We start from the raw sequence: 55084 nt of genomic DNA, 5'->3' as shown, positions 1-55084 counted from the left end.
GGGGCAGCGGCCGCCGCGCCGCCGACCTCCCCGTTCGTAGACTCGAAGCATGACGGTGCGTGCGGAGGAGACCGTGCTGCCGCCGAGCCTGGTGGATTTGGCGGTGCGGCATGTGCGGTCGGAGGTACTGAGCGGGGCGTACGCGCCGGGCGATCGGATCGGCGAGGAGGCGCTGTGCGCCCGGCTGGGCACCAGCCGGGCGCCGGTGCGGGAGGCGCTGCGACTGCTGGTGCAGGAGGGGCTCATCGAGCATCTGCCGCGCCGCGGCTTCCGGGTGGTGGTGTGGTCGGCCACGGACGTGCGGCAACTGTTCGAGCTGCGGCGGGTCCTGGAGCGGCACGCGGTGGAGAGCGCGTTTCCGCTGCCAGCCAAGGGAGATCCGCTGCGCGCGGTGCGCGCCGCGCTGGCCGACATGCGGGCGGCCGACGGCTGCGGCGACGACTTCGAGCGGGACAACGCGCACCGCCGCTTCCACGCCGCGATCGTCGCGCTGGCCGGCCATCGGCAGCTGGATCTGGCCTATGCGCCGATCCTGCTGAAGCTGCAGCTGCCGATGGCCCGCAACCTGCGGGAGGAGGCGCGGGCCACGCACCGCCGCGACGGGGTGCGCCGGCACGCCGCGCTGCTGGCCGCCCTGGAGACCAACGACCGGGACATCGTGCTGGAGGAGATGCGCAGGCACGGCGAGCTGGCCTACCTCGATCTCGAATTCCGCTGACCGGCAACACAGCCGAAACACACGAACACACCGGGCTTCACGCATTCTGTCGACAATCGACAAATGCGCAGCACGGGACCCAGCATCGCCGAGATCCTGCATTCACACGAAAGCGGTAGCGGCTCACCGACGAACACCGCGGCGCGGGTCGCCGACGCGATCGCCGCCAACGGCGACGACGGCACCTGGATCACGCCGGTGCCCCGCGCGCAACTGCTGGCCGCGGCGGCCGAGATCGAGCGGCGGCCTGGCGCGCGCACGCTGCCGCTGTACGGCGTGCCGTTCGGGGTGAAGGACAGCATCGATGTCGCGGGCTGGCCCACCACCCTGGCCTGCCCCGACTTCGCCTATACGGCAACCGGAACCGCCCCGGCGGTGCAGCGCCTGCTGGACGCGGGCGCGCTGTTCGTCGGTAAGACCAACCTGGATCAGTTCGCCACCGGGCTGAACGGCACCCGCACCCCATACACCATCCCGCGCAGCGTCTTCGGCGGCGACCTCGTCTGCGGCGGGTCCAGCTCCGGCTCCGCGCGGGCGGTGGCCCTGGGCGAGGTGCCGTTCTGCGTGGCCACCGATACCGCCGGGTCCGGCCGGGTCCCGGCCGCGCTCAACGGCATCGTCGGCTGGAAGCCGTCGCGCGGGTTGATCAGCGCGGTCGGGCTGGTCCCGGCGTGCAAGTCGCTGGACTGCGTCACCCTCACCGCGACCTCGATCGAGGACCTCGACCGGGTCTTCGACGTGATCGCGGCGGTGGACCCGGACGATCCCTGGAGCCGCCCCCGCGGGCCGCGCCACCGCGGCGGGCGGCTGCGCGCCGGGCTGCCCGCCGCGGCGGAGCTGGAGTTCTTCGGCGACACGGTGTTCCGTGATGCGCACCTGGCGCTGCGGGAGCGCCTGTCCGGGCTCGGATTCGACTGCGTGGCGACCACTCTGGAGCCGTTCCTGGCGGCGGGCGAGCTGCTCTATCAGGGCCCGTGGGTGGCCGAGCGGCTGGTGGAGTTCGGCGACTTCCTGGCCGATCATCCGGACTCGATACTGCCGACAGTGCGCGAAATCCTCACCGGTGGCTACCGGTTCGACGCGGTGGACGTGTTCCGGGCGCAGCAGCGGCTACAACGGCTGCGCGCGCGGGTGGCCCGGATGTGGGCCGACTTCGACGTGCTGGTGCTGCCCGCCATCGGCACCACCTTCACCGTGGCGCAGGTGCTGGCCGATCCTGTCGCCACCAACACCGTGCTCGGGCACTACACCCATTTCGGGAATCTGCTCGACCTCACCGCCGTGGCGGTGCCGGTGGGCGTGACCGGCGACGGGCGGCCGCTGTCGGTCATGGTGGCCGGTCCCGCGCTCGCTGACGACACCGTGCTGGCGGCCGCGGCGCGCATCCTCGACGAACCCCGCACGGTGGTGACCGCCGCGGCCGCCGCCCGAGCAGCGAAGGAGCGACAATGACCGCCACACAGTCCATTCCGGCGCGGCCGGGACCCTTCCGATTCGAGCCGGGCACCCTGGCCCTGCTGATCATCGATATGCAGCGCGACTTCCTGCTACCCGGCGGCTTCGGCGAGAGCCTCGGCAACGACGTCGGCCTGCTGCGCACGGTGATCGAGCCGCTGCGCGCGCTGCTGGCCGCCGCCCGCGAGGCGGGGGTGCCGGTGCTGCACACCCGGGAGGGTCACCGGCCCGACCTGTCCGATTGCCCCCCGTCGAAGCTGTTGCGCGGCAACCCCTCCCAGCGCATCGGCGACCCGGGGCGGTTCGGCCGCATCCTGATCCGCGGCGAGTACGGCCACGACATCGTCGACGAGCTGGCACCGCTGCCGGACGAGGTCGTGATCGACAAGCCGGGCAAGGGCGCCTTCTACGCCACCGGCCTCGCCGACGAATTGCAGCGCGGGGGCATCCGCTCCCTGCTGGTCACCGGGGTCACCACCGAGGTGTGCGTGCACACCACCGTGCGCGAAGCCAACGACCGGGGCTACGAGTGCCTGGTCGTTTCCGACTGCGTCGGTTCCTATTTCCCCGAATTCCAGCGAGTGGGGCTGGAGATGATCGCGGCACAGGGCGGCATTTTCGGCTGGGTCGCCGATTCGGCCGCGGTCGTCGCCGCGCTGACCACCCCCGCCCAGCTCGACCCTTCGCCGATACGCCCGGTCTAGTGAACAGGAAAGCCGATGTCCCTCGAAACGCAACCCAGTGACACTGCACCCGCCGAGGAACCCGCCGCCCTCCGCTTGCCCTGGTGGACGCGCGGCGACACCAACGCCTACTTCGGGCTCTGCTTCAACATCCTGGTCAACGTGCTCACCCTCACCACGCTGTCCATCACGGTGGTGAACATCTCCAGCAGGGACGTGCTGGGCAGCGTGCTGCCCGCGCTGGGCGTGGCCCTGGTGCTCGGCAACCTCTACTACGTGCTGCTGGCCCGCCGCCTCGCTCGCCGCGAGCAGCGGGCGACGGTGACGGCGCTGCCGTACGGACCCAGCGTGCCGCACATGTTCATCGTGGTGTTCGTGGTCATGCTGCCGATCTATCTGGGCAGCCACGATCCGCTGAAGGCGTGGTCGGCGGGCCTGGCCTGGGCGTTCCTGATCGGCGTGATCGTCATGATCGGCGGCTTCGTGGGCCCCTACATCCGCCGCATCACCCCGCGCGCGGCAATGCTCGGCACGCTGGCGGGCATCTCGATCACGTTCATCTCCATGCGCCCGGCCGCGCAGATGTGGGAGGCCGCGTGGATCGCGCTGCCCGTGCTTGCGATCATCCTGATCGGCTTCTTCACCGACGTGCGGCTGCCCGGCAACGTCCCGGTCGGCCTGGTGGCGCTGCTGATCGGCACGGCGATCGGCTGGATCGGCGGGTTCATGTCGGTGCCGGACGTCAGCAAGGCCGCGCACGACATCGCGATCGGGCTGCCGACCCTGCACCTGCACTTGCTGTTCACCGGCCTCGGCAATCTCAGCCCGCTGCTGGCCACGGCGATTCCGCTGGGCGTCTACAACTTCACCGAGGCGATGAGCAACGTGGAGAGCGCCGCGGCGGCAGGCGACAACTACAACCTGCGCAGCGTGCTGCTCGCCGACGGGCTCGGCGCCGTCGTCGGCTCAGGCTTCGGCTCGCCGTTCCCGCCCGCGGTCTACATCGGCCATCCGGGCTGGAAGGACGCCGGCGGGCGCACCGGATACTCGCTGGCCAGCGGCGTCACCATCGGCGTGATGTGCCTGCTCGGGCTGTTCGGGGTGCTCGCCACCCTGCTGCCGATCCCGGCGATCGTGCCGATTCTGCTGTACATCGGCCTGCTGATCGGCGCACAGGCGTTCCAGGCGGTGCCCAAGTTGCACGCCGTGGCGGTGGTCGCGGCGCTGATCCCGAACCTCGCCGAGTGGGCGGTCGGCCAGATCGACAACGCGCTGACGGCGGCCGGTACCACCGCCGACAACGTCGGCGACGCCGCGCTCGGCCAAGCGGGCGTGGTGTACGACGGGCTGAAGACGCTGGGCTCGGGCGGTGTGCTGGCCGGTCTGGTGCTCGGCGCGGTCGTGACCTTCATCCTGGACAAGCGCTTCGTCGCCGCGGCCACCGCGTGCGCCGCCGCTGCGGCACTGAGCTGGATCGGCCTGATCCACGCCGCCCAGATCGCCTGGGCTGCGGCACCGAAGGTGGCGCTGGGCTATCTGTTATGCGGGCTGGTCTGCCTCGCCTACTCGCGGCTGGCCGGGGCTCGGAAGCCGCTCGCGGCGGTCCCGGCAGCGCCCGAACGGCCGACGCGACCGGCAGAGGCCACACCGGCGCAGCCCGAGCCGGTGGCCGTGGAGCCCGCCGCGACGCCGCTCGACTGAGCTAACCCGTTCTGTGCGCCACGGGATTGTCAGACGGGTCTTGCAGCGGGCGGCCCGCGTTGTTGATCAACATATCGAGATTCGCCGATCGGCAGTGGTCTACGACGGTGCGAGCTAGCTCAGCTGCCGACGAGCGGTCGGCTCGGAGCAACACCGACGGTTGCGGTGCTATCCGGCGAACTCGTCGGCGAGGGTGTTCCAGAACATGAGTTCGTAGTTCTGGAAGAGTCTGGCGTACAGGTGGGCGTCGTTCGGATTCAGTCGGTCGGTGTCGATTCCGGCCTGGATTGCGGCGAGGGCCCGCTGTTCATATTCGGGGCTACCGGCCGCGAAGAAGTCGAAGAATGCGCAGGCCGGGTCGTCGAACTTGTAGTTGGTGCGCATGCTGTCGGCGACCACACGGCAGTAGCGGCCGAATGCGGCGACATTCGCGTAGATACCGGCAGTCGCTGCGGAGGGTTCGGCGTTGAGCGCCAGCCACGCGACATAAGCGGGATAGGCCTGACAACCCGCCCTGGGCGGCTCCATGCCCTGATCTGGTCCGGCCGCCGCCACGAGTGCGTCCAACAGAGCCAGTGCCTGCTGCTCGCCGGGCGGGAGGGCGTCGAGGAACGCTCTGACGTGCGGGTCGTCCGCTCGCGCCGCCATGGCGTGGAAGCTGCGCCAGTCGCTGCTTATGATGCGCTGTTCCTCGGCGGCGATCGCCGCGAATACCGCGCGTGGCGCCTTGCCCACCGAGATCAGCGGAACCATGCGATTGTCGTCGTCGTGCGGGGCCAGCTCGGCCTGGATCCCGTAGAGCAGGTCACGAGCGGTAAGGGTCATCGGGAACCTCCCTGTGGGAATGCTTCCATTCAAGCGCTGTTCGCCCGCCCGCGACAGGTGTTCAGTCGCCGTGCTCGGCATCCCAGTGTCGGCGCGCGTCGGCGATGCGGTCCTTGTGCTCGCGCGACCAATCGGCGAGTGCGCTGATGGCCGCGGCCAGGCTCTGGCCGGTCTCGGTGAGCCGGTATTCGACCTGCGGTGGGATCGTCGGGTACGCGATCCGCTCCACCATGCCGTCGCGGCACAGGCGCTTGGTGGTCAGTGTCAGCATCCGCTGTGAGATGCCCGGAATCGCTCGCTCCAACTCACGGAAACGCCGCACTCCTGTACTCAGTTCGACGATCACCAGTACCGTCCACCGATCCCCCAACCGGTCGAGCACATCGCGGATGCCGCAGTCGTCATCGCCACAGGGCCCGTCGGGAATAGTGCCCGCGACCTGCGCGGTGACCGCAGTGTTCGTGACCGACATGAAAGTGCCTCCTTATGCCGCGCGCCGCGGCCGCCGATGCTGGGTCGAATCCAGCAACTACAACAATCGGGAGTGTTGCGATGATCCTGGTAACCGGCATCTCCGGAGCCCTCGTCCACCGCGGCCTGTCCACCCTCGACGACCTGACCGTAGCGGCGGGCAGCCGCTCCGGTGACGACATCACTACGCGCCGTATCGATTTCGACGACCCGGCGACGCTGTTCGCGGGACTGCGGGATGTCGATGTCCTGGTCCTGATTTCGGCCGGATACGCCGAAGACGATGTGGTGTTGGCCCGCCACGGTGCGGTGATCGACGCCGCCGGCGCGGCCGGTGTCCGGCACGTGATCTACACCGGTCTCGCGGGATCCGGCGATCTGATGACCATCGCCCTGCCGCACCGCTGGACCGAAAAACGTCTCGCCGCAGCACCTTTTGACGCGACCGTCCTGCGCAATGGCCTCTACGCGGAGGTGCCGGTCGGCCTCGCCGTCGCCGGTACCGCCTCTACGGCCGAATCGGGTGTATTCGCGGCGGCATTCGGCACCGGCCGGATCTCGGTGGTGGCGCGCGAGGACCTGGCCGAGGTAGCCGTTCGGGTAGCCGCGGAATCCGAGCGTGATCTGGCCGCGGGGCGGCCCAGCAGACATGCGGGCAAGGTATACGAGCTCGAGGGTGTGACCGCGATCGGCGGCCCAGATATCGCCGAGATCCTGAGCGAATCCCTCCGTCGCCCAGTGCGATACGTGCCGATTTCGCTCAGCGAAATGCGGGATATGTTGCAGGGCAGTGGATTGGAGCCGTACCAGATCACACATACCCTCTCGTTGTTCGCGAATCTCGGTGCCGGACTACTCGAGGCATCGAGCACCGACCTCCTCGAGCTGCTGCCGGGCGCACCGCGCGACGTTCGGACACTCATCACCGACGCGGTGCGCGCGGGCGGGTTTCAGTCGGCATCGGTGAACGCGTCGCGCTGAAAGCAGGCCGGGCGAGGTCAAGAATGTCCAGCTCCCGTGCGATGTCGCTGTAGCGCAGACGCACGTTGCCACGACGTGCCAACAACTCCTGCCGCCGCTCGAGACAGCCCCACCCGGCACCGCACGCCCGGTTCGTGCTCGCATTCGTCCAGCAAGGCCGCAGAGTCGAATATCAGGCACCGGATGCCGAACTGGCGTCGCACCGGCCCGCACGGATCGCGTAGCAGCTCTGTCGACGCCCCCGCGAACTCCTCGGCGCTCGCCTCAGCAGCCGAAAACCTTGCTGGACAGACGGTCATGTTGAACTGGTGGCGGGGTCCTCTACCGATGCCGCCACCAGTTCCGCGTGATCGGCCGACCAATTCAGTCGCCACCACGCCACCGCGTCGGTTGACGCCGCGATCCGATGGCGCTCTGGAAGCCGAGCAGGACGGGGCACCGTCGAGCTGGACGCTGGATTCGCTGACCGCGGCCCTGCGCGCCGAAGGCACTGTCGTGGGTCGTAGCCAGGTGCGCAGAATACTTGCGGCAGAGGGGATTCGGTGGCGTCGGCCGCGGTCGTGGACGACGAGCAAGGACCCGTATTTCGTCGCGAAAGAACCCACATCGTCGGTCTCTACACGCAGCGTTAGCAGGAATTGGTTAGAGGCGGAACCCGTCTGCGTCGATCGGCAGTGGAATCGTCGGCATCGAGTCCTCCCCATGCGCAACGGCGAGCAGGGCGGGGAACGAGGCAAGTTTGCGCCTCGGCCGTCCCTGAACCGCGCCGAGGTCGCGCTCGGTCCGATCGATCGCCCTCCACTCGTGCACACCGACGGCGGTGGGCCGGCGCTGCCGGACCAGTGCGTCGAGTTCCTGCGGGGTGGTTGCCGGGGCGGGAAGCAATCCTGCGGAATGGTCGGCGAGGAGTGCGGCGACAGTGTCCAGTGCGCATTTCTTGTTGGCGCCGATGCCTCCGGACGGGCCCCGCTTGATCCATCCCGCCGTGTAAACGCCGGGGATGGGTTCGCCGGTCCCGGCGAGGACTCGGCCGAAGTCGTTGGGCAGCACACCGCGGTCATGGTCGAAGGGCAGGCCGGACAGCGCAGCGCCGCGGTAACCCACCGCCCGGAGTACCAAGCCCGCCTCGATGGTCTCTTCGATTCCGGTCGGGACAGCGCGGACGTCGCCGCCGGGGCCGTGTTCGAGCCGATTGCGAGCCACACGCACTCCGGTGACCCGTTGATCGCCCAAGATCTCCAGCGGAGAACACAAGTAGCGCAGGACAATACGGCGCGACGCACCGCGGCGGCGTGTGGTGAGTTCCGCGGCAGCCTGCGCTTTGGCCAGCCCGATCGGGTCCGATCGAAGTGCGGCGAGCTGGTCGGGATCCAATTTGGCCTCGTCGGACAAGGCGAGGACATCGGCGCCGTCGAGATCGGTCAGGGCGAGCAGCTCGGGAGTGGTGTACGCGGCCTGCGCGGGGCCGCGCCGGCCGAGCACCACGACTTCCTCGATCGTGCCTGCGGCCAGGGCGGCCAGCGCGTGGTCGGCCATATCGGTGGCGGCGAGCTCCGCGGGATCGGCGACCAGGAGGCGGGCGATGTCGAGGGCGACGTTGCCGTTGCCCACGACGACCGCACGGCGACAGGAGAGATCGAACGTGCGGTCGATGAAGTCCGGGTGGCCGTTGTACCAGTTCACGAACTCGGTTGCCGACGCGCTTCCCGGCAGGTCCTCGCCGGGAATCCCCAGGCGGCGGTCACCGGAGGCCCCATAGGCGTAGACGACGGCGTGGTGCGCTGCGGCCAGCTCGTCGTGGGTGATGTGGGTACCGACCTCGACGTTGAGGTGGAAGCGGAAGCGGCCATTGGCGGCGGCGCGCTCGAATACCTCGGTGACGGATTTGGTGGACGGGTGGTCGGGGGCCACGCCGCCTCGCACCAGACCCCACGGTGTGGGCAGCCGGTCGAACATCGTGACTGTCGCGCCCGGATGCTCGAGCAGCTCTAGTGCGGCATACGCGCCTGCGGGCCCGGAGCCCACCACCGCGACTCGAAGCTCCTCGATCTCGGCCCGCGCAGCGAGCGGCGAGGCGTCGGGGATGCCGGGCGGCAGCGGGTTTCGCTGGTAATAAGCCTCCGCCAGGTCCAAGAACCGGCCTGCGGCGGGCGCGGTGTCGCGGGTGATCGCCCCGACCGGGCACTCGGCGACGCAGGCGCCGCAGTCGATGCAGCTGGCGGGGTCGATGTAGAGGGCTTCGGCGGAGGCGAAGCCCGGTTCGTCGGGGGTGGGATGGATGCAGCCGACCGGGCACACCGGCACACAGGAGGCGTCGTTGCAGCACGGCTGGGTGATGACGTGGGGCATGGCGTTCCTTGCTAGCGGGAGTGGGGGAGCGGTTCCACGGTGACCGGGATTCCGTTGAGGGCGGCGTTTCCGCTGACGGTGTCCAGGAACAGCGGGTCGGTGACATCGTTGGCGCTCGCGCCCGCGACGCGGGAGGCCACGGACAGCCGACTTTCCGCCGCCGCGTGCCCGTACCCGTGCGGCAGGCTGACCGTGCCCGCCATGATGTCGGTGGTCTGCCTGACGTCCACCCGCACGGCGCCGGTGCGTGAGCGCAGCACGGCGGGCCCGTCGGCCAGTCCGAGGCGGGCCGCGTCGTCAGGATGCATGAGCAGATGGTGTCGCTGCGGACCGGCGACGAGGCGGGCGTAGTTGTGCATCCAGGAATTGTTGGAGCGCAGGTGCCGTCGGCCGATCAACAGCAGCGACCCTGGATCCGCCGGAGCCGTACACAGGTCGGAGCGCAGGGTGTCGAGGGCCTCCGCGATCTCCGGTGGCACGAGGTGTAGTCGGCGGTCAGGAGTGCGCAGGCGATGCTCGACGCCCGGCCGCAGCGGGCCCAGGTCCAGCCCGGCCGGGTGAGCGAGCAGTCGCCGCACGCTCAGTTTGTAGCGACCTGTGCGCAGGAGCAGGTCCACCAGCAGGCGCGGCGGTGTCCGCAGCCGAATCTCGGTGGCCAGGGCGGGCCTACTGAGGCGACGGCGCAATACCTGCATCCGGCCGCCTCCGAGGTGGCGTTGGTAGGCCGAGCCGAGGTCGCGGAAGATCTCCCAGTCGTGCCGCGCGCCGCGCGGCTTGGGCAGCACCGCGGGCGAGTATTTCGCGGTATTGCGGACGGCGAAGGACCGGAAAACCAAGTCGTAGTGGTCTCGTTCCAGCGCGCTGGTCGGCGGCAGGATGACGTCGGCGTGGCGAGTGGTCTCGTTGAGGTAGAAGTCCACGGCCACCATGAAGTCGAGGCCGCCGAGCGCGGTGCCGAGTGCGGCTCCGGCAGGAGTGGACAGCACCGGGTTTCCCGCGATCGTCAACAGCGCCCGGACCTGCCCCTGGCCCGGCGTCGTGATCTCCTCGGCAAGGGCGGCGACCGGAAACTCCCCGGCGAAGGAAGGAAGCCCGCGCACACGGCTGCGGCGTCGGCCGAAATGGCCCGGGCTCAGCAGCCGTGTCATGTCGATGGCCGGGTCGGTGAACAGCGTCCCGCCCTCGCGGCCCAGGTTGCCGGTGATGATGTTGAGCACCTGGATGGCCCACTGGCACACAGTGCCGTGACGCTGGGTCGACACGCCGAACCTGCCGTAGCAGGCGGCGGGACCCGCGTCGGCGAAGGAGTGGGCGAGGCGGGTGATCGTGGCGGCGGGCACGCCGCTGAAACGGCCAGCGGCTTCCGGCGTGAACTCGGCGACCGCGTCTCGGAGCGCGTCCGCACCCGTGATGTATTCGGGCAGGCGCGGTGCCCGGTCTCGCAAGACGACGTGCACCATGGCCAACAGCACCGCGGCGTCCGTGCCGGGCCGGATGAATACGTGCTCATCGGCGTCCGCGGCCGTCTCTGTGCGGCGCGGGTCGATGACGGTGACCCGCCCGCCGCGCTCGCGGATCTCCCGCAGCCGCCGCGCCATATCCGGCGCGGTCATCAGGCTTCCGTTCGATGCACGCGGGTTGGCACCGAACATGAGCAGGTGCTGTGTCCGGTCCAGATCCGGCTCCGGCAGCAGGAACTGGTGCCCGTACAGCAGTGCCGAAACGACCTGGTGCGGCAACTGGTCGACCGAGGATGCCGAGAAGTGGTTGTGGGTTCGCAGCAATGAGGCGAACGCGGACCCGTGGGTCATCGCGCCGAGGCTGTGGACCGAGGGGTTGCCCAGGTAGACCGCCACCGCATTCGCGCCGTGCCGCCGACGGGCCTGAGCGAGTCCGCGGGCCGCCGCGTTGATCGCCTCGGACCAGTCCACCTCCACCCATTCTCCGTCGATCTTGCGCAGCGGCCGCCGTAGCCGGTCCGGGTCGCTGTGCACGTCGGTCATCGCTACGGACTTGGGGCACACGTGGCCGCGGGATAGAGGGTCGTCGCGGTCGCCGCGCACACCGACGGCTCTCCCGCTCTCGATGGTGATCTCGATCCCGCAAATCGCCTCGCACAAGTTGCAAGCGGCCTTCGCGGTGCCGCCGCCCCCGGAGCCGCGTATCGCCCGCCCCGCCTTGGTCAACGCATCGACGGCTGCCCCGGTCGCGCTCATGGTGTAGTCGCCTCCGCAAGAGATCCGCAAGAACATGAACATGACGTCATGTTATTTTTTTCGTGTCTACCATGGATGCCGTGCCCGACGCCAGCCCCCTCCGCCGCGAACCGGTCCAGCAGCGCAGCCGCGAGCGCGTCCAGCGGATCTTGGACGCCGCCGTGGAGATCATCACGGCCGAGGGAACCGACGCGGCGACGGTCCGTTCCGTGGCGGAACGTGCTGGTGTCCCGTCCGCGACGGTGTACCAGTTCTTCACCAATCGCGACGCGATCTTCGAGCAGCTGCTCGCCCGCGAACTCACGCGCCTCGATAGCGAACTGGAGGAGTCCCTCGCCACCGCCCGGCCACACCCGGACATCGCGGCCGCCGTCGAGGCGTTCATCGCCTTTCACGGCCGCCACTACATGTCCCACCCGGACTTCGTCGCGCTCTACTACGCCTCCCGGCACAACGAGGCTCTCCGAGACGACATCAGAGAACACCTCGGCAGGCTCACCGACCTGCTCCACCGCCACCTGCTTGCCACCGGCCTGCTCGCGCCCGGCACCAGCCGACGCGTCGTCGAAGTGGCCGTGGAGCTGGGTGACCACGTCTTCGAGCTGGCCCACCAGCGCGGCGACGAGAGTGACGCGCTGACCGACGAGGGTCGGATCGCCATCACTCGCTACTTGCAGGTCTATGCGGCCGCCCGCCGACACGACGAGCCGACCGGGCTCCGTGAGCAGATGGTCCGTGCCGAGCCGATGGCTTCGGCTGTTTCACCGAGCGCGCAGGCGTCGCCGTAGCGGCGCGCATGTACCGTATGCGCGCCAGCACTATTCCCCCTGCCCAGCGGCTGGAGTCGCACGGCGCGTGGTCCACCGACCGGCGTTCGGTGGTGTGCCGGATGAAGGGGAATTGGGGCTGAGCGGCGAGGTTCAGCCGATCGACGCCCTGAAGTCGGCGCCCTGCTGGAATGCCTGCGCGACCTCGGCGGCCTCGACGACAGGGTAGATCTCGCACTCCGCGCAGAAGCCGAATTCGGTCGGACCGTCGGCCAGATCCATCGGATTGTCGGTCTCGACTACCGCGAACCCGCCTGTGCCGTCGAGCCGGCCCCGGTAGAGCATGCGGTGCTCCGGCCGCGATGGCCCAGCTAGCGTTGCCCCCTCGAGATGGTTGCCGCAGGCTCCCGCCGTTGACGACCGCTGACTCTATGGAGTCGAGCCGACGCGCGGCAGGTCCAATGGCGGTAGCGGGCGTCGGCAGATCTCGTGGGCTTCCTCGGAGGAGAGCCCGAACATGCGCAGCAGGTCCTCGGCCACCTGGTCGGCGGCCTCGGCGTCGTCGCGTTCGGGATGGTCGTGCAGCAGGCGTCCGAGGCCCATGGCCGCGGCGGCGACGATGGTCATCGACAGTTCCGAGTCGCGGATGTCGAAGCGCCCGGCTTCGGCCGCGGCCTCGATGTCGCGGCGTGCGCGGGGCGCGAGCCCGCGGTCCGAGTTCGTCAGGCTGAGGCCGTCATTGAGCAAGACCTTGCTGAGGGTGGGATGCAGGCGGTGCAGGCGGCCGGTGAGGCGGAAGCTCTGCGCGAAGACCTGAGCCGGATCCTCGACGTCTTCGCACAGCAGATCGAGCAGTGCGCCGTGCCGGTCTAGTGCCTCCTCGACGGCAGCATGGAACAGCTCCTCGCGACTCTGGAAATGGTTGTAGAACGATCCCATGCCGACGTCGGCGGCCTGGGTGATCTCGAGGATCGGCACGTTGATCTTGCCCTCGGCCAGCAGTGATTGCGCCGCGCCGACCAGCGCGGCGCGCGTGCGGGCCTTGCGGCGTTCCAGGCGATTGGGTGCCGACCCATTGTGCGTGGTCATCGATGCATCTCTCCTACTGGACAGGCTCACCATCATAGCCGATCGATTCAATTTTGACGGAATCGTCAGAGGGTATTGACTGACGCCGCTCTCGTGAGTGACGATATCGTCAGTTCTTGGAAGGGAGTGATCGATGAGCGGCCATCACGATGTACACAGCGGTCTGCACAGCGAGCAGGGGGCGCACGCGGGTGAGCATCCGGGCCGGGCGCGCAATCCCGTGATCAAGGTGCTGGACTTGGCGTGGCTGGAGTTCGAGAAGCCCGACCTGGACGGGGCGGAGGCTTTCGCCCACGCCTTCGGGTTCGCGACCGCCATGCGGACGGCCGACGAGTTGCAGCTGCGCGGGACCGATCCGGGCGCGCCCTGCGTGCTCATCCGGCGTGGCGTCCGCTCGCGCTTCGTCGGTCCGGCCTTTCGTGCCGCCGATTCCGCCGATCTGCTGCGACTGGCCGCCGCGACCGGTGCGCGAGCCATGTCATTGCCGGAGTCACTGGGCGGACTGACCGTCGACCTGGCCGATCCGAGCCGCCTGCGGGTGCGAGTGGTCGCCGAGACGCACGAACTCGAGGCTTTGCCGACTCAGCAGCCCCACATTTTCAACTTCGGGCACGAGGTGGCGCGGGTGAATGCCACGCAGCGACCGCTGCGGGCACCGGCACGCGTGCGTCGGCTCGGACACGTGGTGATTCAGTCGACGAGATACCGCGAGACTCTCGACTGGTATCTGCGGAATCTGGGCCTGATCGTCAGCGACTTCCACTTTTACCCGGGCCAGCGGGAGCGTGGTCCGGTCATGAGTTTCATTCGCTGCGACCAGGGTTCGGTGCCGACCGACCATCACACGCTCGCGTTGACGCTCGGGCCGTCGAACCGCTATGTGCACTCCGCGTATCAGGTCGCCGACCTGGACGCGCTCGCGGCGGGTGGAGAGTACCTGCGCGAACAGGGTTATCGCCGATCGTGGGGTATCGGCCGCCATATCCAGGGCAGCCAGATCTTCGACTACTGGCGCGATCCCGACGGGTTCCTGGTGGAGCACTTCTGTGACGGGGACATGTTCGATTGCACCCTCGAGCCGGGCTGGGCGCCGATGAGCGCTTCCGGTCTGGCGCAGTGGGGCCCGCCCATCACCAAGGACTTCCTCGACATCAAGCCCGGAGTCGGATCGCTGCGCGAACTGCGCTCGATCGTCGACGCGCTGCGTGAGGACAACGAATTCGATATCCGCCGCCTGCGCGGCCTGTTGAAAGTGGCCAACTCATGAGCACATCCATCCTCCGCACCGCCGACGCCTGGTGGGTGCAGACCCCCGCCGGTGCCGCCCGTATCGATACCACCGCGACGACCACGCGGGAACTGCTCGCCGACCGTGAGGCGATCGCCGCGGCTGCATCCGGCGCGGAAACCGTGGCAGTGCAGAGCCTTTCGTTGATCTCCCCGGTGACCGCGCCGTGTCGGGTGGTTGCGCAGATGACGAACTTCGCCTCGCACGTGAAGGACTCGGGAATGGACCCCGAGACGGTGCCGCTCACGTTCTTCCGCAAGGCGTCCGGATCGATCAGTGGACCCCACGACGACGTCATCCGGCCCGCGCATGTGCAGCTGCTCGACTACGAGGTGGAGATCGGCCTCGTGTTCGGTCGCGAGATGCCGGTCGGCGCTGATGTCTCGGCGGAGAACCTCGCGGATTACGTCGCGGGCCTGGTGGTTACCAACGACATCTCGGCGCGCGACGTGCAGCTGCCGAAAACGCAGTTCTACGAAGCGAAGTCGTATCCGACCTTCACCCCGGTCGGCCCGGCGCTGGTGCTGCTCGACGCCGATGAGCTGAAGCGGTTCGGAGATCTGCGGCTGCGGCTGTGGGTCAATGGCCAGCTGCGGCAGGACATGACGGTCGCGGACATGATCTACCGGCCGGTCGAGACGCTGCGCGCGCTGACCCGATTCCAGCGCATGGACGCCGGGGATCTGCTACTCACCGGAACCCCGATCGGCACCGCGCTCAGTGCCCCGCCCAAGCCGGTGGAGATCATCGGCTCGCTGCTGCCGCCGAAGGTCAAGTGGAAGATGTTCTTCCGAGGCCAGGCCAAGAACCCGAAGTACCTGAAGGACGGGGACGTGGTCGAGGCCGCGATCGGCACCGACGACGGCGCCCTCGACCTGGGCCGCCAGCGCACGGTCGTGAGGTACGCCCGATGACCGACAACACGACCCTCGAGACCTCGACCGAGGACTTGCTCTGGCCCCGGTACACCGGCCCGGAGGACCTGGCCGCCATCGAAGCGATACCGCTCGAGGCGCGCGGCCTGCCCGAATCGACCTACGCCCTGCTCGTCCGCGCGGCGACGCGATGGCCGGAGCGCACCGCGATCACCGTGCTGCCGGATGCGGCGCGATGGCGAGAGCCGTTGCAGCGCAACTACTCCGAGCTGCTCGCCGACGTGCACAAGTACGCGAACCTGCTGCACGAGCTGGGTGTGCGCCGCGCCGATGCTGTCGCGCTGATCGCACCCAACTGCGCGGAGCTGATCCCGGCCACCCTCGCCGCACAGCTGGCGGGCATCGCCGCACCGATCAATGGCGGCCTGTCGCACGAGCACGTCGCGGAGCTGCTGCGCCGCTCGGGCGCTCGGGTCTTGATCGCCGCCGGTCCGGAACTCGAGCCTGACACCTGGACCACAGCACGCGAACTCGCGGCGCGCGGTCTGTTGGCTGCCCTGCTGGTGTTGCGTCCCACGGCAGCTCCGGAGCCGCCGCCGACCCTGCCCGGCATCGGCGGCATCCGGATCGGCTATCTCGATAACCTTGCCGCCGAGGAGGATTCGAGCCGCTTTCACGGAGAGGCACCGGCGGCATCGGATCTGGCGGCGCTGTTCCACACCGGCGGCACGACGGGTGTGCCGAAACTGGCGGCGCACCGACATTCCGGTGAGGTCTCCAATGCGTGGATGATCGCCGCCAACTCGCTGCTCGATGAGGAATCGGTGGTCTTCGCCGCGCTGCCGCTGTTCCACGTCAACGCGCTGGTCGTCACCCTGCTCGCGCCGCTGTTCCGCGGTCAGCCGGTGGTATGGGCCGGTCCGCTGGGATACCGGGACTTCACGCTCTACGCGGAGTTCTGGAATATCGTGGCGCACTACCGGATTGCCGCGATGAGCGCCGTGCCGACGGTGTACGCGGTACTGGCCCAATGCCCGATCGATACCGACATCACCAGCTTGCGCTACGCGATGGTCGGCGCGTCCCCGCTGCCGCTCGCGGTACGCGAGAACTTCCAGTTGCACACGGGGGTCACGCTGGTGGAGGGATACGGCCTCACCGAGGCGACGTGCGCTACCGCACGCAGCTTCCCGGAGGTTCCCCGGCCCGGCGCGGTCGGGCAGCGCATGCCCTATCAGCAGGTCGCGGTCGTCCGCACGGCTGAAGACGGGGTGTGGGAGACACTCCCCGACGGGGAGACCGGTGTCCTGGTGATCAGCGGCCCCACGGTCTTCGCCGGATACGTGACCGGCCGCGACGAACACGGTCACCGCCTCGATGAACTGGGCACCGTGGTCGACGGCTGGCTGAGCACCGGTGACCTGGCCCATATCGACGCGGAGGGATTCATCCATCTGCACGGTCGCGCGAAGGATCTCATCATTCGCGGCGGCCACAACATCGATCCCGCGAGCATTGAGGACGCCCTGCTGAGCCACCCGCAGGTGAGCGCGGCCGGAGCGGTGGGCCGCCCGGACGTACACGCCGGCGAGGTCCCGGTCGCCTACGTCGCGCTCACCGCGGGCGCCGAGGTCACCGAGGACGAACTGGTGGCGTGGGCGGCCGAGCGGGTGCACGAGCGCGCCGCCGCCCCCAAGACGGTCACCATCCTCGACGCGCTGCCCGTCACCGATGTCGGAAAGCCCTACAAGCTGGGCCTGCGCGCCGATGCCACGCGGCGCGAACTGCTCGACGCGCTCGCCGAGACCACTGGTGTGGCGGGTATCTCCGCCGCGGTCGAGGACGGCGCGATCGTCGCCACCGTCGTCCTGGACCCCGATGCCGATCCAGCCGCGGCCGAGGCGATCCTGGGCCGCTATGCGATCCACACGAGAATCGCGGTGCGGCGATGAAAACGGTGGCGAAGGTGCTCGGGGGCGTGCTGGCAGCCGAATTCCTATACCTCGGGACGGCCAAGGTCGCCGCCGTCGCGTCGATGCGCGAGCGTGCGGCGCATCTCGGGTACTCCACCACCGCTTATCGCGGCATCGGCGCGGTCGAACTCCTCGCGGCCGGTGGGGTGCTGCTGGGGCCGGTCCGCCCTGCGATCGGCCGGGCTGCCGTGGCCGGGCTGGTGCTGTTGATGACCGGTGCGGTCGCCAGCCATCTCCGAAACGGCGACGGCACAACCGAAATCGCGCCCGCGGCCGGTACGGCTCTGGTCGCCGCGGCCTATGTGGCCACGTTGACCGGTGGATCCCGATGACTTCGCCGACAGTTCCGGTGGTGATCGTCGGAGCGGGCCCGTCCGGGCTCACCGCGGCCACGCTGCTCGCCCAATACGGCATCGAATCGCTGGTCCTCGAGCGGTGGGAGGGCGTCTACCCGCAGCCGCGCGCGGTCCATCTCGACGGTGAGATCCGGCGGATCGTGGAACGTCTCGGCATCGGGCCGGGGTTCGACGCGATCACCCGGCCCGCCCCGGGGTTGCGCCTGGTGGATCCGCGGCATCGGGTGCTGGCGCAATTCGACCGCGATCCGGCCGGGGGCCGCAACGGATTCCCCGAAGCCAACCTGTTCGACCAGCCGGAGCTGGAGGCGCTGTTGCGGGCCAATCTGGCGCGGCATCCGGCCGTCTCGCTGCGCGGCGGTGTGGAAGTCACCGGGCTGACGGTCGAGAAGGACTGTATGCGGGTTGATTTCGAAGACCGCGCGACCGGCGCGTCCGAGTCGGTGCGCGCCCGCTACGCGCTGGGTTGCGACGGCGCGAACAGCCTGGTGCGCACCGCGATCGGCGCGCGCATGCGGGACTTGCGATTCGAGCAGCGCTGGCTGGTCGTCGACCTCGCGACCACGGTCGATCCTGGGCACTGGGGAGGCGTGCATCAGGTATGCGACCCGCGTCGAGCCGCGACATACATGCGCATCGGCACGACCCGCCACCGGTGGGAATTCCGTTTGCGGCCCGGCGAATCCGTCGACGACTACCGTGATCTGGCTCGACTGTGGCCCCTGCTGGCCCCATGGCTGGCCGACGCCGACCGCGAGGGCTTGGAGCTGGTCCGGGTGGCGGAGTACACCTTCCGCGCGCAACTGGCCGACCGATGGCGTGCCGGACGCGTATTCCTGCTCGGCGATGCCGCCCACCTCACCCCGCCGTTCATCGGGCAGGGCATGGGCGCGGGCGTGCGCGACGCCGCCAACCTCAGCTGGAAGCTGGCCGGGGTGCTGCGCGGCGAGCTTCCGGAGTCGATGCTCGGCACCTACGAAATCGAGCGGAAACCGCACGCGCACATGATGATTCGGCTGGCCAAGCTCATTGGCCTGACCATGACCGAGGGCGGCGAGCTGGGCAATCGACTGCGCGGCCTGCTCGCTCCGCGACTGCACCGGCTGCCCGGGCTGACCCGGACGATCATCAGCGGAGAGTCACCGCCGCTGCACCGCTCCGCGCTGGTGACCGCACCGCCGCTGCGTCGAGGTCTGGCCGGACGGCTGGTTCCGAACGAACGGATGGCCGACGGGCGCCGGGTCGACGACCTCATCGCTGGGCGCTACGCCATCATCACGACATCGGCCCCATCACCGGTGCAGGCGTCGACCGTCGAACAGCGCGGCGGTGTGGTGTTGCGGGCCGTGCCGGGCACCGCGCTGCACCGCTGGCTGCGCGGCGGGCGCGCCGACGCCGTGCTCGTCCGCCCCGACGGCACCGTGCAGACCTGCGGGAGAACGCTGTCGGATCTGTACTCGTCACTGCCGAGGTTCGCGCCGAGTGCCCGTCCGGCGCAGACCGGCTCGCCAACCCCGAAAGCGGCTGAACGCGTCAAACCCATCAGTCGCCCGCCCAGGTCCGGCGGCATTGTGCAGGCAGACGCGCGCTGACAGTGAGCGACTCCTAGCTAGGTGAGGGTCCAGCCGAACGGGTCATCCCGACTGGTCGACCTCGACCGCCGAACTCGCCTGCCGGCGAGGACGTCGGCGATCTCGCCTGCGCCGGCAGATCGGCTGGGTCGGCGAGGAGTTATGAACATCACGCACTTCGGGCACGCCTGACCGCGGCACCGTCGCCGAGTGTCCTCGGCGATTCATTCCAGCTGCTCAGGCGTGCGCGCATCCGCCGGTAGGGCGACCAGGCCGTCGGAGATCTGCCCGAACCCGAGGCGTTTGAGTTTGCGCCACAACGCGATCCGCGGCGTGGACGGCTCACGAGGCATGCGATACGACAGCATCACCCATTGCCCAGGCGTCGCCGCTGGCGAGTCGGGCACGAAATCCTCCGATCCGGTGGCGGCATTTCACCGCACCTGCCCCCAGCGTAGTTTCGAAACCACGGTTACATCGAGTGGGAGGTGGGTGATGCCCCCGACGCGCACCCTCGCGGCGTTCCTGGGCGCCGCAGCCGTTGCCGTCAGCGGATGCTCGACCTCCCCGCCGGCGGGGCCCCCGCATCCTGGTGAGCTGCCGCTGCGGCAAGTCGCGCAGGTGGCGCTGACCGGCGGGCCGGTGCGCTTCGACTACACCAGCCTCGACGCCGGGCGCGGGCGGCTGTTCCTCGCCCATATGGGTGCCGGTGAGGTCATCGAGGTCGATGTGCGCGCCCACCAAGTGGTGCGCACCCTGCCCGATGTGCCGAACGTGCACGGGGTGATCGTGGTCCCCGACACCCACCGGCTGTATGCCACCGCGACCGGCCGCAACCAGCTGGTCGCCTTTCACGCCGACACCGGCGCGGTGGTGTTCACCGCCCCGACCGGTGACTACCCCGACGGACTCGCTTATGACCCGGTCCGTCATGCGGTGTGGACGACCGACGAGCACGCCGGCACCGAGACCGTCGTCGACGCGGACACCGGGGCGGTGCGCGCCACCGTCGGGTTGGGTGGTGAGGTCGGCAACGTCGTCTACGACCCGGTCACCGACCGCATGGTCGTGGCGGTCCAGGGGCGCGACGATTTGGCGGTGATCGATCCCGCGACTTTCGTGGTGACCGACCGGATCCCGACGCCGGGCTGCGACCATCCGCACGGCCAAGCCCTCGACGCCGCCGATCGAGTGATGTTCGTCGGCTGCGAGGCCAACTCCAGCATGGTCACCGTGGACCTGGCCGCCCGCACCGTCACCGGACAAGACCGTGTCGGTGAGACTCCCGACGTGCTGGTCTACGACCCGGGCGCGCACCGGGTCTACCTCGCGGCCGAAAGCGGCTGGGTCAGCGTGTTCGACCGCCGCGACGGCCGCACCCTCGCCGTCGGCTCCGCGCATCTGGCTGATGGGGCGCACTCGCTGGCGCTGGACCCCGCCACCCACCACACCTACTTCCCGATCCCCCGGGGCGCCGACGGTGCGCCGATGCTGTGGGAGTTCGAACCCACCCACTGAACCGTCGGGCACAACATCTTTCGACGACAAGGACATGCCATGGCAGTTTCGACACGTCGACCCCCATTACACGCGGCCACAATGGCCGCGTTGCTGGCGCTCACCGCGGCGGCAGGATGCTCGAGCGCCGACACCTCGCCCACACCCGCGACCACTTCCGCCGCGTCCGGGCGCCAACCGGTGGCGACTACCGACGCGGACTGGAAACCGGTCACCGACACTTTCGGGCGCACCGGCAAGTTCGGTGACAACAACACCGCCTACCGCATCCCGCTGGTGCGCACCGATCTGCAGGTCACCACCGCGGGCGTGTTGTCGTTTTCAGCGTCCCGCACGGGTGCGACCTCCACATCCCTGGGGAGAGCTGGTGGGCGGCGGCACAATACGTCGCGTGAACGCAACGCACCCTGGTCCTCAGCAGAGCCGATCACCCGCCCAGTCGGCCGAACCTCGGGGGGTCGGTGTCCCGGAGCAGGCGGGAGAGAACCGCTTGGCCCTGGCTGCGGTGACCGACGCCTTCGTCGCGCTGGTCGTGGGTTTCGCGTTGTCGCAACGTGCCTTTCATGCTTTCAACGGTGTCGCGGAGTTCCTGGGCGCGTTCATTCCGTGTGTGCTCGCGTTGTCATTCGCCAACCACGTCCTCGGCACACTGCTGCTGCGGGGGAGTGTCGCGAAGCTGCTGTTCGGAATGCGGGTCCTCCGATGGAAGGACGGCCGACGCCCCCGGTTGTGGCAGACGGTCGCACGATGGCTGTTCGGATTCGTGGTGATAGGACTGCAATACCTGCTCGAAGGCGCGAGCGTAGGCCAAGCCTTCGGATTGCGCACAGTGCGTCGACGCGACCAGCGCCACCCGGTCGGCCAGTCGGCGGCGAATCGTTGACCGCATGCACCACGGCAGTCTCGGTGACCGCAGCTCGCATGATGAGTTCGGCCGTACGCCGGATATTCCGGCGGCATCAGGCGGCTCATGCTGTCGACCCGACAATTGGTACCGCTGTGCCCGCTGCACTGTGGCTGCGATGTGAAGTGTGCACACCTGTCGTGTCCAGCCTGATCGGCGAAGGCCATGGCATGGCGAAGTCGGCTCGGACCGAATCGGTCAGGCGTGTGGTGGTTCGCCGGTGACGATGTGGTCGGCGAGGTTGAGTCCTTCGCGGACCAGTCGGGTGAGGTGGCCGTCGCGGACGCGGTAGATGATGCGGCGGCCTTCTCTTCGGGTGTCGACCAGGCCGGTGAAGCGGAGTTTGGCGAGGTGTTGGCTGACCGCGGTGCGGGAGGCGCCGACTGCTTCGGTGAGGGCGGTGACGTCGGCTTCGCCGTCGGCGAGGATCCACAGGATGTGCAGCCGGGTGGGGTCGGACAGCATGCGGAAGGCGCCGGACCGCGACACCCCGCACGCCCCCACCCTTTGTTTGTGCGTCCGGAAGTGGGTCTTCGGGGCTTTGGCGGCGTGCGCTGCCGGTCCATCCGGTGATGCGTTCCCAGGCGCGCTGCGTCACCGTAGTCACGTTGCCGGATTCAGTGTGTTATTAAGCCAGCTATGAACTCGGTGGCAGTGGCAGAGCCAGGTCGGCTGCGTCGCTCGGAGCTGCACTGTGGGATTCATTCCCACAATCGGGTGCACGGCAGTAGCGGCAGCAAGTCGTTGACCAGTCGTCGATTGTGACGCTGAGTTTCGAGTCGGGGTAGCTGGCCGCGAGTGCGTCTGCGATATCTTGCGCTTGTTCGGCGGGTGCGCGGTAGTGCAAGTCGAGGCTGCCGGTTTCGATGTGGATGTGCCGGTATTCCCGGGTCTGATCCATGCGTCGACTCACCGGGGTTTGGTGGTTGAGGCGATGACCCGGCCGGCTTCGATGAGAGTTCGAAGCGCCGCGTCCTTTCTGGGGCAGTGCTTGGCCCGGCAGGCCCGGTGGTTCTGCATGACCTGGTGTGCTTGGTACACGGTGAAGGGAACTACGGGCGCCTGGTGCGCCTGATCCTGGCACATGGCGATCAGCTGGTACATGGCGAGGGTGTGCATGCCGGTGCTCCGTTCGGGTCGCAATGAGAAGATGCACCCGGCACCGAGGGCTTTCGCCACCGGTGCACCCCTGTGGTGGACCGGTGCGCCTTCGCGAGCGGAGGGCGTCACCTGGGTACCGGGTGCAAGGCAACAGTCGCGGGTCCGGTGCTGCGGAGGTATTTCGATTCCTTCTGAGCCGATATGCGTTCGGCGTATGCCCGATCACCAACCGCCGCAATAGGCTTCGGTTTCTTTCACCGACTATGTCGATGAACTACCAGGTCAACCGATGGTTTGACGGAAAGGGGCATACCGTAATGAGCGTGACGGCAGATTCCGGTCACATTGCCAGGATGGAGCGGCACAAGGTCACCGGCGATGTTCATCTGTTGCTTCGCCGCGCCGATGAGGTGTTGTTCGGTCGACGCGAGAACACGGGATTCGAGGACGGGGCGTGGCATCTCCCGTCCGGGCATCTCGAGGCCGGGGAGTCGGTGGTCGAGGCGGTGGTGCGCGAAGCCGCGGAGGAGATCGGCGTACGAATCGAGCTTGCCGATGTGCAGTTCAGTCACGTCATGCACAACTCGTCCTCGGGCGGGCGTATGGCTTTCTTCTTCACCGTGCGCTCGTGGCGGGGAGAGCCGATGAACCTGGAGCCGGACAAGTGCAGTGGACTCGACTGGTTCGCTATGGATGCGCTTCCGGACCGCATGATCAGCTACTGCCGGACCGCGATCCAGCACATTGCCAAGCAGGATCCATTCTCGACCTTCGGCTGGTAGGGGCGAGCGTGCCGACGCAGTGGCTGTCGGCAACGCTCCGCTCAGTTGTTTGCCCCATCAGCTGCGAATGTGACCCGGATGAGCGGCCACTGCCCTTCGGACTCCAGCAGACGACCGTGGAAGTGTCGCGGTCGGTCAAACAGCCGAGGCGCGGGATAGGGCGCAGCGCGGTCGCTTGCGCCGGCAGGTGAGGTGTCGTGGTGTGCACGACACCTCACAGCCGATTCTGACCAATGTTGGTCAGGGGTGTCTGGTCTCCCGCTGTCAGAACAGTTGCCAGCAGTTCAACTGTCCGATCAGTTCCTGGAGCCGCTGGGCACTCATTCGTTTCCGCTGGGCTTCCTCAGCGGTTTCACGGTTCGCGCCGGTTTGCCACCATGTGTGGCTGGTGTTGCGGTCCATGACGAGGAAGCGGTCTTTGACGGCGGGGCCGCGGATGACGAGTGAGACGGTGTACGGTTCGGCGACTACGGCGTGGACCATGCTGTGGTGGAGGGCGTAGCTCGTGCCGACGGGTTCTTCGCGCGCGTGCAGGACGGGCAATGTGTTGGGGTTGATGTGTTCGTCGAGTTCGGCGTTGCCGAACAGGTAGTGGCGGTAGTGGCCGCGCAGGATACGGCTGGCGTAGGACCAGCGGTGGTTGTGGGGGCGGTCGAAATAACCGGGCAGAAAGACATGCAGCCGGACACGGACCCGGATTCGCGATCGTCGAAGAGCACGATTTTGTCGAGAATGTCGTAGTGTTCGCACAAGGCCATCAGCTCTGTCCGGTTAGGTAGGTCGGTGAGCCGATGCCGGATGGCCACCGGGTCGGTAGCGAGGGTGTCGAGTGCTGCGCGGCAGGTTTGTTCGACTTCGTCGATGTCTTCCCAGTCGATCTCACGCAGCTGGCCGACCGCGTGGTCCAGCGCGTCGGTGGGTCTACGCATGACTATTCCTCCGGTTTGGCGCTGGATTTCCACAGTCGGCACACGGGCACGATGTCGTCGTAGGCGGTGCAGGAGGCTTGGCCCATAACGAGTTCTTCGGCGGGGCAGCCGCCGAGGCAGGCGGTGGCTTTGCATCCGCCGCAAGAGCTTTCGGCCAGAGCACTTGTGAACAGGTCGAATTCGTTGACGCCGTGGTTGAGTTGCACTTGGCCATCGACCATTTGGGCGAAGTGCAGGTCGGTGTCGAACAGGTAGGAGCAGATGTAGCAGCGGCCGTCGGGAAAGATTGAGATGCGGTCGAGCGTGCGGCCGATGCAGCCTTGGTAACCCTCTGCGGCGTAGCGATCCATTTGGTCACGGCGGGCGTAGGTCGGCTGATACCAGACACGTGTCTTGAACTGGGTGGCGATGTCGGTGAGGCGGTCGCAGAAACCCATCCATTCCGGCGGGGTCATGGCCATGTCAGGGTTACCGTGGCCGGTGCCGATGGTCGAGAAGACGTGGAATTTGACCAGGCTGACACCAAGGAAGTCGGCAATGTCCAGCAGCTGCAGCACGTCGGGTTCGTTGGCTTTGTTGACAGTGCAGATGATGCGGGTGTCGAAGCCGCGCTCGACCAGCTCGGCGGTTGTCGTCAGGGCGGCAGCGAAGGTCCCTTCGCCGCGGATGGCGTCATGGGAGGCGGCAGTGCCGCCGTCGAGGCTGACTTGGATGTAGGCGAAGTCGTCGGGCTGCAGTTGCCGGAAGCGGCGCAGGGCGGGTTTCTGGGCGTTGGTGGTGGTGATGACGTGCTCGTACCCCAGTTTCTTACTGAGCCGGATGACGTCGCAGTAGTGCGGGTGCAGGGTGGGTTCGCCGCCGAGTATGGTCAGTTTGCTGCCGCCGAGGCGCCGCCAGGTGGTGAGGGTGTCGACGATCTTTGATGGCGGCATCTTCAATGCTCGCTCCAGTCTTTCGCCCATGTAGCAGTGCTCGCAGCGCAGTTGGCACGCTTCGGTGATGTAGAGGTAGACGTTGCGGAACCGGCCATAGTTCACACGGTCGATGCGGTCGGGTTCGGGCACACCTGCGTTGCGAGGCATGCGGCCGTGGCCGTAACCGTCACCGCTTGCGCGTGGGGTGGGGTTGGGCAGATCAACAGTGGTCATCGCACAGGACTCCGGGAAATGAATAGCGGCGCAAGCAGGTCGGCTGCGCCGTTGATGGTGTGGGTGGTGTCGAGTTGGGTGAGTGGGATGTCGGCGCTGCGGAATGCGGCACGGATCCCAGCGGCGGTTTGGTGATAGCGCTGCGTCCTGGCGCGCAACAACCGCGGTGAATCCCCACGACGCGGATGCAACAGTCCGCCACAACGAGCACACGTCCACGGGTCATCCACGGCGGCGATCGCCGGCAGGCGGGGATCGTTGATCGGATCGCGTTCGCAGTGATGGCACACCTTCCGGTTGCGGGCACGTTGAGTCAGCGTCTTGAGATCTGTCACCACCTCGATGGCCTCGATACGACACGGTGTCAACGCCCACACCGTCGCCAAGAGCTGATCGACCTGCGCGGCCGAACCGGGGAAGTTGTCCAACAACACCGTGTGGACGCCCGGGTCCTTGTCGATGGTGTCGAGATACGCCCGCAGCGCCGCTGCCACGGCGCGTTCATCGATCCAGCCGAGACGATCCGGACGCGCAGCGGTCGCTTCCAGCACCTCCAGGGAGACGTGCTCCCGCAACCGGAACACCTGACGCCCAGGTGCTGATCCCAGGCGCAGCGTGAGGGTTGTCTTGCCCGCGGCCGGCGGGCCGAAAATGGGAACGACTAGGGACAATGCCACGGCTTACCCCTTTCCTTTAGCGGCGTTTCGTGACCGAATCAGCGTCGGATCAGCACGGGAAAACGACCACGACTAACAGGTATGCGGGGTATGCATCGGACGTATAGTCGAAGCTGTCGAGTGGTTGGTAGGTTCACGCGATCAAGCAAGGCGACAACCCCAAAGTCGAACCTCGGGAGCGGCCCCTCATGAGTCGGGTACCAGTGGGACGGCGCTACTGCGCCCGATGCGGAACCAGACTCAATGGTTACAACACTGATTCCCTCTGCGGTCCCTGTGAGGTCACTACGCGTAGCGCGCGTCTCGAGCCACCCGGTGTGCCCACCACGTTCTGGCAGACCGACCAGATACGCGATGCCCTCGCCACCTGGCATATGGGTCGCGTCATCTACGCGTATCGAACGCATCCCTTCCACGGTCGGCAGCTGCCCCAAGAGCAGGTAGCGAGCTGGCTCGGCCTCACTCAGGCGCAGCTGAGCCGGATCGAAAAAGGTCCGGCGCCTGAACAGCTATCGAAGTTGACCCGCTGGGCGCAGACGTTGAAAATCCCGGCCGAACTGCTGTGGTTTCGTCTGCCGGACGGCGATGCGATGTCTGTGGAGGCAACCGACGGTGCCCGTCAGAGCGCGATTGCGTTGGCGCGTTGGTTGACGTCGAACGGCACTGGTTCGCTGCCAGTAGGCCTTGCCGGGGATTTGCAGCGAGTCGGTGAGGCGCTGGAGGACGCTCGTCGCTATTTCGACGGGTCAGTCGTGGACTTCTTCCGCATGCAACTGACCCGATGCAAGACCGATGACGGATCGCTTGGACCGGCGGATGCATTGCCGCTGACCCTTTCCGTTCTCGAGGTGATCCGACGGCACTGCCGGGAGGTACGCCCGGACGTTCAGCGTGAACTGCTAACCGTCGGTGCGGACGCGGCGGAATTCGCAGGCTGGTTGTACCGGGATCTACACGATCCGGTAGCAGCTACCGTGCTGTACGACCGTGCGATGGAATGGGCCCAAGCGTCGGGCAACCTGCCCATGCAGGGCTACGTCCTGTTGAAAAAGTCCCAGATGGCATACGACAGCCGCGATACCGGCACGCTGTTGACCCTGGCGCAAGCCGCCAAAGACGGGCCATGGCAGTTGCCCGCACGCGTGAAGGCTGAAGTCGTGCAACAGGAAGCGTTGGGCCTCGCTATGGTCGGCGAACCCTCCGTGTGGTCGCTGAAACGCTCGATGAAGCGCAGCACCTCTTGGGCAGTGCACGAAATATCGCTGATGAGCGTTTGAACAGCTATTTCAACGAGGCCACCTTGTTGGTTCGCTCGGCGTGCTGCTATACAGAGGCGGGCAAGCCGTCGATAGCCACACAACTGTTCAGCAAGGGGTTGGCCGGTGACGTGTTGTCACATAGGGACGCAGGATTGTTCGGAGCCAGGCAGGCGAAAGCCTTCGCGTTGAGCGGAGAACCGGACGAAGCCGCCCGGGTCGCTGTCGAATCAGTGGTCATCGCCCGCGAAACCCGCTCGGAGCGGACAATGAACGTCATCGTCGATGTCGTTCGTGCCCTCGCCCCTTGGAACCACCGACCACAGGTGCGTCAACTGCGCGACGCGCTACTGTCGTGAGACGACTCCAGTGGTCAGCCACTCGGCAACGAGGCTGATCACCTCGGCCTGATACTTCTGGCTCCTGGGATTCAGGTACTGGGGGTCGTCGTGCACCGCAAAGCCGTGTTGAGATCCCTCGATCTCGACCAACTCAACAGGTGCCGTGAACTCGGCTACAGCCGCACGAGATCCCTCGATCGGAACCAAGGTGTCCGCGTTGCCGTGCACGACCAGCGTCGGCATCTTGATCTCATCCAGAACCTCGTTCGGTTTCAGCCAAAACACTTCATTCAGCAGCGGTCGGCCGTGCTTCAGCGTAGGAGTGAACTGGACGGCGCCAGTGTCGTTCAGTTCCCTGGCCTTCTGGTCATTGATGACGTCGCTGTTCCAATAATCGCGACTGTCGATAGTGCGCTTCTTGTAGTCCAGCTGGGGATTCAGTAGAACGAGGCGGCCCAGGTCGTCTCGTCGCTTGGCGCAGTAGTAGGCACAGATGCCGCCGCCGAAGCTGGCACCCAGCAGGCTGATCTGGCGCGCACCGCTCGCCTCTCGCAAGTAGGCAACTGCGACGCGGATGTCGTTGAGGATCATCGACAGCGTGAGTTCTTCCTGTCGTCCTTCGCTTTCGCCGTGACCGCGTAGATCGAAACGGAGCGACGCGACCCCGGCCTCAGCTAGGCCGTCCGCGAGGCGAGTGAAGAAACCGCCTTCCTCTCTGGTGACCCCTCCGCCGTGTACCAGGACGATGGCGCGGTTTTCCAGGCGTTCGGGAGTGACCACGGTAGCGGCGAGGCGCAGACCATCCAACGTGCGGATTCGAGTAACGGTACTAGACGGGGGCACTGCACCAGTCAATCAGATTCGCCCATGTTCCCGTCGTATCGTCATGCGTGCTGACGAGCGACGCCACCCCGAGACTGACTACCGCGTTGGCACTTATCCGGCGATGACCACCGTGCCGCAGCGCAACTCTCGATCACGCAGAGGCATGTATTTGAGGTCGGCCAGTGAGCAACCTAATGGCGCTCCATGTGTCGACGGATCAGTGTCCTTGGCGCAAAGCAGCAGTACTAGTAGTTCGTAGTCGTAGCTGTATTCGTAGTCAGTGCCTATTTCGGTTGCGTCGAAGGGCTCTTTCGTAGCTTGCCGCGGTCTCGGTGGGGGCTGTCGGTTGCGCAGAGGCCGGTTCGTGGTGCCTATCGAGATCGAGATGGCGGCGAGCCCGGTCTTCGAGGTGGCGTTGCGGCGGTGTCAGCTGCGTGCGGCGTTGCCGTTCGGTGAACGCGTCGTCGAGTTGGCGCGTCTCGCGAAGCGAACGTTGTTCTGCCTGCGCCAGCTTGCATGCGAAGGCGTTGTCGCTGTGGTCTGCGGCGGCCAGCTCGGCGGCGCGCGCGGCGGGGTTGTCGGCGCGGTCAAGGGTGGAGTTCCAGTCGTCCTGTGCGAGGGGCACGGCGGCTTGGGCGCGGTGGGCGGTCTCGTGGGCGGCAAGCAGGTCTTACCGAGTACGGTGATGACCACCAGCCACACCGTCGCTCCGAAGCCTGCGGTGACGACTCTCCGCAGCTTCATCTTCGATGACTATGTCAAATGACCTGCGAGGTGTCGCCGGACCTTCGCAGACGTCAACAGGGCGCCTTGGAAACCCCCGGGTGCGGAGCTATGCCCGCGCGATCTCGCGCAGGTACAGGCACACCTCGTCGATCGCCTGTTTCGCTTGCGCGAAGACGCCGACTTCGGTGACGAAGCCGTGGAAGACGCCGGTGAACCTGGTCAGCGAGACAGGGACGCCTTCGCCCCGGAGCCGCGCCGCGTACGCCTCGGCGTCGTCACGGATCGGGTCGACCTCCGCGGTCATGATCAGCGTGGGCGGCAAGCCGCGCAGTGACTCGGCGCGCATGGGTGCCGCGAGGTGATCGCCCCCCGGATGCTCCGCGCCGACGTACTGCTCCCAGCACCAGCGCGCGTCCGCGGCGCTGAGCAGCGGCGCGTCGGCGAATTCCGACCACGACGGCGCGGTGAATGTGTCGTCGACGGCGGGGTAGGCGAGCACCTGCGCCACGGGGAGGGCGCTGCCGCGTCGGTGCAGGCACAGGGCGGCGGCGAGATTGCCACCCGCGGAGTCGCCGCCGATCGCGATCCGGTCCGGGTCGATGCCGAGCTCCGGCGCTGTCCGGGTCAGCCACGCGAAGGCGTCGACGCAGTCTTCCAGCGCTGCCGGGTACGGGTTCTCCGGAGCCAGGCGGTAGTCGAGGGATACGACCGTCCAGCCGGAGCCGGCGGCGATCGCGCGGCACAGCTCATCGGCCCCGTCCAGGGTTCCCAGGACGAAACCGCCGCCGTGCAGGTACACGAGGGCGGGTGTGGCGCGGCTCGATGTGGCGCTGTCCGCGCGGTATAGGCGAGCCCCGATCGCACCCGCACGTGTCGGCACGGTCAATTGTTCGACATGGTCCAGCGGCGTGATCGGCTCGGCGGGCGGGGCGGTGTTCATCAGCGCCCGAGCGTGCACCGGCCCGAGCTCACGGATGGGTCTCGGCAGGGCCTGGCTGATCATCCTGGCCACGGCTGCGGCCTGGTCGTCGAGCAGATTCCACCAGGCGGGCGCGTCGTTGTTCATGGGAAGACCTCGCAAGTCGTTGACAAGAAGTGATCTGTGCCTCACCATCATAGTCATCTGACTCAGACATATGACTGTGATTCGCGCTCTATTCGGGGATTCGCTGTCGGCGGTGCACCGCGCACACGATCTCGTCGAATCGAAAGGACAACAAGGATGACCGAAACGACGATCGGCCCCGCTGCGCGCGGGGCCGACACGGTCGGCGGGGTCGACATTCGGATCGAGGACGACGCGAGTCCGATCGTCCGGCTGATCGGCCGCACCATCGCCGATTCCGTCCGCGCCCACGGTGCGGACTTCGTCTCCGGGGCTAGGGAAGGCACGGTCGCCGTTCGCTCCCACGACACCCCGCAGGCCGCGACGATCACCATTTCCGACGGTGCCGTCGCGGTGTCGAGCGGTGTGTTCGTAGAGCCGGACCTCACCATGACCGTCGACCTGAACGCGCGATTCGCCCTGGCCGGCGAGCCCGTCGGCGCCGAGGATCTCGCCGCGGTGGCGCTTGCCCTGCTGTCGCCACCGCTGCCGGAATGGCGGGTCGCCGCGGAGCGGTTCTGGGCCGCGACCCGGTCGGTGCCGGGCATTCCCGACGTGCTCGTCGCGATCGCGGCGGGCCCCGACGGGTTGGCAGAGCATGTCGTCGGCGACGGCGAAACCCACTACGTGATCGCAGGCCCACCGGAATTGCTGGCGGGCATCTTCGCGGGCGCCGACGACCTGATCGCCGCCATGTCGAGCGGTCGGATCGGCGTGCGCGGCACGCTTTCTCAGCTGTCTGTGCTGGTCGCCGCATCCTGGAAGGTTCGTTACGATGTCTGAAATCACCTCCGCCCCTGCGGATATGGGCGCCGCCGTGCACACGGTCCGGCTGGAGGCCACCAATCACGAGGGTTGCTTCCTCGGCAAGAACGTCGCGCCCAAGAAGTTCGCCGCGAGCGCGGCCTCGGGCTTCGCGATGGCCGATCTACTGTTCGGCCTCGACCTGGGCAACGCGCCGACCTTCGGCTTCCCCTTCCCCGACTGGCGTGGACACGTGTCCGATGTGCAGTTCCGGCCCGACATGTCGACGCTCGTGCAGTGGCGGCCAGGTCTGCAGTCCGTGATCGGTGACTACTGGCAGGCCGACGGCACCCCGATCGGGATCTGTCCGCGCAATCTGGCCCGAAAGCTGGTCGACCGACTGACAACGCGCGGTTTCACTGCCACCATCGCGGTCGAGATCGAGGCGACCCTGTTCCAGGAGTCCATCCACGAGGCCCGTGCCAAGGGATATCGCGATCTGACTCCGCTCGGCGGTTCCGCCGGTACCGCGTACCACCTGGCGAAGTCGAAGGACTGGGTCGACTACATGTCTGCGGTCGCTCGGCGCCTCGACGAGATCGGCATCGAGTGGGAAGCGTGGAGCGACGAGGACGCGGCGGGCCAGGTCGAACTCAATCTGCTTCCCGGCGACCCGATCTCGGTGTGCGACAACTGGGCTCGCGCCCGGCAGGTGATGCGCGAAGTGGCCTTCGAGCTCGGTCACACCGTGACCTTCATGGCCAAGCCGACCGCAGGCTACGGCCAGGCCTCGCACGTCAACCTATCCCTGCAACGCGACGGGATCAACGCGTTCCACGCCCCGGACGGGCCGTCGTCGACGATGCGCCACGCGGTCGGCGGCCTCCTCGCGACGATGCGGGGCGCGACATCCGTCATGCTCCCGCAGATCACCTCCTACCGTCGCCTGGTAGACCTGAGCGGCCCGCCGACCACGGTCACGTGGGGCATCGCCAACAAGAGCACCGCGGTGCGCGCGGTGTGCGGACACCCGGCCTACTCCCGACTCGAGTACCGACTTCCCGGCGCCGACGCAAACCTGTACCTCGCGGTCGCGGCCATTCTCGCCGGGGTGATCGCCGGCCTCGACGGCACGCTGGAGCCCCCCGAGCCGGTTAGCGACCTGGCCTGGTGTGTGCCCGATCTGGAGCGACTGCCGGACACTATCACCAAGGCGGCCGCCGCGCTCGAGACCGATCCGATCCTGCGGGAGCAGCTCGGTGACGAGTTCGTCGACTACTGGGTCGGCACGCGGCGGTGGGAGTGGATGCAGTTCCACACCACGGGTGGTGATCCGTCAGCCGAGCTCTCCGAATGGGAGTCGGCCCGATACTTCGAGTTCCCGTGACGGTGGGGGCCGCGACGCCGGGTACCGTCCGGCCGATGATCGGCACCACCGGCCGCCGGGTCCGGCTGCGGCTGGTCGATGGAATGGACCACCGCTACGGTCATCTGTTCACCGACACCTTCATGTCCGACTTCTCGGAACGAATCGCCAGGGCAGGCGGCGTTCCGGTGAACCTGCCTTACGATGCCGATCCGGATGCGCTGTGCCACTGGCTGTCCGGTGTGGTCGTCACCGGCGGGCAGGACGTTCATCCCGCGTACTGGGGCGGCGATCTGTCGGTGGTCCGTGACGCGGATCCGCGAGATGATCCGATGGTCCACGACGCAGAACGCGACCGGTTCGAGATCGCGCTCGTGCGCGCCGCCCTCGACCGGAAGATCCCCGTCCTCGGGGTGTGCCGCGGCTTGCAGATCCTCAACGTCGCGCTGGGCGGGACCCTGATCCCGCATCTGCCGCCCGGTTCCGTCGAGCATCTGTCGACGTCGCCCCCGCTCACCGACGGCGCCGACGACCACAAGGTGACGTTCGAGCCCGGTTCGATCGCGGAACGGATCTTCGGCGCGAGCGCGGTGACCAACTCGTGGCACCACCAGGCGGTCGATCGCTGCGGCACCGGCCTGATCGTCACGGGGCGCACGGCCGACGGCGTGGTGGAAGCGGTCGAGCTGCCGGGGATGCCGGTGCTCGGTGTCCAGTGGCATCCGGAGTGGATGGAGCGCGAGGATCCGGCATTGAGCTGGATCGTCGCCGAGGGGAGCAGGCGGATCTGATCCGGGAAAAGACTGTGGGCCGACATGGAAGGTGGCGGCCCACAGTTCTTCCGGGTCGGTGCGACATCAATTCCCGCTCACCCAGGACATCAGTGAACGAAGGTTTTCCTCGGGCGCGGCTTCCGGGGCCTGGACCATGGGTCCGGAGTCGAGATTGACGGCCATCCAGGCGTCGAGCGCACCCAGGGTGAGCTCGGCCTGCCGCTGGGCCGCGGCGCGGTCGGTGAACACCAACCAGTTGAGTGCGAATCCGTCGGACAAGGTGGACACCATGTAGGTCAGCGCGTCGACGGTGTCCGGGCGGATCGCCTGGCCGGCCTTGGTCGAGGCGGCCTCGAGGATCATCCGCATGGTCGCGAACGCCTCGTTGTAGACCATCTCGCCCTGCTTGTCCTCTTGGCGCCGGGCCCAGCTGATCAGCTCGATGATCGCCGCGCCCAAATCCGGGTTCGCCAGGTACCACTGCAGCACACCGCGTAACAGAGCGCGCGCGCTGGTCTGTACGTCGCCGCGGACATCGTTGCGCGTCAACACGTCCCGATACTGCCCGGCAACGTACTCGAAGACGGCCGTGAACAGTGCCTCCTTCGTGGCGAAGCAGTAGTGCAGCGTGGCCAGCGGGGCGTTCGCCTCCTGCGCGATGCGGCGGGTGGTCGCGCCGTCCACGCCGTGGGCGGCGATCATGCGCACGGCAGCGGCCACCAGGTCGGCGCGACGTTCGGCGGAGGGAATGCGAGCCATGCGTTACTCCTGTCGAATCCGATATGAACAATTGATCAAGTCAGATCTCACACTATCAGCCGGAGCGGCAGGCAATCAGCCGAAGACCGGAGCGGGCGAACAGCGCAGTTAGTCATTTGCCTTGATCAAATGACTCAGTCGCGCTACCGTTATGACTGGCATCACAAGCCAGCTCGCCTTGCGGCCGCGCTCGCCACTGGCGTCAGCGCTCACCCTCGCTCACCACCGCCGCCCGAGAAACACCCGAAGAGGACGACGTGATCCAAGTCGAATCAGTCCACCCCGAACGTGCGATCGCACTCGATCGCCTGGCTATGGACCCGCCGCTCGACACCCTCGTCGACCTCCTGGCACACCAGGCCGTGCGCGCTCCCGACCGTGAATTCCTCCGGTTCGAGCAACGGGCATGGACCTTCGGTGAAGTCGACGACTGGACCTCGCGCCTCGCGCAGCGACTGGTCGCCGAGGACGGCGTCCGCCGAGGCGACCGGGTCGCGATCATGCTGCCCAACGTGGTGCAGTGGCCGATCGCCTGGTTGGCGATCCTCAAGGCGGGCGGGATCACGGTGCCGGTGAACTCGTCCTATCAGCGGGCAGACCTCGAATTCGTGCTCCGCGATTCCGGCGCCAGGGTGATGTTCACCGACGCGGCGCACGCCCCGCTCGTCGAAGAGGTGCGCACCTCCGACAGCGATCTGATCGATGTCCGGATCATCGAAGCCGGGTCGCCCGGGGACCTCGTGCGATACCCGGCGGACCGGCCCACCGTCGACATCACAGGCGCGACGCTGGCGAACCTCCAATACACCTCAGGGACAACGGGATTCCCCAAGGCATGCATGCTGACCCACGACTACTGGACCCGGCTGGGGTGGGTCTGCGCGAACGCGGCTGGTCTCGGGCCCGACGACGTGGCCCTTACCTCGCAGCCGTACTCCTACATGGACCCACAGTGGAACACCGCTCTGTCCCTCACGATCGGCGCGCCGCTGGTCGTGCTACCCCGGTTCTCCGCCTCGGGTTTCATGGCCGACGTCCGCAGGCACCGGGCCACGTTCTGCTACGTCCTCGGCTCGATGCCGACTCTGCTGTTCAAGCAGCCACCCAGCCCTCAGGACCGCGACAATGATCTGCGCATCGTGCTGTGCTCGGCCATCCCCGTCGCGCTCCACGCGCAACTCGAGCAACGGTGGGGCGCGCCGTGGCGGGAGATCTTCGGGATGACCGAAACCGGAGTCGACCTGGTCAGCCTCCCCGAGAACACCGCCGACATCGGCAGTGGACGGCTGGGGCAGCCGGTTCCCACCAAGCGGGTGCGGGTTGTCGACCCGCAGGGCCGCGAAGTCGCCGAAGGCGGAGCAGGCGAACTGATCACCTCGGGCAAACCGATGATGCTCGGCTACTGGAACCGGCCCGAGGAAACCGCGCAGGTCCTACGCGACGGCTGGCTGCACACCGGCGATGTCGCGGTCCGGGAAGCAAGCAGCTACCGCTTGGTGGGCCGGATCAAGGACATGGTCCGGCGCGGCGGGGAGAACATCGCCGGCGCCGAAGTCGAACGGGTTCTCGAACGCGACGACAGCGTCACCGCGGCGGCGGTCGTCGGCGTGCCGGACGAGTTGTTCGGCGAGGAAGTCAAGGCCTTCGTGCAACTGGCCCCCGGCGTCGAGGAGAGCAGGGCCACCGCCGAGAAGATCCTCGACCGCGCGCGAAACCAGTTGGCGCGCTTCAAGATTCCTCGCTACATGGAGTTCGTCGCCGACTTCCCGCGCACGCCGTCCGAGCGAGTGTCGAAGCCTGCGCTGAAGGCGCGCGCCGCCGAGCGACCCGGCACCACCTACGACCTGCAACCACCGCGCGAGGACAACTGAGGAACCGCACATGACCGACAACTACTTGGACGTGCACATCGATGCGGACGTCGCGGTGCTCACGCTGAACCGCCCAGCGAAGCTGAACGCGCTGGATGTGGCCACCCGGGTGCTGCTCGCGCAGACCATCCGCCGGTTCGGCACGGGTGAGCTCGTCCGCGGGATCGTCCTCACGGGCAGGGGACGCGCCTTCTCCGCCGGCGAGGACCTGCAGACGCTACCGGCGACCTACGACGAGATCCGCGAAGCCTTCGCGACCTTCCACGACATCACCCGCGCGATTCTCGAGACGCGGATCCCCGTGGTCGCGGCCGTGAACGGGATCGCGGTCGGCGGCGCCTCGGAGCTGACGCTGTGCTGCGATTCACGGATCGGCAGCTCGGACGCCGAGTACTTCCAGCCGGAGAACCACCGCGGGATCATCATTTCCAACGCCTCGAGCTTCCTGATGGGCCGCCTCGTCGGCAACCACGCGATGCGCATCATTCTCGGCTCGCATCGGATCGGCGCGGACGAGGCGCTGCGGATCGGGCTGCTCGACGAGATCGTTGCCCCGGAAACGCTGGTGGACCGCGCGGCCGAGGTGGTCCGGCAATGGAACTCCGATCCCCGTATCACCGCACTGCACCTGGGTCTGCTGCGGCCGCGCCCCGAAGACATCGAGGCGGCGTTCGCCCGCGAAGACGACGCCGCCCGCAGGTCCTGGGAGTCCGGCGCCTTCAGCGAAGGCATCGAGCGCTTCTGGACATCGAAGAACGCGACGCCGTCGGCGCCCGCATAGCGCAATCGAGATCGGAGACGAAGATGATCACCACCGAAGCGGCACTCCTCACCGCGCTGAACGAACCGCTGGAATTCACCGAGATCCAGGTCGACGATCCGGGGCCCGGAGAGGTCCGCGTCGCGGTCTCCAACGTGGGTCTGTGCCACAGCGACCTGCACTACATGACCGGAACCGTGCGCGCCGAACTGCCCGTGGTGGTCGGGCACGAATTGGCGGGCGTCGTCGAATCGGTCGGCTCCGCGGTGAGCTCGTTGCGTCCGGGTGACCGCGTCGTCGGCGCCCTCACGCCCTCGTGCGGGTTGTGCCGCAACTGCCAGGTCGGGCACTCGACCCAATGCCAGCGCGTCTCCCGGATCCGGCAGCGGCCCCGGCCCGCCTTCCAACTGCCCGGCGGCCAGGTCGTCGAGCGGCTCGGCGACGTCGGCGCGTTCTCCCGCCACACCCTCATGCGGGAGAACTCGCTGGTGCAGATGCCCGACGAGGTGGGACTGCACGTGGGCTGCCTGCTGTCGTGCTGCATCATCACCGGCGTCGGCGCCGTGTTCCGCGGCGCCCAGGTGCGCCCCGGCGCAACCGTCGCCGTAATCGGTTGCGGCGGTGTGGGTTCGGCCATCATTCAGGGCGCGCGGCTCGCCGGCGCCTCGGCGATCGTCGCCGTGGATCTCGACGGGGCCCGGCTCGCCGCAGCGCGGACCTACGGCGCCACCCACGTCGTGAACGGCGCGGCCGATGTCGCGGCCGAGATCAGAAACCTCCTCGGCGACGGCGTGGACTACTCGTTCGAGGCCGTCGGTTCCGCGCGGACGGCGGCGAGCGCGCTGGCGGTCCTGCGAGCCACGGGTACCGCATGCCTCGTCGGCATCGCACCCGACGGCACCGACCTGACGCTCCCGGCCTCGGATTTCTTCTTCGGTGAGAAGCGCCTGATCGGCTCCTACATGGGCTCTGGTCAGGCGCAAGAAGATATCGCACAGTTCGCCCGGCTCTACCTGCAGGGCCGCCTGCTGCTCGACGAGATGGTCAGCGACGTGATCCCGTTCCGCGAGATCGACAAGGGCTTCGAGGCGATGAAATCGGGAGAGGTGACCCGCATCGTCGCCGATCTCACCGTGTGATCACCCCGGATCTGTTCCCCACCTGAGCACGGAAGGAAGTCGCAGATGTCGAATGCGTCACTGCCCCAACCGATCAACTACATCGCCGACGAGTGGTCCGAGTGCGCGACGATCCCGGACGCCTGGAACCTCGACCCCAACACCGGGCAACCCGTGCACCGCACCGTCACCACCAGCCCCGCCGACGTGGAGCGGGCCCTGCGCCATGCCGAACGGTCCTACGGCTTCGAACGCTGGGACGACGCGGCCGGTGCGGAACGCGCCGCTGTCATCGAGCGCGCGGCCGACATCGTCGAGTCCCGGATCGAGGACATCGCCCGCACCGATGCACTCACCAGCGGCGTTCCGATCGCGAAAGCCCGGATGATCGCGCAGTTCCTGCCGCACCGGATCCGTTCCGCGGCCGCTGATCTGCGCGCCATCCCGCGGCGCACTGCGCTGGCGGCCGGTGGCCGTGACGTGCGGCTCTACAAGGTTCCGTGGGGGCCCGCGGCCATCCTCACCCCGTGGAACGGCCCCAGTTTCATCCCCGCCGCGAAGATGGTGAGCGCGCTTGCCGCCGGGTGCCCCGTGATCCTCAAGCCGTCCGAACACGCGCCGAGCAGCGCCCAGATCATCGTCGAGAGCTTCGTCGAGGCGGGGCTGCCCGATGGCGCGCTGCAGCTCGTCCACGGTGCGGGCGACGTGGGCGCGGCGATCACCGGCGATCCCCGGGTGAAAATCGTCTCCTTCACCGGTGGCCCGAACGCCGGTCGCGTGATCGCCCGCGCGGCCGCGGAGGACTTCAAGGTGCTCCAGCTCGAGCTCGGCGGCAACAACCCGGCCCTCGTGCTGGAGGACGCCGATATCGCCGTGGCCGCCGACGGGATCCTCGACGGGATGACCAAGCTCAACGGCCAGTGGTGCGAAGGTCCCGGAAAGGTGCTCGCGCACAAGACTCTTGTCGAACCGCTCCTCGAGGCGCTGCTCGACCGCATCTCCCGTATCGAGGTCGGGCACTCGCTCGACGAGGACACCCAGCTCGGCCCGATCTCGAACGCCCCGCATTTCGCCACGCTGCTGAACCGCATCGATGGGCTGCGGGCCAACGGCGCCACCATCCATCAGCCCACGAAACTCCCCGAACTCGACGGGTTCTTCCTGTCGCCAACGGTCGCTTCGGGAGCCGACGCGTCGGTGGCGACCGCCGAGCTGTTCGGGCCGCTGGTCAGCCTGCACGCCGTGGAGTCCGACGAGGACGCCCTACGCGTGGCCAACGCCGACCCGTCGGGCCTGGACGCCTACGTGTTCGGCAGCGACCTGGACCGCGCCATCGAAGTCGGCTCACGGGTGCTGTCGGGCGAGGTGCGCGTGAACGGCGCGAAGATCGCCGATCTGGCCGACGGTTCGGCACAAAGCTTCTGGGGCTCCGCGGGCATCGGCGGTCACGCCCCCGGGGAGTCCGTGCGGGTGTTCTGCGGCGACCGCGTGGTCGGCGTCGATTCTCCCGACCTTCCCATGTAACGACCAACCTTCGACGAAAGCGGCAATCGCTATGAATTCCACCTCCACTTCGGACACCGGGGTCGTCGACGTCATCGGCGTCGGCGCCGGCTTCACCGGCCTCTACCTCGCGCACCGGCTCACCGGATCCGGATGGACCTTCGCCGGTTTCGAGGCCGGGCCGAGCGTCGGTGGCACCTGGTTCTGGAACACCTATCCGGGCGCGCGCTGCGACGTGGAGAGCATCTACTACTCGTACTCGTTCGACGAAGCGCTCCAACAGGAATGGACGTGGAGCCAGCGGTTCGCCCCGCAGGCCGAGATCCTCGGCTACCTCGAGCACGTCGCCGACCGCTTCGACCTGCGCAAGCACTTCACGTTCAACACCCGCGTGGTCGGTGCGACGTGGAACGCGGCCGACCGGCTGTGGGAGGTGCGACTGGACAACGGCCAGACCCGGCGCAGCCGCTACCTGATTTCGGGTGCGGGCGGGCTGTCCACCCCCAAAGACTTCGACGTGCCCGGCCTCGCGAACTTCACCGGCCTGCAGGTGTCCACCAGCCGGTGGAACATCTCGCTCGACGACCTCGCGGGCAAGCGCGTCGCCGTGATCGGCACCGGATCATCCGGCGTGCAGGCCATCCCGCTGATCGCGCAGGTCGCCGGGCATCTCACGGTGTTCCAGCGCACCCCGAACTACGTCATGCCCGCGCGCAACGCCGCACTCTCCCCCGAGCAGGTCGCCGCCGTCAAGGACGACTATGTGGCGATCCGTGAGGAGTGCAGGCACTCTCCCGGCGGCATCCCCGATCGCCCCGTCACCGACAACGCCTTCGACGTCTCGGACGAGGAGCGACGACGACGCTACGAGGAAGCCTATGAGCGCAGCGGCTTCCAGGGCGTCGGCGCCGAGTTCGCCGACCTGCTCATCGACCCCGAGGCGAACCGGACCGCGTCCGAATTCATCCACGACAAGATCCGCGAGATCGTAAGGGATCCGGCCACCGCGGAGCTGCTGGTGCCCAAGTACCACCCGCTGGGTGCCAAGCGCAGCTGCTTCGGAACCGACTACTACGAGACCTACAACCGGCCGAACGTGTCGTTGGTTTCGCTGCGTGACGAACCGATCGAGACGATGACCGAGAACGCGATCGTCACCGCGAAGGGCACCTACGAGGTGGACGCCGTGGTGCTGGCCATCGGGTTCGACGCCTTCACCGGCCCGCTGTACGGGCTCGATCTCACCGGCGCTTCCGGCAAGAAGCTGCAGGAGGCCTGGCACGACGGCATCCGGTCCTACCTCGGCATCATGGTCGCGGAATTCCCCAACTTCTTCATGGTCGGTGGCCCGCTCAGCCCCGCGCTGGTGAGCAACGTGGTGGTGACGATCGAGCAGGCCGTCGACTGGATCGCCGATCTCATCGAACACGCCCGCGACACCGGTGCCACGCTGATCGAGGCCACCACCGAGGCCCAAACCGAGTGGGTGGACATCACTGAGGCGACCGTCGCCCCCACGCTGTTCGCCACGACCGACTCCTGGTACCGCGGCTCCAACATCGAGGGCAAACCCAACACCTTCATGGGCTACGTGGGCGGTGTCGGCAAATACCGGCGCATGTGCACCGAGATCGCCAAGCGCGGCTACCCCGGCGTCGAGATCGACGGCGAAGCGCAATCCCGCACTCTTGGCCCCATCCACGAGGAAATCGCATGAGCAAGGCAATCCACCGGCGCTATGTCGCCTTCTCCGATGCGCACTACGCGGGCAATCTCGTCGACGGCGCCTACGCTCTGAAGCTCTTCGGCGACGTCGGCACGAACCTGTCGATCGAACTGGACGGCCACGAGGGCCTGTTCGCCGGCTACTCGTCCGTCGAGTTCCTCGTCCCGGTGCGTGGCGGTGACGTCGTCGAGGCCGAGGCGAGGCTGGTGCAGAAGGGAAATCGTAGCCGCACAGTAAATTTCGAGCTTCGCGTGATCTGCCGCGGCTGCGATGACTCCGGCCGCGCGCAGGTCCTGGAGCCGCCCCTGGTCGCGGTCCGCGCACGCGGCACCGCAGTCATCCCCGCAGACCAGGGGGAGTAGTTGCCATGGAACTGATCTACGACACCGGCTGGGCCGAACAACCTGCCACCGTCGAACAGCCACTGATCGGTGACATCGACTGCGACGTGGTCGTGATCGGCGGTGGAGGCGGCGGTATGTCGGCCGCGCTGCGTCTCGCCGAGAAGGGCGTCGACGTGGTGCTGCTCGAGGCGAAGACACTCGGCTGGGGCGCCACCTCCCGCAACGCCGGATATATCACGAACTCGATCGCCGCCGATCCGGAGCTGCTGGGTTTTCTGCTGAAGCGCGAGCGGCTGCGCTCCCTGTACCGGTACGCCGAGAACGCGGTGCATTTCGCCGAGGACGCCGTCGCGCACCACGGGATCGACTGCGACTACCGCCGAGAGGGCATTGTGATGGCCGCCGTTTCCAAGGGGCAGCTGCGGCATGCGCGCCGAAACGCGAAGGTCATGGCAGAGGCCGGATCGTCGGCCGAATTCGTCGAGAGCCGGGCGGCGGGGCTTCCGGAAGGCTTCCTGGGCGGAGTGCGCGAGGGCGTCGGCGGCACGCTGAACCCGGGTGAGTTCGTCCTAGGTCTGCGGGCCGCGACGATCAGGTCCGGCGTGCGTGTCCACGAGCACACACTCGCCCGCGACGTCACCGACACCGGAGACGGCGTCATCGTCGAAACCCCGAACGGAAGGGTCAGGGCTCGCAAGGCGCTGCTGACCGCCAACGCCTACAGCGCAGGCCTTTCCATCACGCCGAAGAACCTCGCGACCCCGGTGTGGACCTCCTTGGTCGAGACCGAACCCGTCGCACCTGAGCGACTCGACGAGATCGGCTGGACCAGCCGCGCCCCGATGGTCACGCTGCACATGATCATCGAGAGCTACCGCGTCACTCCACGCGGCACCATCGTTTTCGGCACCCGCCGCGTGCAGGCCGGCCGCAACCCGCTGCCGGAGCGCACTCCCGCGCCGCACGTCGCCGACGACCTCGTCCGCGGCTTCCACGAGCGCTTCCCCGGCCTGCGCGACATCACACCGCAGAAGGCCTGGGGCGGCTGGATCGGGATGAGTTCCACCTGGCTCCCCGTCACCGGTGAGGCTTCCGACAACGTGCTCTACTCGCTGGCCTGCAACGGCCACGGCTTCGCCCAAGCGCAGTATGTGGGCCATCTGCTCGCCGACCGGATACGCGGCGCGCCGCTACACGACGACCTGGCGGCGATCTGGCACGGCCGCAAGCGATTCCGGCTCAGCCTCGTCAGCGGCCCCGCGCTGTACGCGGGCTGGCTCGCCGACCGCGCCGCCGACCGCCTGGCAGCCCTCACGAAATGACCATCGGCGCAAACCGCCGTCCAAGGAGAAAGTTATGTCCATCAAAGAACTGCTCTTCGCGGTCGCAGACATCTGGATGATCGCAGTCGGATTCACCTACGGGATCAAGTTCATCCGCAACTACAAGAACTACCTACTCGGCATCGAGTGGATCATCGTCGCGACGTCGGGTACGAACTTCCTGATCTACGGTCTCATCAAGGCCGGCCACGACAGCCCGATGTACGCCGCCGCCTACTTCCTCGATGCCTTCTCCCGGTCCATCGGCATCACGCTGATCCTGGTCCTCGGGCTGATGAAGGTCACCCACCGGTACAAACCGTCCGCGGCGGTGGACATCGGTGCGTTCGCCCTCGCGGCCGTGGTGGGCTTGCTCCTCAGCCAGTTCGCCGAGGAGATCGGCACCCCCGGCAAGATCTTCTACATCGTGGTCAACGTGCTCACCACGATCTTCCTGATCTACTTCGTCAAGCGCCTGTGGGACATTCGCGAGCGCGGGCACGCCGTGTGGGCCGCCGTCGCCACCGCCTGCGGATTCGTCATCGCCGCGATTTACGACTTCGTCCACATCCCGGGCGACGACGCGGAGCACACGATCTTCTACGTCCTCGCGCTGTCCACGTGGGGCCTGCAGATGTTCGCGTACTACCGCGCCTACCGAGCGTTCGACGCCTACAACAAGCGCGTCGACGCCCAAGCGGTCGGTGGCAGCGTTCCAGCTACCGCTTGAGCCGCGCCGGGACGCACTGTCCCACCCAAAATTCGATGGGCGGCACGTCGATCAGCGGCAATGTCGCCTCCGCGAGGTTCGAAGCGTCGCTGATCGGCGACCGAGTAGCCGTGGGCGATTCGTCGGCGCGTCCCTTCGATCGATTCGGAATCAGGAACCGAGAAATGACAACACACGAAGTGCAAGAAGAGACCACCGAGGTGGTCGTTGTCGGCGCTGGAATGTCGGGGCTGATGGCGGCCACAACGCTAGGCGCGCAGACCGACGTAGTCGTGCTGGAATCCACCGGTCGCACGGGTGGACGAGTCGAGACCATCCGGCTGGGCGATTACTGGATCAACGTCGGCACCCAGTTCACCGAGGGCACCGGCACGCTGATCGATGCCCTCGACCGGCACGGCATCGAGATGGGCTCGCTCGCAGGCAAGAGCATCGCGCTGTACTTGAACGGGGGAGTGGTCGACACATCGAATCCCGTCGCCCTCATGTTTCGCACCCGGATGACCATGATGGACCGTCTCGGGATGGCAGTCGTCGGTGCACGCATCCTCTCGGTCATGCCGTTCCTGGAGTCGCCGAGCCGTATCGCGCAACGGGTTCGCGCCAAGCTCGACACCAGGCTGGCGTCGTACCTACTGAAGGGTGTCCGGTCGGAGTTGGCCGCCGCCGTCGTCCGGTCGTGGTCAGCGCAGTGGATGGGATGCGAGGTGGAGGAGACGGCCGCCACCCAGTTCGTCACGTCGGTGGGCCTCGCGCTGGCCGACCCGGAGAAGATCCCGAACTTCTCGCTGCCGGTGGGTGGCAACCAGACGTTGACCGACGTGCTGACGGAAGATCTCGGAGGCCGGATCCGGCTGAACTCTGTGGTGCACTCGGTGCGGCAGGACGGCGACGGCGTTGTCGTCGACTATCACGATGGTGACCGGCCTGTGCGGTTGCGGGCGGAGCGTGCGATCGTGACCACACCCGCCGATATCGCCGAGCGGATCATCCCGGACCTTCCACAGCAGCACCGGAACGCTTTCAACGACATCACCTACGGCCGGTACGTGATCGTCGGATTCTTCACCGAAGAAGTCGGGCCGCAGCGTTGGGATCACTATTTCGGCGTCTCGACGCCGCAACTGTCATTCCAGGCGATGTTCAATCACGCCGCGGCGATGCGGAAGGGCGACGATCGTAAGCCGGGTGGAGCACTAGCCTGTTTCGCCGGCGGCGCCAAGGCCGACTCTTTGTTCGACCTCAGCGACGAGGAGATCGTGTCGCGATTCGCAAAGGACCTGCTCGCAGTGTTCCCCGAGCTGGAAGGGCAACTGGGCGAGGGCATCGTGCGGCGGCACCGCCGGGTCGTGCCCTTCTGGGCGCCCGGGCGGAGGAACTCGCTTCCGACGTTGCGTGATCCGCTCGGAAGCATCTACCTCGCCGGCGACTACCAGCTCGATCTGCCTTCGCTCGCCGACGCAGCCACGTCGGGCGAACGAGCGGCGAACGCCGTACTGACGAGCCTGGGCCGACTGCGATAGACCAGGACCACGCGCATCCCACCAGCGAACTGCACCTGGCAGCCACCGCCCGCTGCATCATCGATGACAGCGTCGGCGCCGCGTTGCGAGCGGCCGGCTGGGCAGGGCTGAGTGGCAGCGGATGGAGCCCGAGGCCGGTATCTGCGTTTGCTGCGCAGAGCGCGGTTGCGCCCGCCCCAATCTGAGGACGCTCCTAGATGGCCCTCGGCCGGGCGATATCAGCGCAGTGCTCGCTGCGGGAGATCCGGCCGATAGATCGACTTGCGGAAACGGTGAGTAGAGGCTTGCTACACCCCTTCGCTTCGCAATCGGCTTCTCAAAACAGCCGCGGCGCGGCGGCCGCGGCACCCACATCCGGCAGGCTTCCTGTGGCGGCATGTCCGTCCAGCGCCCAGAGCCATCCCTCGTGGACTGCAGCCCTGTCCAGGTTGGACGCGTCATCGTCGAGCATCAGCCGGCTGCGGCTGCCGGCCCATCCGTCGGTCCATCGAGGTATGTCGGCATGGCATGCGACAGTGAGATCGACGTGGTCGATGGCGACGTAGTGCCGAAGACTGATACGGGGAGATGGTGTGGGATACGGGATCATGGCGTACGCGGTGGATGTCGAGGTGCTGTCGGCGCCCTCCGCGCATACCGGCGACCCGCAGGGCTTTTTCGACTGGATGGTGGATGTCCATCGGGCCACGACTTGCTCTGAGGCCGTCCGGACGGCATTGCGGGAGCTGTTCTTTTCCGAGGAGCACAGCGGCAGCGACGGCGCGCCCTATGGGATGGCGTTGCAGATTCTGTGCGCGCGGTTCGGCGGCGCGTTGAGCAACCGGGCCTGGTATCCGATCAGTACCTCGTGGTTCGACAAGGTCGGCGACGTCCTCGACGGACTGGGTATCGACCTCGATCCCCATCATCTGGCCTTCTCCGGATCCCCGATCTCCCTGCCGGAGATCGAGGACTTCCCGGCTATCGGGCACTTCACCCGCGCCGAGCTGGAGCCGGTCGCCCACGCGTTCGCGGCCGCCGACCTGTCGGGGATCGGAGATGAGGAGCTCTTCGAATCAGTGACCGAGCTACGCGACTGGGTCCACTGGTGCGTCGACAACGACCTCGACCTGGTGAGCTTCCACTACTGATCGGGCCCGCACCGTGGTTCACATCCGCCAGGAGTCCAGGGCGCTGGTGTCGGAATCGCTGAGCTTCAGGCCTGCGGTGAGTTGATCGAAGCTGTCCAGCAGGTCGTCGAGCTCGTCGAGGATCGGCTGGGTGCGCCAGCGAGCTGCAACGCCACGCATGTAATAGTCGGCGGTCCGGCCACTCGTTCTCCGGCAGTGTCAGGTGGGTGTTGTAGGTGCGCAGGGCGCCCTCGGACAGGCGGGCGCGGACCTGGGGGACGTACTCGGCGAAGGTCGGCGCGTCGGGTGGGCAGGGGAGCAGGTCGCCCGGTGCGATGCTCATCTGCCGTAGCAGCAGCCGGTTCGCGGCGATGTCTCCGTCGTGGCGGTCGCGGTGGCGCTCATCGGCCGGTCTCGCTCGCTTCCCAGGCGCGCCGGCCGAGTCCCTCTCTCTGCGTCTGGTCGGGGCCGGTAGCGGGCCGGTTCTCCGATGACGACGGCGTCGAATCCTCGGTCGGACTGCTCGAGCAATTCGAGCAGCTCAGACTTTGGGGCCGGCGTTTTCCACGGAATTGAGCGCGAAGGAACCGACTCCTTGCCGGTTCCAGGGGACGTCCAAACCGGGTGGCGCGGGCAGGTCAATGTGGTGGGGGTTGTATTGCGCCGGGTTTGGTGCAGGTGAACTGCATGACGTTGAGGTGGCCGTGGCGGAAGTGGTCGGCGCACTCGGTCAGATAGCTGATGTAGGTGTTGTAGGTGTGTTGCCCGGCCAGTTCGATCGCCCGGTCGCGGTGCTCATGCAAAGAGGTGGCCCAACTGTCCAGGGTGGTGGTGTAGTGGGATCCCAGTTCCTGAATGCGGGTGAGGGTGAATCCGGCGTCCTGCGCGTACTCGTTGATCCCTCTGGGGCTGTGGCCGGTCGATCGTGGGAGCTGGCTACTCGGGAAGACGGTGCCGCGCAGGAACGCGAATTCGGCTTCGGTCGTCAGGGCCGGTGCCTGGTGCGCGTCCGCGTGATTCAAGTCTTGGGCGACGACGGTTTGTACCAGCAGCACTCCGTCGTCGGGCATCATCCGGTAGGCGAAGTCGAAGAAGGCGGGGTATCGCTGGCGGGGGATGTGTTCGAGCGCGCCGATGCAGACGATGCGGTCTACAGGGCGGTCGAATTGTTGCCAGCTTTGCCGTCGCACACCGCCGTAGGGGCAACCGCGGACGAGCCGATCGACGAGGCGGTCGCGTACGTACCGGTGCTGGTTGCGGTGGGGCGTGAGCCCGATCGCATTGACGCCGTAGCTGTCCATGGCGCGCAGCATGGTCGAACCCCAGCCGCAGCCGACGTCGAGCAGGGTCATCCCCGGTCGCAGATCGCATTTGGCCAGCGCAAGGTCGATTTTGGCGGACTGGGCTTGTTCCAGGGTGTCGTCCGGGTGAGTCCAGTACGCGCAACTGTATGTGCGAGTCGGGTCGAGGAACTGCGCGAAGAACTCATCGGGTAGCTGGTCGCGGGACGGGATCTGACGGTCGAAGAGGGCGTAACCGGTCATGGTGCGGATCTTCCTTGCATGCAGGGCCGAATCGTGTCGGTGCCCTCCCGCCACACAGGCTGAGGTCGGAGCGCCCTTCGGGGCGCGAATGTCTGCGAGTCGTCGAGCGGGCGGCGGTGGGTGCCCTAGATCGGGTGGCATCCGGATCCGAGACTACAGATCTCACAGCTGCACCAAACAGTGCGTGAGCAACATTTAACCAGGCAGTAACTGTAATGCTCGTCAAAGAGACGCCGGTGCGCGGCGAGCACGAAGCGCGGTCTTGTCCGGGTTATTGGCCCGAGCTCGTTGCAGGCTGCCCGCGGCGGATCAGGCTCAGGTTCACGCCGTGGCGGTCGGGGCGGCGGCGCTACCCCGTTGTGGACATCGGGGTAGCCGCCGACATCGAACTGATCGGGTTCAGCAACAGCAACCGTGACCCGTTTCTCCAGACCTGGACGCTGCGGCAAACAGTTGCGGAATGGATACGCTGCGTGCGGCGCGACCCGAAGTCCGCGGCGGCGCTCGAAGCGCTCACTCGAGTTGTCGCGACGCCCAAGTTCGGCGCCGCACGCTTCGCTCACCTGGCGTTGCGAGCGCCGGACCGGACTCTCACCGCTACCGCCGACCATCTCCACGCAGCCGGTCTGGGCGAGGAGATCGACATCACCGAGACGGCGGCTATTGCGCGACTGTGCATCTCGCTCGCCCGCGTGCTCTAGTGCGGCTCGGTAGCGCCCGGTCGGCAACAGAGAAACCCACTGCGTCCGGCGACTCACGCGGAGCCCGCCTACCGGCCGCAGCGGCATCGGCGCCACCCAGGATGATCTAGGTGGCTGCGCTGGTAAATTCCGAGGCCGGTCATCGGCGAACTACGACGTCGGTTGGCGCCGCGGAAATCTGTTCGTATCGGCGAAAGGTGACAACGCAGACCAGCCTGTCTCGGCGGTGAGCGTGTCCGCCGTGCGCACTGGCATGGCGAGGAGCGTCGCTCGAGATCTTGTGGCGCGATGAGGGTCTGATGACAGAATCCACCCATGTCAGATGATCGGAGTGCCGGGGGCCACGCTCACGTTCGCGTGCTCGCCGGAACGAAGACCTCAGGGGAACCTGTCTATGAGGTGCTGCCCGCGAAGCTCTCGGACCACAGCAACTGCGAGATTCTCGGCAGCCCTGGCATAGCCTACGGTTTCGCCGCTGGCGACCACCTTCGCATGGCCGACGACGGTAGCTTCGAGGTGCTGCGACGCGGGGGGAACCTGTGCGTCAGGATCTACCCGGCCGACGCGCGTCCGGCCGACGCCGAGGTCAGCGCGCTCACCACCAGGGTGGACCGGCTCCGCGGGCTGGTGGAGATGCCGTCCGACCGGCGATTCGTAGTGATCACCGTGCCAGTCGCAGTCGGCTTTCCCGCGGTAGAACAGGCAGTCGGCGAGTGGGCGGCCGAGCACGGCTGCGAATGGGAGTACGGCAACGTCTATGACGAGCACGATGCCCCCCGTGGCTGGTGGATGAACGGCGGAGCCGCTCGTTGATGACTCTGCATGACGACGGACGACGCTTGCCGGACAGAATCGCGACGTCAGATTTCGCCGATGCATCATCCTGCCGGTTCAGACCGCTGCCGAGGTTCGCCGATGAACGACGTCACAGTTCACCGATGTAGCCAATCTGGGGCACTGACAAATTCGATTCGAAGTTCGAGGGGCTGGAGCTCGAAGATGATGGGCACGCGATCGTGTAGGGGTGCTCGCGGCGCGCCGGTCCAAAGCCGGATGTCGCTACGCCCGGCGAAGCAACCGCCCTTGAGCCGTCGTGTGAAGCGGTGGCCTGACCTCCGGGCTGCCGACGGTGGTGTCGAGAACGCGATCGCTCTCGACACCACCGGTCAGGGGGCTGCGGCGAGCCGCTGCCTGCGTTCAGGCCATCACTGCGATCACACCCATCAGGGCGCAGCCGACCTGGCTGTCCTGGGGCACCGGCCCGCACGTCGCCGCCGCCGCTGCACGCGGCGACGCCTCCGCATGGGAATGTTTGGGCTGCCGAGCCGCTGGACTCCTGCAGCCGACCGACCGGCCCGCACACTAGGTCTGTTTCCCAATTGACCGAACAGGGTTTTCGGTATGCCTCGGTGGTGCATCATGTCCGCTGTGTCGAGGCTGGCGGTTGATCGGCATCAGGTGTTGATGGACAAGCAGTGGGAGTTGCTGGAGATGCTGTTGCCGAAATCCGAAGGGCGAGCGAGTGGGTCGCAACTTCTCCAACAACCCGCCGTCAACCGCGGCCCGTCCTCGAGCAGCGTGGACAGCTCTGCTCGACGTTCAGGCGTGAGCGCGAGGCTAGTCGTCAGCGCCACCGGAACGTTGTGCGGGCGCGTGAGGTCTCGATGTGTAACGGTCCGGCGCCGGGCGAGATACTAGTTGCGGTAACAAGTTCGAAGCTCGTCGGGTGGTGATGGAGGGCAGTGACGATGGAACGCACGGGCATTTCGTTCGCCGTGGTCGACTCGGGTTCGATTCTGGGAGGTACGAATGCGTGAGACGCCGAAGATCGTGAGTCTGACGGCGGCCCTCGCCGCCCTCGCGATCCCCACGGCCGCACAGGCAGTCGCGGAGGCGTCCGTCTCGACGGGAACGGACGAACCTCGCGTCACGGCGGCATCGGAGGAGGCCCTGCCGGAGCCTCGGGTTGCCTTGCCGGACGACGTCGAGTTGATGAGCTTCACGACGCATCGCGCCGGCGATGGCAGGTTGTTCGCGCGGCATGGTTCTCATTCGTCTCATTCATCCCATTCGTCTCATGCATCTCATGCGTCTTCCAGTCCGGGGTTCGGCAGACCGGATGTGCCGAAGCCGGGTTACATTCCACCGCCTGCTGTGACCCCACCGGCCGCTCCGCCGCCCGCAGCCGCTCCGCCTCCTACCACCACCCCACCGACCAGCTCGCAGCCTGCTGCCGATCCGTTCTCTCTGGCGTGCACGCGGGCAAAGGAGGGCCTTGGCCTGAATGAGATCGCGCGCGAGCTGCAAGAGGTCTTCGGCCTCGCTGCGACCGAGGCTGAGGATCTTGCCCAGCGAGCATTGGACCTGTGTACGGAGGCTGACACGACTGCGGCGCCCTCTCGGTGACCGAGCAGTGCAGTTGCCTTCGCAACTATGTCAGGTGCTCTCGGCGAGTGCGGGTTTCGCGTTCTGTGATGGGATCGAGTGATGTCAGCGTCTGATTTGGTTGTCGACTTCAGCAGGTCGGTGCAGTCGCTCGATGCGCTGCGGGAGGCCGCTTACCGTTTGATCGGGCAGGCGGCATGCCAGATCGACGAAGCGGACGGGCGATACGTCTGTCGGCTCTCACCAACGCAGTCACAGCTTCGAGGCGATGAGTTGCGCACTCATTTCCTGAATCTCGTGACGGACGAGAACCTGCGCGAGAAGGTCGGTCGCGAGACCGGCCGGTTTCGCGATGTCATCGTCGCGTTGGCATTCGGATCGCTGGCCGAGGGGGAGTGACCGTTGGTCGGCTTCGCCTCAGCGGACTCGTTCCGTCCCGACACATCCCGGCTGCGACTCCTGCCGATTCGGTTCGAACGGCTCGGTGCAGACCGCTTCCTCGTCGGCAACATGGTTGGCGACATGGCGGAAATGACGGCAACCGAGCTGGAGCGGTTGTGCGCGCTCGATCTCACCCCTGGTGACGGGCTCTATGAAAGGGCTTTCGAGAAACTTTTCGTCGGATCGGCCGATCAGCGCGCACCGCAGCAGCTTCTCGCCCTTCGTCTGCGTAGCCGCCTGAGCTTCCTGCGCGCCGCCACGCCATTGCACCTGTTCGTCGTCACGCTGCGATGCGAGCACTCCTGCCCGTACTGCCAGGTGTCGCGTCAGAGCAAGGACCGCGTCCGCTACGACATGGACAGCGCCACGGCGTCCAGAGCACTGGATATCGCGTTGTCCGCGCCGGCGCCGATGATCAAGATCGAGTTTCAAGGCGGCGAGCCGCTGCTGAACTTCGAGCTCATCCGGTGGATCGTCGTGACCGCTGAGGAGCGGGCGATGTCCCTGGGCAAGCAGTTGCAGTTCGTGATCACGACGAACCTGGCGCTCCTGGATGACGAAGTGCTCGAATTCTGCGCTGAACACGATGTTCTGCTCAGTACCTCACTGGACGGGCCGCGCGATCTGCACAACAAGAATCGGCCCCGTCGTGGCCAGAACAGCTACGAGCTCGCGGTGGCCGGAATCGGGCGCATTCGAGAGCGGCTCGGCCCGGACCGGGTTGGTGCGTTGATGACCACCACCGAAGCGAGTCTGGATCGTGTGGAGGAGATCGTCGACGAATACCTCGCGCAGGGTCTCGACGGCATCTTCCTGAGGCCGTTGTCTCCGTACGGTCATGCGATCAAGACCAAACAGTTCCACAAGTACGATGCCCGAGAATGGCTCGAATTCTGGAAGCGCGGTCTTCGCTACATCCTGGAGATCAACAAGTCCGGCCGCCGGTTTCCCGAGTTCTATTCGGCCCTGATCCTTCGCCGGATGCTGAGTGATGAGCCCATCGGGTATGTCGATCTGAGAAGTCCGGCGGGCATCGGTCTCGGTGCGCTGGTCTACAACTATGATGGCACCGTATTCGCCTCGGACGAGGCACGGATGCTCGCCGAAATGGGGGACCGCAGCTTCGAACTCGGCAACGTACATGAGCACAGTTACCGAGATATGGTGTTGTCCGACACGCTGGTGACGGCGGTGGCGGATTCGCTGACCCAGACGGCTCCACAGTGCTCGACGTGCGTATTCGAGCCCAACTGCGGCGCGGACCCTGTGTATCACCACGCGACGCAGGGGGACCTGCTGGGTATCAAACCGCTATCCGAGTTCTGCGAGCGACAGAAGGGCGTGATCACGCACTTGTTCGAACTGTTGGAACACTCACCCGAAGACGCCGCCGTTCTCCGGGAGTGGGCGTCGTGAAACCTCTTCTGCTTGTGGGACGAACACCGGCGGCGGACACCGTCGGACTCGGTGACGAGAACCGGATCGTGCGGCTCCGCCCCCCGAACAGTGCCCCGTCGGATGATCGCGATGCCGCGCTGATCGTCGACGATTGCGACTGGACGGCGGCGCAGGCGAATGGATTCCGGATCGCGGTCGGGCGCGACGCGTGCCCGGACGGCGCATCGTCGAGCTACATCCGACTTCCGGCGGGGTTCGCCGAGGTCGGCGATGGCGATGTGATGAGCATCTACCCGCGGTCGGGTCGAGTGAGGCTGCTCTACCGTCGGTCGTCGCGACACAACTTCTTCCTCGTCACCGAACGCTGCAACAACTATTGCCTGATGTGTTCGCAGCCGCCGAAGAAGGTCGATGATGGCTGGCTGATCGACGAGATCGCAGAGGCACTGCCACTGCTCGACCCGGCGACTCCCGCACTGACATTCACCGGCGGGGAACCGCTCACCGAATGGCGCCGATTCATCGGGCTGCTGGAGCTGTCGCGGGATCTGCTCCCGGGCACCGCGATCCACGTGTTGACCAACGGGCGCGCCTTCTCCGTTCCCGAGGTCGCGCGCGCCTGGGCCGAGATAGGGCATCCGCAGCTCTCAGCAGGTATACCGATCTACGCGGCGGTGGATCACATTCACGACTATGTGGTTCAGGCCGCGGGCGCGTTCGACGAAACTGTTCTCGGCGTGCTCCGACTCAAGAACCTCGGGCAACGGGTCGAGATTCGTATTGTTCTGCACGCCATCACCGCACCGCGCCTCCGTGAGACCTGCTCGTGGATCGCGCGTAACCTTCCATTCGTCGATCATGTGGCTCTGATGGGCATGGAAAACACCGGCTTCGCGGTCGCCAACGACGCCACACTGTGGATCGATCCCGTCGATTACCAGGAGCAGTTGAAGGCCGGTGTCGACGCCCTGTCCGTCGCCGGGGTGAACGTTTCGATCTACAACCTGCCCCTGTGCGTCCTCGATGTCGGCATCCGGCCGTTCGCGGTGCAGTCGATCTCGGATTGGAAGAACGCGTACGTCGCGGAGTGTGACGACTGCTCGGTGCGCCACGAATGTGCCGGCTTCTTCTCGACAGGGCGGCCAAAGTTCAGTCGCGGGATAGCCGCTATCTAGCCTAATTCTGGTGGCAGTTCGCGAGCAGCTCCACGTCTTCGAGGAAGGGCTTCTGCTCACCAGCCTGCCGCACATGCCCGTACCCCACCCAGGGCCAGGTCTGGCGCTGCAGACCGGCACGACCACCAAACAGCTCAACGACTTCCCGGACTGGATCAACGACTTCTGCGCCCGCCACGATCGCACCGACGGCATTCCCTGAGGTTCCCCCGCTTCCTTGGAGGGGGAGATGGCTGAACATCGGTAAACCCGTGGTGGACTGGGGCCCGATCGGGCGCCTGTCCGATGCGCGGAACGCGATCGCGCACGGCCTGGGTGAACTGCCCCGCCAGCAGAAACAGTCCGGGACCTCGATCCCCCGACAAGCTGCTCAACGCCGGAATCGTGGTGGAGGGCGGCCGCGTCGTACTGACCGACGAGAACCTTCTCGATGCGACACAGACCTGCCTGGCTCTGTCCGCGAACCGTGACGTCATTGTTCGCAATCCTGGTGGCGTGTCGCCACCTACACCACTTCGAAGATGTTCACGGATAACGATGGCAGGGGCCAGGTCCGACTCAGTCGAGCATCCACCACAACCCTCGAACGCACGGTAGTGGCTCGATTACGGTGCGGTGGTTCGTACCCATCGACGCTGATCGCGACCGAGTCTGACGGATCGGCTCTACGGCTGCGGCATACCCCCGGACTGTTGATCACCAGAGGCGCTGAACCCTTCCGCAGATAGCCGAAGTCCTTGTAGTACTCGATGTGCTGATGTCCGCCGTCTGTCATGGACCCCACGCTGCGGAGGTCCTCCGCGAGGAGCGCTCGGCTCTCCCGGTCCCCCACCAGCAGCAGGACCCGGCGCTGCTGGACGACCTGGACGAGCAGCCGAGGACCAGCGTCCGAGCGGACTTCGACAGCCGCGAGATCCTCGGTCTCGAACCTCCCCTCGCCCCGGGCCACCACGGCGGCCAGACCTTCGAACTCGTCCGCAGAACCGCTGACCTCGACCATGCCGTCGCTGAACTCCTCGACCCTCATACCTCTCACTACGACCGCAGCGGGGCCAGTTCCTCCGCGTAGGCGTGCAGTTCGGACAAAAGTACGGGATCGGGCAGGCCAGCCCACGTGTCGCATTGTCCAGGCATGTCCGCACGCGCTCTGAAGGCTCCCTCG

The 55084-nt window shown here is 67.0% G+C and carries 56 protein-coding genes and 1 pseudogene; 38 read left to right on the top strand and 19 right to left on the bottom strand.

Features of this window, described 5'->3' with window-relative positions; translation table 11 throughout:
- Positions 1-49: 49 nt before the first annotated feature.
- From ABZ824_RS17005 to ABZ824_RS16990, 4 genes are all read left to right on the top strand, one after another.
- Positions 50-718 carry a GntR family transcriptional regulator gene (locus ABZ824_RS17005; RefSeq protein WP_356964020.1) on the top strand — a complete coding sequence of 223 codons (669 nt, stop codon included), beginning with the start codon at positions 50-52 and terminating at the stop codon, positions 716-718.
- A gap of 63 nt (positions 719-781) precedes the next feature.
- Positions 782-2170, top strand: a complete 1389-nt coding sequence (locus tag ABZ824_RS17000; protein ID WP_356964018.1) for an allophanate hydrolase — start codon at positions 782-784, stop codon at positions 2168-2170.
- Positions 2167-2877 (top strand): cysteine hydrolase, encoded by a 711-nt coding sequence (locus tag ABZ824_RS16995; RefSeq protein WP_356964017.1) that lies wholly within the window; start codon positions 2167-2169, stop codon positions 2875-2877. Before ABZ824_RS17000 ends, ABZ824_RS16995 begins: the two co-directional genes overlap by 4 nt.
- A gap of 15 nt (positions 2878-2892) precedes the next feature.
- A complete protein-coding gene (locus tag ABZ824_RS16990) occupies positions 2893-4557 on the top strand; it encodes a regulator (RefSeq protein ID WP_356964016.1) in 1665 nt (554 codons plus the stop codon).
- A 168-nt stretch (positions 4558-4725) separates the two neighbouring features.
- Here the strand turns inward: ABZ824_RS16990 and ABZ824_RS16985 are convergent, their stop codons facing one another.
- Together ABZ824_RS16985 and ABZ824_RS16980 are read right to left on the bottom strand one after the other, a co-directional pair.
- Entirely contained in the window at positions 4726-5382 is a 657-nt protein-coding gene (locus ABZ824_RS16985; protein ID WP_356964015.1) for a hypothetical protein, read from the bottom strand.
- A 61-nt stretch (positions 5383-5443) separates the two neighbouring features.
- Complete coding sequence (locus ABZ824_RS16980) at positions 5444-5854, bottom strand: helix-turn-helix domain-containing protein (protein ID WP_356964014.1); 411 nt, start codon at positions 5852-5854, stop codon at positions 5444-5446.
- An 80-nt stretch (positions 5855-5934) separates the two neighbouring features.
- Here ABZ824_RS16980 and ABZ824_RS16975 point away from each other — a divergent pair, with 80 nt between their 5' ends.
- Complete coding sequence (locus ABZ824_RS16975) at positions 5935-6834, top strand: NmrA family NAD(P)-binding protein (RefSeq protein WP_356964012.1); 900 nt, start codon at positions 5935-5937, stop codon at positions 6832-6834.
- Between the two features lie 642 nt (positions 6835-7476).
- Here ABZ824_RS16975 and ABZ824_RS16970 read toward each other — a convergent pair.
- Both ABZ824_RS16970 and ABZ824_RS16965 read right to left on the bottom strand, forming a co-directional pair.
- Positions 7477-9183 carry an FAD-dependent oxidoreductase gene (locus ABZ824_RS16970; protein WP_356964011.1) on the bottom strand — a complete coding sequence of 569 codons (1707 nt, stop codon included), beginning with the start codon at positions 9181-9183 and terminating at the stop codon, positions 7477-7479.
- A gap of 11 nt (positions 9184-9194) precedes the next feature.
- The gene (locus tag ABZ824_RS16965; RefSeq protein WP_356964009.1) at positions 9195-11441 is read right to left on the bottom strand and encodes a molybdopterin-dependent oxidoreductase; all 2247 of its coding nucleotides are present in this window, start codon (positions 11439-11441) and stop codon (positions 9195-9197) included.
- Positions 11442-11479: 38 nt separating this feature from the next.
- Here ABZ824_RS16965 and ABZ824_RS16960 point away from each other — a divergent pair, with 38 nt between their 5' ends.
- Positions 11480-12187 carry a TetR/AcrR family transcriptional regulator gene (locus tag ABZ824_RS16960; RefSeq protein WP_356964008.1) on the top strand — a complete coding sequence of 236 codons (708 nt, stop codon included), beginning with the start codon at positions 11480-11482 and terminating at the stop codon, positions 12185-12187.
- A gap of 132 nt (positions 12188-12319) precedes the next feature.
- Here ABZ824_RS16960 and ABZ824_RS16955 read toward each other — a convergent pair whose 3' ends face one another.
- Both ABZ824_RS16955 and ABZ824_RS16950 read right to left on the bottom strand, forming a co-directional pair.
- A complete protein-coding gene (locus ABZ824_RS16955; protein WP_356964007.1) occupies positions 12320-12511 on the bottom strand; it encodes a DUF3303 family protein in 192 nt (63 codons plus the stop codon).
- An 84-nt stretch (positions 12512-12595) separates the two neighbouring features.
- Entirely contained in the window at positions 12596-13255 is a 660-nt protein-coding gene (locus tag ABZ824_RS16950; protein WP_356964006.1) for a TetR/AcrR family transcriptional regulator, read from the bottom strand.
- A 133-nt stretch (positions 13256-13388) separates the two neighbouring features.
- Here ABZ824_RS16950 and ABZ824_RS16945 point away from each other — a divergent pair, with 133 nt between their 5' ends.
- From ABZ824_RS16945 to ABZ824_RS16925, 5 genes are read left to right on the top strand one after another with little or no spacing between them, the layout of a single operon-like run.
- Positions 13389-14522 carry a VOC family protein gene (locus ABZ824_RS16945; protein ID WP_356964004.1) on the top strand — a complete coding sequence of 378 codons (1134 nt, stop codon included), beginning with the start codon at positions 13389-13391 and terminating at the stop codon, positions 14520-14522.
- Positions 14519-15457, top strand: a complete 939-nt coding sequence (locus ABZ824_RS16940; RefSeq protein ID WP_356964003.1) for a fumarylacetoacetate hydrolase family protein — start codon at positions 14519-14521, stop codon at positions 15455-15457. The genes ABZ824_RS16945 and ABZ824_RS16940 overlap by 4 nt, the downstream gene beginning before the upstream one ends.
- A complete protein-coding gene (locus tag ABZ824_RS16935; protein ID WP_356964002.1) occupies positions 15454-17370 on the top strand; it encodes an acyl-CoA synthetase in 1917 nt (638 codons plus the stop codon). Before ABZ824_RS16940 ends, ABZ824_RS16935 begins: the two co-directional genes overlap by 4 nt.
- Positions 17367-17723 carry a DoxX family protein gene (locus tag ABZ824_RS16930; RefSeq protein ID WP_356964001.1) on the top strand — a complete coding sequence of 119 codons (357 nt, stop codon included), beginning with the start codon at positions 17367-17369 and terminating at the stop codon, positions 17721-17723. The genes ABZ824_RS16935 and ABZ824_RS16930 overlap by 4 nt, the downstream gene beginning before the upstream one ends.
- On the top strand, positions 17720-19339 hold the full coding sequence (locus tag ABZ824_RS16925; protein ID WP_356963999.1) for a bifunctional 3-(3-hydroxy-phenyl)propionate/3-hydroxycinnamic acid hydroxylase: 1620 nt from the start codon (positions 17720-17722) through the stop codon (positions 19337-19339). Before ABZ824_RS16930 ends, ABZ824_RS16925 begins: the two co-directional genes overlap by 4 nt.
- Before the next feature lie 203 nt (positions 19340-19542).
- Here the strand turns inward: ABZ824_RS16925 and ABZ824_RS16920 are convergent, their stop codons facing one another.
- Positions 19543-19725, bottom strand: a complete 183-nt coding sequence (locus ABZ824_RS16920) for a hypothetical protein (RefSeq protein ID WP_356963998.1) — start codon at positions 19723-19725, stop codon at positions 19543-19545.
- Between the two features lie 88 nt (positions 19726-19813).
- Between ABZ824_RS16920 and ABZ824_RS16915 the strand changes: the two genes are divergently transcribed.
- The 3 genes and pseudogenes from ABZ824_RS16915 (at position 19814) to ABZ824_RS16905 (ending at position 21719) form a co-directional block, all read left to right on the top strand.
- A complete protein-coding gene (locus ABZ824_RS16915; protein ID WP_356963996.1) occupies positions 19814-20836 on the top strand; it encodes a YncE family protein in 1023 nt (340 codons plus the stop codon).
- A gap of 180 nt (positions 20837-21016) precedes the next feature.
- Positions 21017-21148, top strand: a pseudogene (locus ABZ824_RS16910) (peptidase M23); the annotation flags it as partial.
- Between the two features lie 79 nt (positions 21149-21227).
- Positions 21228-21719 (top strand): RDD family protein, encoded by a 492-nt coding sequence (locus tag ABZ824_RS16905; RefSeq protein WP_356963995.1) that lies wholly within the window; start codon positions 21228-21230, stop codon positions 21717-21719.
- 219 nt (positions 21720-21938) lie between these two features.
- Here ABZ824_RS16905 and ABZ824_RS16900 read toward each other — a convergent pair whose 3' ends face one another.
- On the bottom strand, positions 21939-22205 hold the full coding sequence (locus tag ABZ824_RS16900) for a metalloregulator ArsR/SmtB family transcription factor (protein ID WP_356964546.1): 267 nt from the start codon (positions 22203-22205) through the stop codon (positions 21939-21941).
- 444 nt (positions 22206-22649) lie between these two features.
- The gene (locus tag ABZ824_RS16895; protein WP_356963994.1) at positions 22650-22859 is read right to left on the bottom strand and encodes a hypothetical protein; all 210 of its coding nucleotides are present in this window, start codon (positions 22857-22859) and stop codon (positions 22650-22652) included.
- A gap of 251 nt (positions 22860-23110) precedes the next feature.
- Between ABZ824_RS16895 and ABZ824_RS16890 the strand changes: the two genes are divergently transcribed.
- Entirely contained in the window at positions 23111-23623 is a 513-nt protein-coding gene (locus ABZ824_RS16890) for an NUDIX domain-containing protein (RefSeq protein ID WP_356963993.1), read from the top strand.
- A 264-nt stretch (positions 23624-23887) separates the two neighbouring features.
- Here the strand turns inward: ABZ824_RS16890 and ABZ824_RS16885 are convergent, their stop codons facing one another.
- The 3 genes from ABZ824_RS16885 to ABZ824_RS16875 all read right to left on the bottom strand — a co-directional run bounded on the left by ABZ824_RS16885 (position 23888) and on the right by ABZ824_RS16875 (position 26377).
- Positions 23888-24373 carry a hypothetical protein gene (locus ABZ824_RS16885; protein WP_356963991.1) on the bottom strand — a complete coding sequence of 162 codons (486 nt, stop codon included), beginning with the start codon at positions 24371-24373 and terminating at the stop codon, positions 23888-23890.
- Between the two features lie 181 nt (positions 24374-24554).
- Positions 24555-25700 (bottom strand): radical SAM protein, encoded by a 1146-nt coding sequence (locus ABZ824_RS16880; protein WP_356963989.1) that lies wholly within the window; start codon positions 25698-25700, stop codon positions 24555-24557.
- The gene (locus ABZ824_RS16875) at positions 25697-26377 is read right to left on the bottom strand and encodes a hypothetical protein (protein ID WP_356963987.1); all 681 of its coding nucleotides are present in this window, start codon (positions 26375-26377) and stop codon (positions 25697-25699) included. The genes ABZ824_RS16880 and ABZ824_RS16875 overlap by 4 nt, the downstream gene beginning before the upstream one ends.
- Positions 26378-26694: 317 nt before the next feature.
- Here ABZ824_RS16875 and ABZ824_RS16870 point away from each other — a divergent pair, with 317 nt between their 5' ends.
- Both ABZ824_RS16870 and ABZ824_RS16865 read left to right on the top strand, forming a co-directional pair.
- Positions 26695-27654, top strand: a complete 960-nt coding sequence (locus tag ABZ824_RS16870) for a helix-turn-helix transcriptional regulator (RefSeq protein WP_356963986.1) — start codon at positions 26695-26697, stop codon at positions 27652-27654.
- Complete coding sequence (locus tag ABZ824_RS16865; protein ID WP_356963985.1) at positions 27618-27992, top strand: hypothetical protein; 375 nt, start codon at positions 27618-27620, stop codon at positions 27990-27992. The genes ABZ824_RS16870 and ABZ824_RS16865 overlap by 37 nt, the downstream gene beginning before the upstream one ends.
- On the opposite strand, the gene ABZ824_RS16860 is transcribed toward ABZ824_RS16865, so the two are convergent.
- A complete protein-coding gene (locus ABZ824_RS16860) occupies positions 27981-28781 on the bottom strand; it encodes an alpha/beta fold hydrolase (protein WP_356963983.1) in 801 nt (266 codons plus the stop codon). The two genes, ABZ824_RS16865 and ABZ824_RS16860, sit on opposite strands and share 12 nt — an antisense overlap.
- A 385-nt stretch (positions 28782-29166) precedes the next feature.
- On the opposite strand from ABZ824_RS16860, the gene ABZ824_RS16855 reads away from it, so the two are divergent.
- Positions 29167-29565: a hypothetical protein gene (locus ABZ824_RS16855; RefSeq protein WP_356963982.1), complete on the top strand. Its 399-nt coding sequence runs from the start codon at positions 29167-29169 to the stop codon at positions 29563-29565.
- Between the two features lie 66 nt (positions 29566-29631).
- On the opposite strand, the gene ABZ824_RS16850 is transcribed toward ABZ824_RS16855, so the two are convergent.
- Entirely contained in the window at positions 29632-30591 is a 960-nt protein-coding gene (locus tag ABZ824_RS16850; protein WP_356963981.1) for an alpha/beta hydrolase, read from the bottom strand.
- Positions 30592-30747: 156 nt separating this feature from the next.
- Here ABZ824_RS16850 and ABZ824_RS16845 point away from each other — a divergent pair, with 156 nt between their 5' ends.
- From ABZ824_RS16845 to ABZ824_RS16835, 3 genes are read left to right on the top strand one after another with little or no spacing between them, the layout of a single operon-like run.
- The gene (locus ABZ824_RS16845) at positions 30748-31413 is read left to right on the top strand and encodes a hypothetical protein (RefSeq protein ID WP_356963979.1); all 666 of its coding nucleotides are present in this window, start codon (positions 30748-30750) and stop codon (positions 31411-31413) included.
- A complete protein-coding gene (locus ABZ824_RS16840; protein WP_356963977.1) occupies positions 31406-32761 on the top strand; it encodes a glutamine synthetase in 1356 nt (451 codons plus the stop codon). The genes ABZ824_RS16845 and ABZ824_RS16840 overlap by 8 nt, the downstream gene beginning before the upstream one ends.
- Complete coding sequence (locus ABZ824_RS16835; RefSeq protein WP_356963976.1) at positions 32758-33531, top strand: gamma-glutamyl-gamma-aminobutyrate hydrolase family protein; 774 nt, start codon at positions 32758-32760, stop codon at positions 33529-33531. The genes ABZ824_RS16840 and ABZ824_RS16835 overlap by 4 nt, the downstream gene beginning before the upstream one ends.
- Positions 33532-33597: 66 nt before the next feature.
- Here ABZ824_RS16835 and ABZ824_RS16830 read toward each other — a convergent pair whose 3' ends face one another.
- Positions 33598-34272, bottom strand: coding sequence for a TetR/AcrR family transcriptional regulator (locus ABZ824_RS16830; protein WP_356963975.1), 675 nt, complete (start codon positions 34270-34272; stop codon positions 33598-33600).
- 257 nt (positions 34273-34529) lie between these two features.
- On the opposite strand from ABZ824_RS16830, the gene ABZ824_RS16825 reads away from it, so the two are divergent.
- From ABZ824_RS16825 to ABZ824_RS16785, 9 genes are all read left to right on the top strand, one after another.
- A complete protein-coding gene (locus ABZ824_RS16825) occupies positions 34530-36143 on the top strand; it encodes an AMP-binding protein (RefSeq protein WP_356963974.1) in 1614 nt (537 codons plus the stop codon).
- 10 nt (positions 36144-36153) lie between these two features.
- A complete protein-coding gene (locus ABZ824_RS16820; protein WP_356963973.1) occupies positions 36154-36924 on the top strand; it encodes an enoyl-CoA hydratase/isomerase family protein in 771 nt (256 codons plus the stop codon).
- Positions 36925-36947: 23 nt separating this feature from the next.
- Positions 36948-38042 carry a Zn-dependent alcohol dehydrogenase gene (locus ABZ824_RS16815; RefSeq protein WP_356963972.1) on the top strand — a complete coding sequence of 365 codons (1095 nt, stop codon included), beginning with the start codon at positions 36948-36950 and terminating at the stop codon, positions 38040-38042.
- 45 nt (positions 38043-38087) lie between these two features.
- Positions 38088-39545, top strand: a complete 1458-nt coding sequence (locus ABZ824_RS16810; protein WP_356963971.1) for an aldehyde dehydrogenase family protein — start codon at positions 38088-38090, stop codon at positions 39543-39545.
- 31 nt (positions 39546-39576) lie between these two features.
- On the top strand, positions 39577-41241 hold the full coding sequence (locus tag ABZ824_RS16805; protein ID WP_356963970.1) for an NAD(P)/FAD-dependent oxidoreductase: 1665 nt from the start codon (positions 39577-39579) through the stop codon (positions 41239-41241).
- Complete coding sequence (locus ABZ824_RS16800; RefSeq protein WP_356963969.1) at positions 41238-41612, top strand: hotdog domain-containing protein; 375 nt, start codon at positions 41238-41240, stop codon at positions 41610-41612. The genes ABZ824_RS16805 and ABZ824_RS16800 overlap by 4 nt, the downstream gene beginning before the upstream one ends.
- 5 nt (positions 41613-41617) lie before the next feature.
- On the top strand, positions 41618-42916 hold the full coding sequence (locus tag ABZ824_RS16795; RefSeq protein WP_356963968.1) for an FAD-binding oxidoreductase: 1299 nt from the start codon (positions 41618-41620) through the stop codon (positions 42914-42916).
- A 34-nt stretch (positions 42917-42950) separates the two neighbouring features.
- Positions 42951-43646, top strand: coding sequence for a transporter (locus tag ABZ824_RS16790; RefSeq protein ID WP_356963967.1), 696 nt, complete (start codon positions 42951-42953; stop codon positions 43644-43646).
- Positions 43647-43810: 164 nt separating this feature from the next.
- The gene (locus tag ABZ824_RS16785) at positions 43811-45169 is read left to right on the top strand and encodes an NAD(P)/FAD-dependent oxidoreductase (protein ID WP_356963966.1); all 1359 of its coding nucleotides are present in this window, start codon (positions 43811-43813) and stop codon (positions 45167-45169) included.
- A gap of 316 nt (positions 45170-45485) precedes the next feature.
- Here the strand turns inward: ABZ824_RS16785 and ABZ824_RS16780 are convergent, their stop codons facing one another.
- Positions 45486-45758 (bottom strand): hypothetical protein, encoded by a 273-nt coding sequence (locus ABZ824_RS16780; RefSeq protein WP_356963965.1) that lies wholly within the window; start codon positions 45756-45758, stop codon positions 45486-45488.
- Between ABZ824_RS16780 and ABZ824_RS16775 the strand changes: the two genes are divergently transcribed.
- Positions 45742-46299 carry a hypothetical protein gene (locus ABZ824_RS16775; protein ID WP_356963964.1) on the top strand — a complete coding sequence of 186 codons (558 nt, stop codon included), beginning with the start codon at positions 45742-45744 and terminating at the stop codon, positions 46297-46299. The genes ABZ824_RS16780 and ABZ824_RS16775 overlap by 17 nt on opposite strands.
- 18 nt (positions 46300-46317) lie before the next feature.
- On the opposite strand, the gene ABZ824_RS16770 is transcribed toward ABZ824_RS16775, so the two are convergent.
- Both ABZ824_RS16770 and ABZ824_RS16765 read right to left on the bottom strand, forming a co-directional pair.
- A complete protein-coding gene (locus ABZ824_RS16770; RefSeq protein WP_356963963.1) occupies positions 46318-46458 on the bottom strand; it encodes a hypothetical protein in 141 nt (46 codons plus the stop codon).
- Positions 46459-46916: 458 nt separating this feature from the next.
- Positions 46917-47822, bottom strand: a complete 906-nt coding sequence (locus tag ABZ824_RS16765) for a class I SAM-dependent methyltransferase (RefSeq protein WP_356963962.1) — start codon at positions 47820-47822, stop codon at positions 46917-46919.
- Between the two features lie 359 nt (positions 47823-48181).
- On the opposite strand from ABZ824_RS16765, the gene ABZ824_RS16760 reads away from it, so the two are divergent.
- From ABZ824_RS16760 to ABZ824_RS16730, 7 genes are all read left to right on the top strand, one after another.
- Complete coding sequence (locus tag ABZ824_RS16760; RefSeq protein WP_356963961.1) at positions 48182-48523, top strand: hypothetical protein; 342 nt, start codon at positions 48182-48184, stop codon at positions 48521-48523.
- A 315-nt stretch (positions 48524-48838) separates the two neighbouring features.
- Positions 48839-49336 (top strand): DUF4265 domain-containing protein, encoded by a 498-nt coding sequence (locus ABZ824_RS16755; protein ID WP_356963960.1) that lies wholly within the window; start codon positions 48839-48841, stop codon positions 49334-49336.
- Positions 49337-50332: 996 nt separating this feature from the next.
- Positions 50333-50929 (top strand): His-Xaa-Ser repeat protein HxsA2, encoded by a 597-nt coding sequence (hxsA2, locus tag ABZ824_RS16750; RefSeq protein WP_356963959.1) that lies wholly within the window; start codon positions 50333-50335, stop codon positions 50927-50929.
- A gap of 120 nt (positions 50930-51049) precedes the next feature.
- Positions 51050-51307, top strand: coding sequence for a hypothetical protein (locus ABZ824_RS16745; protein WP_356963958.1), 258 nt, complete (start codon positions 51050-51052; stop codon positions 51305-51307).
- Positions 51308-51310: 3 nt separating this feature from the next.
- Entirely contained in the window at positions 51311-52765 is a 1455-nt protein-coding gene (hxsB, locus tag ABZ824_RS16740; RefSeq protein ID WP_356963957.1) for a His-Xaa-Ser system radical SAM maturase HxsB, read from the top strand.
- Positions 52762-53922: a His-Xaa-Ser system radical SAM maturase HxsC gene (gene hxsC / locus ABZ824_RS16735; RefSeq protein WP_356963956.1), complete on the top strand. Its 1161-nt coding sequence runs from the start codon at positions 52762-52764 to the stop codon at positions 53920-53922. Before hxsB ends, hxsC begins: the two co-directional genes overlap by 4 nt.
- Positions 53923-53932: 10 nt before the next feature.
- Complete coding sequence (locus tag ABZ824_RS16730) at positions 53933-54124, top strand: hypothetical protein (RefSeq protein ID WP_356963955.1); 192 nt, start codon at positions 53933-53935, stop codon at positions 54122-54124.
- A gap of 303 nt (positions 54125-54427) precedes the next feature.
- Here the strand turns inward: ABZ824_RS16730 and ABZ824_RS16725 are convergent, their stop codons facing one another.
- The gene (locus ABZ824_RS16725) at positions 54428-54922 is read right to left on the bottom strand and encodes a hypothetical protein (RefSeq protein ID WP_356963954.1); all 495 of its coding nucleotides are present in this window, start codon (positions 54920-54922) and stop codon (positions 54428-54430) included.
- Positions 54923-55084 lie beyond the last annotated feature (162 nt).

Source organism: Nocardia sp. NPDC047038 (assembly GCF_040644075.1).
Classification (GTDB): Bacteria; Actinomycetota; Actinomycetes; order Mycobacteriales; family Mycobacteriaceae; genus Nocardia; species Nocardia sichangensis.
This window is presented reverse-complemented; position numbering and strand designations above follow the sequence as displayed.

Bases quoted from the DNA above. Each gene is read 5' to 3' on its own strand.
- ABZ824_RS17005 (WP_356964020.1), top strand. From the start codon at position 50: ATGACGGTGCGTGCGGAGGAGACCGTGCTGCCGCCGAGCCTGGTGGAT.
- ABZ824_RS17000 (WP_356964018.1), top strand. From the start codon at position 782: ATGCGCAGCACGGGACCCAGCATCGCCGAGATCCTGCATTCACACGAA.
- ABZ824_RS16995 (WP_356964017.1), top strand. From the start codon at position 2,167: ATGACCGCCACACAGTCCATTCCGGCGCGGCCGGGACCCTTCCGATTC.
- ABZ824_RS16990 (WP_356964016.1), top strand. From the start codon at position 2,893: ATGTCCCTCGAAACGCAACCCAGTGACACTGCACCCGCCGAGGAACCC.
- ABZ824_RS16985 (WP_356964015.1), bottom strand. From the start codon at position 5,382: ATGACCCTTACCGCTCGTGACCTGCTCTACGGGATCCAGGCCGAGCTG.
- ABZ824_RS16980 (WP_356964014.1), bottom strand. From the start codon at position 5,854: ATGTCGGTCACGAACACTGCGGTCACCGCGCAGGTCGCGGGCACTATT.
- ABZ824_RS16975 (WP_356964012.1), top strand. From the start codon at position 5,935: ATGATCCTGGTAACCGGCATCTCCGGAGCCCTCGTCCACCGCGGCCTG.
- ABZ824_RS16970 (WP_356964011.1), bottom strand. From the start codon at position 9,183: ATGCCCCACGTCATCACCCAGCCGTGCTGCAACGACGCCTCCTGTGTG.
- ABZ824_RS16965 (WP_356964009.1), bottom strand. From the start codon at position 11,441: ATGTTCATGTTCTTGCGGATCTCTTGCGGAGGCGACTACACCATGAGC.
- ABZ824_RS16955 (WP_356964007.1), bottom strand. From the start codon at position 12,511: ATGCTCTACCGGGGCCGGCTCGACGGCACAGGCGGGTTCGCGGTAGTC.
- ABZ824_RS16950 (WP_356964006.1), bottom strand. From the start codon at position 13,255: ATGACCACGCACAATGGGTCGGCACCCAATCGCCTGGAACGCCGCAAG.
- ABZ824_RS16945 (WP_356964004.1), top strand. From the start codon at position 13,389: ATGAGCGGCCATCACGATGTACACAGCGGTCTGCACAGCGAGCAGGGG.
- ABZ824_RS16940 (WP_356964003.1), top strand. From the start codon at position 14,519: ATGAGCACATCCATCCTCCGCACCGCCGACGCCTGGTGGGTGCAGACC.
- ABZ824_RS16935 (WP_356964002.1), top strand. From the start codon at position 15,454: ATGACCGACAACACGACCCTCGAGACCTCGACCGAGGACTTGCTCTGG.
- ABZ824_RS16930 (WP_356964001.1), top strand. From the start codon at position 17,367: ATGAAAACGGTGGCGAAGGTGCTCGGGGGCGTGCTGGCAGCCGAATTC.
- ABZ824_RS16925 (WP_356963999.1), top strand. From the start codon at position 17,720: ATGACTTCGCCGACAGTTCCGGTGGTGATCGTCGGAGCGGGCCCGTCC.
- ABZ824_RS16915 (WP_356963996.1), top strand. From the start codon at position 19,814: ATGCCCCCGACGCGCACCCTCGCGGCGTTCCTGGGCGCCGCAGCCGTT.
- ABZ824_RS16900 (WP_356964546.1), bottom strand. From the start codon at position 22,205: ATGCTGTCCGACCCCACCCGGCTGCACATCCTGTGGATCCTCGCCGAC.
- ABZ824_RS16895 (WP_356963994.1), bottom strand. From the start codon at position 22,859: ATGCACACCCTCGCCATGTACCAGCTGATCGCCATGTGCCAGGATCAG.
- ABZ824_RS16890 (WP_356963993.1), top strand. From the start codon at position 23,111: ATGAACTACCAGGTCAACCGATGGTTTGACGGAAAGGGGCATACCGTA.
- ABZ824_RS16880 (WP_356963989.1), bottom strand. From the start codon at position 25,700: ATGACCACTGTTGATCTGCCCAACCCCACCCCACGCGCAAGCGGTGAC.
- ABZ824_RS16850 (WP_356963981.1), bottom strand. From the start codon at position 30,591: ATGAACAACGACGCGCCCGCCTGGTGGAATCTGCTCGACGACCAGGCC.
- ABZ824_RS16845 (WP_356963979.1), top strand. From the start codon at position 30,748: ATGACCGAAACGACGATCGGCCCCGCTGCGCGCGGGGCCGACACGGTC.
- ABZ824_RS16840 (WP_356963977.1), top strand. From the start codon at position 31,406: ATGTCTGAAATCACCTCCGCCCCTGCGGATATGGGCGCCGCCGTGCAC.
- ABZ824_RS16830 (WP_356963975.1), bottom strand. From the start codon at position 34,272: ATGGCTCGCATTCCCTCCGCCGAACGTCGCGCCGACCTGGTGGCCGCT.
- ABZ824_RS16820 (WP_356963973.1), top strand. From the start codon at position 36,154: ATGACCGACAACTACTTGGACGTGCACATCGATGCGGACGTCGCGGTG.
- ABZ824_RS16815 (WP_356963972.1), top strand. From the start codon at position 36,948: ATGATCACCACCGAAGCGGCACTCCTCACCGCGCTGAACGAACCGCTG.
- ABZ824_RS16810 (WP_356963971.1), top strand. From the start codon at position 38,088: ATGTCGAATGCGTCACTGCCCCAACCGATCAACTACATCGCCGACGAG.
- ABZ824_RS16805 (WP_356963970.1), top strand. From the start codon at position 39,577: ATGAATTCCACCTCCACTTCGGACACCGGGGTCGTCGACGTCATCGGC.
- ABZ824_RS16800 (WP_356963969.1), top strand. From the start codon at position 41,238: ATGAGCAAGGCAATCCACCGGCGCTATGTCGCCTTCTCCGATGCGCAC.
- ABZ824_RS16795 (WP_356963968.1), top strand. From the start codon at position 41,618: ATGGAACTGATCTACGACACCGGCTGGGCCGAACAACCTGCCACCGTC.
- ABZ824_RS16790 (WP_356963967.1), top strand. From the start codon at position 42,951: ATGTCCATCAAAGAACTGCTCTTCGCGGTCGCAGACATCTGGATGATC.
- ABZ824_RS16785 (WP_356963966.1), top strand. From the start codon at position 43,811: ATGACAACACACGAAGTGCAAGAAGAGACCACCGAGGTGGTCGTTGTC.
- ABZ824_RS16780 (WP_356963965.1), bottom strand. From the start codon at position 45,758: ATGATCCCGTATCCCACACCATCTCCCCGTATCAGTCTTCGGCACTAC.
- ABZ824_RS16770 (WP_356963963.1), bottom strand. From the start codon at position 46,458: ATGCGTGGCGTTGCAGCTCGCTGGCGCACCCAGCCGATCCTCGACGAG.
- ABZ824_RS16765 (WP_356963962.1), bottom strand. From the start codon at position 47,822: ATGACCGGTTACGCCCTCTTCGACCGTCAGATCCCGTCCCGCGACCAG.
- ABZ824_RS16755 (WP_356963960.1), top strand. From the start codon at position 48,839: ATGTCAGATGATCGGAGTGCCGGGGGCCACGCTCACGTTCGCGTGCTC.
- hxsA2 (WP_356963959.1), top strand. From the start codon at position 50,333: ATGCGTGAGACGCCGAAGATCGTGAGTCTGACGGCGGCCCTCGCCGCC.
- ABZ824_RS16725 (WP_356963954.1), bottom strand. From the start codon at position 54,922: ATGGTCGAGGTCAGCGGTTCTGCGGACGAGTTCGAAGGTCTGGCCGCC.